The organism is Mycobacterium sp. SMC-2 (genome assembly GCF_025263485.1).
GTDB lineage: Bacteria > Actinomycetota > Actinomycetes > Mycobacteriales > Mycobacteriaceae > Mycobacterium.
This window is the reverse complement of sequence record NZ_CP079863.1, coordinates 5091021-5147309: the sequence shown is the minus strand read 5'-3', so window position 1 is coordinate 5147309 and position 56289 is coordinate 5091021. Positions and strand designations below refer to the sequence as shown.

The 56289-nt window shown below is 66.4% G+C and carries 57 protein-coding genes and 2 pseudogenes (2 of these 59 running past the window's edge); 42 read left to right on the top strand and 17 right to left on the bottom strand.

The window, feature by feature from the left end; all coding sequences use genetic code 11:
* Window positions 1–532, bottom strand: partial view of a PDR/VanB family oxidoreductase gene (locus tag KXD96_RS24120; protein WP_260740767.1) — the 5' portion only. The gene continues 443 nt to the left of window position 1, outside the view; only the first 532 of its 975 coding nucleotides appear in the window; the start codon lies at window positions 530–532; its stop codon lies beyond the left edge, outside the window.
* Between the two features lie 409 nt (window positions 533–941).
* Between KXD96_RS24120 and KXD96_RS24115 the strand changes: the two genes are divergently transcribed.
* The 17 genes from KXD96_RS24115 to KXD96_RS24030 all read left to right on the top strand — a co-directional run bounded on the left by KXD96_RS24115 (window position 942) and on the right by KXD96_RS24030 (window position 14452).
* Window positions 942–2195, top strand: coding sequence for a cytochrome P450 (locus KXD96_RS24115; RefSeq protein WP_260740765.1), 1254 nt, complete (start codon window positions 942–944; stop codon window positions 2193–2195).
* 13 nt (window positions 2196–2208) lie between these two features.
* Entirely contained in the window at window positions 2209–2403 is a 195-nt protein-coding gene (locus KXD96_RS24110) for a ferredoxin (RefSeq protein WP_260740763.1), read from the top strand.
* A gap of 70 nt (window positions 2404–2473) precedes the next feature.
* Window positions 2474–3406 (top strand): ABC transporter permease, encoded by a 933-nt coding sequence (locus tag KXD96_RS24100; protein WP_396877350.1) that lies wholly within the window; start codon window positions 2474–2476, stop codon window positions 3404–3406.
* A gap of 56 nt (window positions 3407–3462) precedes the next feature.
* Window positions 3463–4278, top strand: coding sequence for an MlaE family ABC transporter permease (locus KXD96_RS24095; protein ID WP_396878896.1), 816 nt, complete (start codon window positions 3463–3465; stop codon window positions 4276–4278).
* Between the two features lie 20 nt (window positions 4279–4298).
* Entirely contained in the window at window positions 4299–5375 is a 1077-nt protein-coding gene (locus tag KXD96_RS24090) for an MlaD family protein (protein ID WP_260740758.1), read from the top strand.
* Window positions 5372–6376, top strand: coding sequence for an MlaD family protein (locus tag KXD96_RS24085; protein WP_260740756.1), 1005 nt, complete (start codon window positions 5372–5374; stop codon window positions 6374–6376). The genes KXD96_RS24090 and KXD96_RS24085 overlap by 4 nt, the downstream gene beginning before the upstream one ends.
* On the top strand, window positions 6364–7335 hold the full coding sequence (locus tag KXD96_RS24080) for an MlaD family protein (RefSeq protein ID WP_396878894.1): 972 nt from the start codon (window positions 6364–6366) through the stop codon (window positions 7333–7335). The genes KXD96_RS24085 and KXD96_RS24080 overlap by 13 nt, the downstream gene beginning before the upstream one ends.
* Window positions 7335–8456 (top strand): MlaD family protein, encoded by a 1122-nt coding sequence (locus tag KXD96_RS24075; protein ID WP_260740754.1) that lies wholly within the window; start codon window positions 7335–7337, stop codon window positions 8454–8456. The genes KXD96_RS24080 and KXD96_RS24075 overlap by 1 nt, the downstream gene beginning before the upstream one ends.
* Window positions 8453–9451 (top strand): MlaD family protein, encoded by a 999-nt coding sequence (locus KXD96_RS24070; protein ID WP_260740751.1) that lies wholly within the window; start codon window positions 8453–8455, stop codon window positions 9449–9451. Before KXD96_RS24075 ends, KXD96_RS24070 begins: the two co-directional genes overlap by 4 nt.
* Window positions 9448–10404: an MlaD family protein gene (locus KXD96_RS24065; RefSeq protein ID WP_260740750.1), complete on the top strand. Its 957-nt coding sequence runs from the start codon at window positions 9448–9450 to the stop codon at window positions 10402–10404. The genes KXD96_RS24070 and KXD96_RS24065 overlap by 4 nt, the downstream gene beginning before the upstream one ends.
* Before the next feature lie 39 nt (window positions 10405–10443).
* Window positions 10444–11079, top strand: a complete 636-nt coding sequence (locus tag KXD96_RS24060) for a hypothetical protein (RefSeq protein ID WP_260740748.1) — start codon at window positions 10444–10446, stop codon at window positions 11077–11079.
* A 5-nt stretch (window positions 11080–11084) separates the two neighbouring features.
* Window positions 11085–11720: a hypothetical protein gene (locus KXD96_RS24055; protein WP_260740745.1), complete on the top strand. Its 636-nt coding sequence runs from the start codon at window positions 11085–11087 to the stop codon at window positions 11718–11720.
* Window positions 11721–11748: 28 nt separating this feature from the next.
* Window positions 11749–12213, top strand: coding sequence for a hypothetical protein (locus KXD96_RS24050; protein WP_396877346.1), 465 nt, complete (start codon window positions 11749–11751; stop codon window positions 12211–12213).
* 74 nt (window positions 12214–12287) lie between these two features.
* Window positions 12288–12626 (top strand): hypothetical protein, encoded by a 339-nt coding sequence (locus KXD96_RS24045; protein WP_260745529.1) that lies wholly within the window; start codon window positions 12288–12290, stop codon window positions 12624–12626.
* A 59-nt stretch (window positions 12627–12685) separates the two neighbouring features.
* On the top strand, window positions 12686–13246 hold the full coding sequence (locus KXD96_RS24040; RefSeq protein ID WP_260740741.1) for a hypothetical protein: 561 nt from the start codon (window positions 12686–12688) through the stop codon (window positions 13244–13246).
* Between the two features lie 52 nt (window positions 13247–13298).
* Window positions 13299–13703 carry a nuclear transport factor 2 family protein gene (locus KXD96_RS24035; protein ID WP_260740738.1) on the top strand — a complete coding sequence of 135 codons (405 nt, stop codon included), beginning with the start codon at window positions 13299–13301 and terminating at the stop codon, window positions 13701–13703.
* A gap of 38 nt (window positions 13704–13741) precedes the next feature.
* A complete protein-coding gene (locus KXD96_RS24030) occupies window positions 13742–14452 on the top strand; it encodes an SDR family NAD(P)-dependent oxidoreductase (protein WP_260740736.1) in 711 nt (236 codons plus the stop codon).
* A 17-nt stretch (window positions 14453–14469) separates the two neighbouring features.
* Here the strand turns inward: KXD96_RS24030 and KXD96_RS24025 are convergent, their stop codons facing one another.
* A complete protein-coding gene (locus KXD96_RS24025) occupies window positions 14470–16797 on the bottom strand; it encodes a transketolase-like TK C-terminal-containing protein (RefSeq protein WP_260740734.1) in 2328 nt (775 codons plus the stop codon).
* A 137-nt stretch (window positions 16798–16934) separates the two neighbouring features.
* Between KXD96_RS24025 and KXD96_RS24020 the strand changes: the two genes are divergently transcribed.
* Window positions 16935–17429: an Lrp/AsnC family transcriptional regulator gene (locus KXD96_RS24020; protein WP_260740732.1), complete on the top strand. Its 495-nt coding sequence runs from the start codon at window positions 16935–16937 to the stop codon at window positions 17427–17429.
* Between the two features lie 411 nt (window positions 17430–17840).
* Here the strand turns inward: KXD96_RS24020 and KXD96_RS24015 are convergent, their stop codons facing one another.
* On the bottom strand, window positions 17841–18629 hold the full coding sequence (locus KXD96_RS24015) for a carboxylesterase (RefSeq protein WP_260740730.1): 789 nt from the start codon (window positions 18627–18629) through the stop codon (window positions 17841–17843).
* Between the two features lie 218 nt (window positions 18630–18847).
* Between KXD96_RS24015 and istA (KXD96_RS24010) the strand changes: the two genes are divergently transcribed.
* From istA (KXD96_RS24010) to istB (KXD96_RS23990), 5 genes and pseudogenes are all read left to right on the top strand, one after another.
* Entirely contained in the window at window positions 18848–20089 is a 1242-nt protein-coding gene (gene istA, locus KXD96_RS24010; RefSeq protein ID WP_260740728.1) for an IS21 family transposase, read from the top strand.
* A pseudogene (locus KXD96_RS24005) lies at window positions 20089–20379 on the top strand (ATP-binding protein); the annotation flags it as partial. The gene istA (KXD96_RS24010) and the pseudogene KXD96_RS24005, both read left to right, overlap by 1 nt.
* 75 nt (window positions 20380–20454) lie before the next feature.
* The gene (gene istA / locus KXD96_RS24000) at window positions 20455–21672 is read left to right on the top strand and encodes an IS21 family transposase (RefSeq protein ID WP_225601309.1); all 1218 of its coding nucleotides are present in this window, start codon (window positions 20455–20457) and stop codon (window positions 21670–21672) included.
* A complete protein-coding gene (gene istB / locus KXD96_RS23995) occupies window positions 21672–22484 on the top strand; it encodes an IS21-like element ISMyma9 family helper ATPase IstB (protein ID WP_225601307.1) in 813 nt (270 codons plus the stop codon). The genes istA (KXD96_RS24000) and istB (KXD96_RS23995) overlap by 1 nt, the downstream gene beginning before the upstream one ends.
* A 57-nt stretch (window positions 22485–22541) precedes the next feature.
* A pseudogene (gene istB, locus KXD96_RS23990) lies at window positions 22542–23060 on the top strand (IS21-like element helper ATPase IstB); the annotation flags it as partial.
* A gap of 362 nt (window positions 23061–23422) precedes the next feature.
* On the opposite strand, the gene KXD96_RS23985 reads toward istB (KXD96_RS23990), so the two are convergent.
* From KXD96_RS23985 to KXD96_RS23975, 3 genes are all read right to left on the bottom strand, one after another.
* Window positions 23423–24247: a hypothetical protein gene (locus KXD96_RS23985; protein WP_260740726.1), complete on the bottom strand. Its 825-nt coding sequence runs from the start codon at window positions 24245–24247 to the stop codon at window positions 23423–23425.
* A complete protein-coding gene (locus KXD96_RS23980; RefSeq protein WP_260740724.1) occupies window positions 24244–24852 on the bottom strand; it encodes a TetR/AcrR family transcriptional regulator in 609 nt (202 codons plus the stop codon). Before KXD96_RS23980 ends, KXD96_RS23985 begins: the two co-directional genes overlap by 4 nt.
* 70 nt (window positions 24853–24922) lie before the next feature.
* Window positions 24923–25471 carry a TetR/AcrR family transcriptional regulator gene (locus tag KXD96_RS23975; RefSeq protein ID WP_260740721.1) on the bottom strand — a complete coding sequence of 183 codons (549 nt, stop codon included), beginning with the start codon at window positions 25469–25471 and terminating at the stop codon, window positions 24923–24925.
* A gap of 190 nt (window positions 25472–25661) precedes the next feature.
* On the opposite strand from KXD96_RS23975, the gene KXD96_RS23970 reads away from it, so the two are divergent.
* From KXD96_RS23970 to KXD96_RS23960, 3 genes are all read left to right on the top strand, one after another.
* Window positions 25662–26882 (top strand): cytochrome P450, encoded by a 1221-nt coding sequence (locus KXD96_RS23970; RefSeq protein ID WP_260740718.1) that lies wholly within the window; start codon window positions 25662–25664, stop codon window positions 26880–26882.
* An 80-nt stretch (window positions 26883–26962) separates the two neighbouring features.
* Window positions 26963–28102, top strand: a complete 1140-nt coding sequence (locus KXD96_RS23965) for a peptidase M42 (protein ID WP_260740714.1) — start codon at window positions 26963–26965, stop codon at window positions 28100–28102.
* 85 nt (window positions 28103–28187) lie between these two features.
* Window positions 28188–28439, top strand: a complete 252-nt coding sequence (locus KXD96_RS23960; RefSeq protein ID WP_260740711.1) for a hypothetical protein — start codon at window positions 28188–28190, stop codon at window positions 28437–28439.
* A 4-nt stretch (window positions 28440–28443) separates the two neighbouring features.
* Here the strand turns inward: KXD96_RS23960 and KXD96_RS23955 are convergent, their stop codons facing one another.
* Complete coding sequence (locus tag KXD96_RS23955) at window positions 28444–29184, bottom strand: methyltransferase domain-containing protein (protein WP_260740708.1); 741 nt, start codon at window positions 29182–29184, stop codon at window positions 28444–28446.
* Between the two features lie 365 nt (window positions 29185–29549).
* Between KXD96_RS23955 and KXD96_RS23950 the strand changes: the two genes are divergently transcribed.
* From KXD96_RS23950 to KXD96_RS23940, 3 genes are read left to right on the top strand one after another with little or no spacing between them, the layout of a single operon-like run.
* Window positions 29550–30500, top strand: coding sequence for a GNAT family N-acetyltransferase (locus KXD96_RS23950; protein WP_260745528.1), 951 nt, complete (start codon window positions 29550–29552; stop codon window positions 30498–30500).
* The gene (locus KXD96_RS23945) at window positions 30497–31189 is read left to right on the top strand and encodes a DUF5642 family protein (protein WP_260745527.1); all 693 of its coding nucleotides are present in this window, start codon (window positions 30497–30499) and stop codon (window positions 31187–31189) included. Before KXD96_RS23950 ends, KXD96_RS23945 begins: the two co-directional genes overlap by 4 nt.
* Window positions 31190–31218: 29 nt before the next feature.
* Window positions 31219–31872, top strand: coding sequence for a DUF5642 family protein (locus KXD96_RS23940; RefSeq protein WP_260740705.1), 654 nt, complete (start codon window positions 31219–31221; stop codon window positions 31870–31872).
* Here KXD96_RS23940 and KXD96_RS23935 read toward each other — a convergent pair.
* Window positions 31869–32465 (bottom strand): alpha-ketoglutarate-dependent dioxygenase AlkB, encoded by a 597-nt coding sequence (locus KXD96_RS23935; protein ID WP_260740703.1) that lies wholly within the window; start codon window positions 32463–32465, stop codon window positions 31869–31871. The genes KXD96_RS23940 and KXD96_RS23935 overlap by 4 nt on opposite strands.
* A 70-nt stretch (window positions 32466–32535) precedes the next feature.
* Here KXD96_RS23935 and arcA point away from each other — a divergent pair, with 70 nt between their 5' ends.
* The gene (gene arcA, locus KXD96_RS23930; protein ID WP_260740699.1) at window positions 32536–33747 is read left to right on the top strand and encodes an arginine deiminase; all 1212 of its coding nucleotides are present in this window, start codon (window positions 32536–32538) and stop codon (window positions 33745–33747) included.
* 108 nt (window positions 33748–33855) lie between these two features.
* Here the strand turns inward: arcA and KXD96_RS23925 are convergent, their stop codons facing one another.
* Window positions 33856–35424: a dolichyl-phosphate-mannose--protein mannosyltransferase gene (locus KXD96_RS23925; RefSeq protein WP_260740694.1), complete on the bottom strand. Its 1569-nt coding sequence runs from the start codon at window positions 35422–35424 to the stop codon at window positions 33856–33858.
* A 25-nt stretch (window positions 35425–35449) separates the two neighbouring features.
* On the opposite strand from KXD96_RS23925, the gene rsmI reads away from it, so the two are divergent.
* The gene (gene rsmI / locus KXD96_RS23920; protein ID WP_260740690.1) at window positions 35450–36286 is read left to right on the top strand and encodes a 16S rRNA (cytidine(1402)-2'-O)-methyltransferase; all 837 of its coding nucleotides are present in this window, start codon (window positions 35450–35452) and stop codon (window positions 36284–36286) included.
* A 3-nt stretch (window positions 36287–36289) separates the two neighbouring features.
* On the opposite strand, the gene KXD96_RS23915 is transcribed toward rsmI, so the two are convergent.
* Genes KXD96_RS23915 through KXD96_RS23905 form a run of 3 tightly spaced genes read right to left on the bottom strand, consistent with a single transcriptional unit; the run spans window position 36290 to window position 39661 of the window.
* Complete coding sequence (locus KXD96_RS23915; RefSeq protein WP_260740687.1) at window positions 36290–37543, bottom strand: aminodeoxychorismate synthase component I; 1254 nt, start codon at window positions 37541–37543, stop codon at window positions 36290–36292.
* A 28-nt stretch (window positions 37544–37571) separates the two neighbouring features.
* Complete coding sequence (locus KXD96_RS23910; protein WP_260740685.1) at window positions 37572–38483, bottom strand: RNA polymerase sigma-70 factor; 912 nt, start codon at window positions 38481–38483, stop codon at window positions 37572–37574.
* Window positions 38480–39661 carry an NAD(P)/FAD-dependent oxidoreductase gene (locus tag KXD96_RS23905; protein WP_260740684.1) on the bottom strand — a complete coding sequence of 394 codons (1182 nt, stop codon included), beginning with the start codon at window positions 39659–39661 and terminating at the stop codon, window positions 38480–38482. The genes KXD96_RS23910 and KXD96_RS23905 overlap by 4 nt, the downstream gene beginning before the upstream one ends.
* 287 nt (window positions 39662–39948) lie before the next feature.
* Between KXD96_RS23905 and KXD96_RS23900 the strand changes: the two genes are divergently transcribed.
* Window positions 39949–41565, top strand: a complete 1617-nt coding sequence (locus KXD96_RS23900) for a hypothetical protein (protein WP_260745526.1) — start codon at window positions 39949–39951, stop codon at window positions 41563–41565.
* A gap of 4 nt (window positions 41566–41569) precedes the next feature.
* Here the strand turns inward: KXD96_RS23900 and KXD96_RS23895 are convergent, their stop codons facing one another.
* Window positions 41570–43156 carry a sugar transferase gene (locus KXD96_RS23895; protein WP_260740682.1) on the bottom strand — a complete coding sequence of 529 codons (1587 nt, stop codon included), beginning with the start codon at window positions 43154–43156 and terminating at the stop codon, window positions 41570–41572.
* Window positions 43157–43177: 21 nt separating this feature from the next.
* Here KXD96_RS23895 and KXD96_RS23890 point away from each other — a divergent pair, with 21 nt between their 5' ends.
* Window positions 43178–43369, top strand: coding sequence for a hypothetical protein (locus KXD96_RS23890; RefSeq protein ID WP_260740680.1), 192 nt, complete (start codon window positions 43178–43180; stop codon window positions 43367–43369).
* 31 nt (window positions 43370–43400) lie between these two features.
* Here KXD96_RS23890 and KXD96_RS23885 read toward each other — a convergent pair whose 3' ends face one another.
* Window positions 43401–44594 (bottom strand): PPE family protein, encoded by a 1194-nt coding sequence (locus KXD96_RS23885; RefSeq protein WP_260740677.1) that lies wholly within the window; start codon window positions 44592–44594, stop codon window positions 43401–43403.
* Window positions 44595–45299: 705 nt separating this feature from the next.
* Here KXD96_RS23885 and KXD96_RS23880 point away from each other — a divergent pair.
* Entirely contained in the window at window positions 45300–45977 is a 678-nt protein-coding gene (locus tag KXD96_RS23880; RefSeq protein ID WP_260740676.1) for a TetR/AcrR family transcriptional regulator, read from the top strand.
* A gap of 121 nt (window positions 45978–46098) precedes the next feature.
* A complete protein-coding gene (locus KXD96_RS23875; RefSeq protein ID WP_260740672.1) occupies window positions 46099–46809 on the top strand; it encodes a TetR/AcrR family transcriptional regulator in 711 nt (236 codons plus the stop codon).
* A gap of 88 nt (window positions 46810–46897) precedes the next feature.
* On the opposite strand, the gene KXD96_RS23870 is transcribed toward KXD96_RS23875, so the two are convergent.
* The gene (locus tag KXD96_RS23870) at window positions 46898–47260 is read right to left on the bottom strand and encodes a PAS domain-containing protein (RefSeq protein ID WP_260740668.1); all 363 of its coding nucleotides are present in this window, start codon (window positions 47258–47260) and stop codon (window positions 46898–46900) included.
* Between the two features lie 155 nt (window positions 47261–47415).
* Window positions 47416–48021, bottom strand: coding sequence for a TetR/AcrR family transcriptional regulator (locus tag KXD96_RS23865; protein ID WP_260740664.1), 606 nt, complete (start codon window positions 48019–48021; stop codon window positions 47416–47418).
* Window positions 48022–48115: 94 nt separating this feature from the next.
* Here KXD96_RS23865 and KXD96_RS23860 point away from each other — a divergent pair, with 94 nt between their 5' ends.
* Complete coding sequence (locus KXD96_RS23860; protein ID WP_260740662.1) at window positions 48116–48589, top strand: DUF1772 domain-containing protein; 474 nt, start codon at window positions 48116–48118, stop codon at window positions 48587–48589.
* A gap of 21 nt (window positions 48590–48610) precedes the next feature.
* Window positions 48611–48976, top strand: coding sequence for a nitroreductase family deazaflavin-dependent oxidoreductase (locus KXD96_RS23855; RefSeq protein WP_260740660.1), 366 nt, complete (start codon window positions 48611–48613; stop codon window positions 48974–48976).
* On the opposite strand, the gene metG is transcribed toward KXD96_RS23855, so the two are convergent.
* The gene (metG, locus tag KXD96_RS23850) at window positions 48973–50514 is read right to left on the bottom strand and encodes a methionine--tRNA ligase (RefSeq protein ID WP_260740658.1); all 1542 of its coding nucleotides are present in this window, start codon (window positions 50512–50514) and stop codon (window positions 48973–48975) included. The two genes, KXD96_RS23855 and metG, sit on opposite strands and share 4 nt — an antisense overlap.
* Window positions 50515–50533: 19 nt before the next feature.
* Between metG and KXD96_RS23845 the strand changes: the two genes are divergently transcribed.
* The 5 genes from KXD96_RS23845 to KXD96_RS23825 form a co-directional block, all read left to right on the top strand.
* On the top strand, window positions 50534–51385 hold the full coding sequence (locus tag KXD96_RS23845) for a TatD family hydrolase (RefSeq protein WP_260745525.1): 852 nt from the start codon (window positions 50534–50536) through the stop codon (window positions 51383–51385).
* Window positions 51386–51546: 161 nt separating this feature from the next.
* A complete protein-coding gene (locus KXD96_RS23840) occupies window positions 51547–52674 on the top strand; it encodes a resuscitation-promoting factor (protein WP_260740657.1) in 1128 nt (375 codons plus the stop codon).
* Window positions 52638–53591, top strand: coding sequence for a 16S rRNA (adenine(1518)-N(6)/adenine(1519)-N(6))-dimethyltransferase RsmA (gene rsmA, locus KXD96_RS23835; protein WP_260740653.1), 954 nt, complete (start codon window positions 52638–52640; stop codon window positions 53589–53591). The genes KXD96_RS23840 and rsmA overlap by 37 nt, the downstream gene beginning before the upstream one ends.
* A 73-nt stretch (window positions 53592–53664) precedes the next feature.
* Complete coding sequence (locus KXD96_RS23830) at window positions 53665–54621, top strand: 4-(cytidine 5'-diphospho)-2-C-methyl-D-erythritol kinase (protein WP_260740650.1); 957 nt, start codon at window positions 53665–53667, stop codon at window positions 54619–54621.
* Window positions 54622–54920: 299 nt separating this feature from the next.
* Window positions 54921–56289 carry the 5' portion of a fatty acyl-AMP ligase gene (locus tag KXD96_RS23825; RefSeq protein WP_260740646.1) on the top strand. 266 nt of this gene lie beyond the right edge of the window, so the window shows 1369 of its 1635 coding nt (coding positions 1–1369); its start codon is at window positions 54921–54923; its stop codon lies beyond the right edge, outside the window.

Sequence of the window (56289 nt, the reverse complement as noted above, 5' to 3'; positions counted from 1 at the left end):
CGTCCTGCGGGCGGATCACGACCCGATCCCCGAACTTCTCGAGCTCGTCAACAAACGCCATGGCGGTCCGGGACCGGCCGCCGTAGAGCAATCGCCATTGCGCCCCAGCCGCTTCGGCGGCATGAACCATGGTCAAAATGGGCGTGATGCCGATGCCCCCCGCGACGAAAAGATAGTGTTCAGCCGGATCCAGGTGAAAATGATTGCGCGGCCCCGCGACCCGCAGGGTGGATCCGACGTGTACCTGGTCGTGTAGGTAACTGCTGCCGCCCCGGCTATTGGGCTCCCGCAGGATCCCCAGGCGCCACGACAATTTGTCCGACGGGTCCCCGCACAACGAGTACTGCCGGACAAGGCCGTCGCCGAGTAGCAGATCGATGTGGGCACCGGGTGCCCACACCGGAAGCTCGGTCCCATCGGACTTCTGCAACACCAGGCCGAGGCAGCCCTCCGCTATCAGCGCGGCGTCACGCACCGTCACCTCAAGCGTTTCGACGGCGGCCCCGTCCTCGCCGTGAAGGAGTTGTGGCATGTTGATCTCCGCAATATCACGGCCGTCACCGATGCGATGGATCGATCAACGGTTCGTCTATCGGCGCGATAGCCCACTGGCTACGCCGCCGCCAAGCTCAGGCTCCTATGTACCGGTTCGTTGACTTGATGTCAAGCAAAGCCTGGCGCAGTGGGTTGGCGCAAGGCGCTCAGTGGTAACCCGAGGCGGCCTCGACTTTGAGTCATTGATTCTCGGTCAATATTATGTCTAGTATGTGACCCAACGCACCGTAGGTCGGGAAGGAGCTCCGCGGTGGCCGCACCACAATTGCGCCGGACGCCCTCTCCCGCCGGTGTGGTTCGGCGTGGCAAGCGAAGCTTCCCGCGCTGCGACTGAAACCGTTCTTGATCCGACGAGCCGGTATTCCAACCAGGAAGAGAAATAACCTATGTCCGAAACGATCGACCCGGAAGTCCAGGCCGAGCTGTCGGTGTCCGAAGTGATCGACACGGATCTCCAGGCCGAATTGTCGGGCTACAGCAGCTATACCTCCACACCCGATCGGGCACTGGCATTGTTCGAACGTGCCCGGGAGGCCGGTTGCCCGGTGGCCCACAGTGACGAAATGGGCGGCTTCTACCTGGCCCTCGACTACGCCGACGTCAAGAAGTTGCACAGCGACTGGGAGACCTTCTCCTACACGCCCACGGTCGTGTTGCCGGTCGTCGACAGGCCCGGGTTCCCGCCGCTGGAATTCGATCCCCCCGAGCACACCGCGTGGCGGGAGATCATCACGCAGGCCTTCAACGCCGACACCCCGGCACTGGTCGAGGACGGTGTCCGGGAGGACATCAACCGACTCATCGACAGTTTCGCCGCCAACGGCTCGTGCGATCTGGTCAAGGACTTCTGCGAAGAGTTTCCGCTGTTCGCGCTGTGCCGTGTGATCGGATTCGATCCCGAGAAGCGAAGCACCGTTCGAGAAATGACGCTGCGGCTCGTCGCGGACTTCGAAGATCCCGAGAAGGGCCCCAAGGCCTTCATGGACTTCGCCATGTTCGGGGCCGCCGAGGTCATGGCACGCGCGGAGAACCCTCGGGATGACTTCTTGACCGAACTATCCCGAGCCCAACTGAACGGACAACCGTTGGGCCCGTTGGAGATCGGTCAGATCATGAACTCATTCCTGATCGCCGGCCACGGAACCAGCGTGGCTGCGATGGCCAGTCTGCTCTACGAGGTGTTGACCCGTCCTGAGGTGGTCGAGCGAATCAAGGCCGATCCCAACCTCATACCCGGCGCCGTTGAAGAGACCCTGCGGTTGCATACACCGTTCTTCGGCCTGTATAAGCGCGCCACCCGCGACGTCGAACTGGGCGGGGCGAACATTCCCAAAGATAGTTACATCCAGGCCTGCTGGGCGGCGGCCAACCGTGATCCCAAGGTCTACGAGCACCCCGACGAGTTCGACATAGACCGAAAGTTCGGACGCAAGAACCGGCACCTGACCTTCGGGTTCGGCGTTCACGCGTGCCCCGGCGCGCCGACCGCACGGATGGAATTGCGGATTGCCCTCGAGGAGCTCCTGCGCCGGCTGCCCGACATCACCCTCGTCGACCCCGAAGCGGTCACCTACGAGTTTCGCGGAACGGAGACCGCCGCCATCACCACCCTGCCCGCGACGTTCACGCCAAAACCGTGAAGGAGTGTCGGCGATGAGGGTGGAGGTCGACTACCGCCGCTGTGAAGGCCACGCGATCTGCGTGGGCCTGGTTCCCAAGGTATTTGAGCTCGGCGAGGACGACGAGCAGGTGCGGGTCGTCGATGACACCCCCGACGAATCTGACCAGTCCAACGTCATACTCGCGGCCAAGCGGTGTCCGACCATGGCCATCAAACTGACCGGCTAGGCCGCAAGCGAAACTTGACGAGGGATCTGGCAATGGCGCTCCATACTGCCCCGCGGGCGGGTGAACCGCGATGACGACGGTGCGGGCTCTGCGCGAGCCTGCCGGTGCGGAGACGCCACCGGATCAGCGTGGCAGCGCCACGGCCGGTCACACTGGACATGATGGTCCCACCGGCGCCTCGGCGACGGCCCGAGGACTCGTCAAGACGGTCTCGCGCCTGTTGGCCATTCCGGTCCGCAGCGCGGAGACAACCGGACGCGGTGTGATGCTCGCGGGCTCGGTCGTGCGATACGCCGTGACCGACACGCTCTCGTTGCGGCTGCCAGCCGGCGAACTCATCGTCCAGGCCTGGATATTGCTGAAGGTGACGGCGCTACCGGCGGTGCTCATGGCGATACCCTTCGGCGCGATGGTGGCCGTGCAGCTTTCCGGCCTCGTCAACGAAGTGGGCGCCAACTCGCTCGTCGGGTCGGCGACCGGCGTGGCTGTCCTTCGGCAGGGAGCACCGGTCACGGCGGGCCTGTTGATGGGCGGCGCCGCGGCCTCGGCGATCGCATCCGACTTCGGAGCCAGGGCAATTCGTGAGGAACTCGATGCCCTGCGAACATTGGGAATCGACCCGGTCCGGCGACTGGTCGTACCGCGTTTTCTGGCGCTCCTCCTCATTACCCCGATCCTGGTCGTCATCGTGATTGCGATGGGGGTTGGGGCGGCTTTCGTCATCGCGACGGTGGTCAACGGCGTCACGCCCGGAAGCTTTTGGCTGTCATTCGGATCGTTCGCGAAGATGGTCGATCTCTGGTTCACCCTCGGCAAGGGATTCGTTTTCGCCGCGATCGTCGCGGTGATTTCGTCGCAACGGGGCATGGAGGCCAAGGGCGGTCCACGTGGCGTCGCGGACGCCGTGAACGCGTCGGTGGTGCTCAACGTCATCTTCATCGTCGTCGTCAACCTTGCGATCACTCAATTGCAAACGATGTTTTTCCCCATGGCGGTGGCGTAGTGGCGGCCCCAACCCAACACTCTTCCGCTGCAACGCAATTGCTGGTCAATTTGCGCCTGGTGCCAACCAAGCACCTGCGCGAGCCGTTCCGCTCGGCCGGCCAGTGGGCGACCTTCATCGCTCAAACGGTATGGCTGCTACCGATCACCGTGCGCCGCTACCGGCGCGAAACGCTGCAAGTGATGAACAATCTGGCCTGGGGCCGGGCCTCGATAATCGTCGACGGCGGCGTTATCAGCGTGCTGGCGGTCCTGGGCGTCACGGTCGGAGCCATCGTCGCCATCGAGGCCTTCGCGACATTGAACCTCATCGGTCTCGGGGCATTGGCCGGCATCATCGGCGGGTGGGGAAATGTGCGGGAGATGGCACCGCTGGTCGCCGGGGTAGCCTTCGCCTCCCAGGCCGGCTGCCGAATGACTGCCGAAATCGGCTCCATGCGCATTGCCGACGAAATCGATGCCACGGAAGCCATGGGGCTCAGGGCGATCCCGTTCGTGGTCGGTACGCGCGTGGTCGGCGCATTGATGTGTGTCATACCCGGCTTCCTGCTGACCCTGGTGGTGAGCTTCGTGACGTCGGACATGGTGATCCGCGTCCTCTACAACCAGCCGGGCGGCACCTACAATCACTACTTCGTCGAGTTTCTCACCCCGGCCGACATTGCGGCCTCACTGCTGAAAGCGACCGTCTACTGCGCGGCGGTGACATTGATCCATTGCTACTACGGCTTTTTCGCGTCCGGAGGACCGGTCGGCGTTGGCGAGGCCTCCGGTCGGGCCATTCGTGCCAGCCTCGTCATGATCATGGTCCTGGATCTCGCCACCACCATCATGCTGTGGGGCCTTCGTCCACAGTTCGTGTTCAAGGGGTAGGGGCAGCCTTGTTATTGCGGATGTCGGCGGAAGCCGAGGCGCGACGGCTGAGCATCATCGGCCTCGCGGTCATTTCGTGTCTGGCCGTGGTGTGGTTGATCATCATCGCCGGCCCGTTCGGCGAACGCCCCGCGAATCGTATCTCCGTGGTGATGGACATGCCGTACGTCGGCCAGGGGGTGGCCGCGGGCACCCCGCTGATGATGCACGGCGTCACCATAGGGAAGGTCACGGCGGTATCGAGCCTGTCCGGCGGTGATGTGCGCCTTCACGCCGATTTGGAGTCGACCCCCACCGCGCAACTGACCGACGCGCTGGGTGTCGACTTCCGTCCGGCCAATTACTTCGGCGTGACCGGTATCAATCTGGTTCCCGGCGCCGGGGGCCAACCGCTGCGCAACGGCACGCGGATCAGCACGGTGCCGAAAGGCAATTTCACTCTGCAGGCACTGTTGTCCCGTCTGGGGGAGATCACGGGTGGCGTGGTGACGCCCCAATTGGTCGACGTCGTCAACAGGGCTACCAGGTATACCGATGGGCTGAACCCGTTGATCGAATCGATGATGACCGTGGCGAATTCGGTTGCCAAGGTCCAGACCGTGAGCACCGAGCAGCTGCTCAGGAACACGGCGGGGATCAGCGTGGCATTTCCGTCGTTCGTCGCGGCCGCAACCGCTGCCGGTTACGGCTTCAACCAGGGTTCCGGGTTCGTGACGTCCAACGTGTCCGGAAAGGACGCCCTGCCCGGACAGGACATGGTTACCGTCCCTGGCGAGCCGGTGACCGCACAGTACTGGAAACAGCGAGTCGTGGTGACGCTGGATGTGATGGCCAACTCGTTTTTTGGCGCGCTCGGAAAGCTGCTGTCATCGCATACCCGCGACCTGCTTCCCGCGGTCAACCTGGTTCAGACACTTACCGATACGGTGCCGGGCCTGATAACGCCCGCGGGTATCGCGGACACGTTAGTGCAACTGCGAACCCGTTTCGAGAAGCTCTACGGCGGATCACCCGAACAGCGCGCGCTGCAAGTACACATCGTGCTCGATCAGATTCCCGGTGTGCAGGGTCCGGTTGCCGCGATGGGGGGGCCATGATCAAACCGAGGGCCGCCCTGTGGCGATTCGTGTTGAGCAGCGTGCTTGCCGCGGTGGTGTTCATCCTGATCATGAACGTGCTGCGCCAGCCGGTCTCCGGCCAAACACGTTCGTATACCGCTGAATTCGCCGACGTATCGGGGCTGCACATCGATGCCGACGTGCGTGTAAGAGGGGTGCGGGTGGGAAAGGTCAAGGCGATGCGGCTCGAGCGCAAAGCGGGCCAGAGCATAGCCGAGGTCGACCTCAACCTCGACAGACGCTACGCGGTGGTGCCGGCGACCCGACTGGCGATCAAATACCAGGCGCTCACCGGATTGCGATACATCGACGTGGCCAACCCGTCGGAGCAGCCTTCGGCCACAACCGTGAGTGACATACCGCTGAGCATGACGCAGCCGTCGTTCGACATCACCGCCCTGTTCAACGGGCTGCAGCCGGTCCTTGCGACGCTGAGCCCCGACGACATCAACACGTTCACGGCGAACGCCGCATCCTTCCTGCAGGGCGACGGCGGTGGCCTCGGGCAGATGTTGGATGGCATCCGGAAGCTGACCGAGTTCGTGTCCGACCGGCAGCAGGTCGTTGCGACGTTGATGCGCAACCTCAGCGCGATTGCCGACACATTCGGTGGGCATTCAAAGGATTTCGTCCAGGTGCTGGACTGGCTGAACCGGCCCGTGGATGCCGCGCTTTCCGTGCTGGATGAGTTCCGCAAGTCCGAGCTGTACGGGCCGGTGTTCACCTCGGCTGCGGTGCGGCTCCTCGAAAACGCCGGCTTCAAACCGGGAGTTGCGGACATCGACGACGGGCTCGACCGCGCGATCACCGTGTTCGACGATTACACCGACGCTTTCAAGCGCGTACCGGTCATGTGGGACAACGTCGAGCCACCGGGGCAGCCGGGCACCCCGCTGCCGTGTTCAAGGGGCCGCGCGCAACTGCCGCAGACGATGGACGTGCTGCTCAACGGGCAACGGGTGATCCTGTGCAACCAGTGAAACTCCTCAGGAGCCCGAAGTTGTGGGGTGTGGGTGCGCTGGCCATCCTGACGGTCCTCGCGATCACCGCGGCCGCCGTCTATATCAGCCCCCCCGGGCAGAAAACGGTCGTCTTCTACACCGATGACGCGTCATCGGTCCGCCGGGGCGACGACGTTCGGATCGCGGGAATAACCGTCGGCAAGGTCAAGGACCTGTCGATCGAGCCGAGTCGGGTGAAGGTCCGTGCGAGCCTGGATCAGGACGCCTTCGTCGGCGACCAGTCGCAAGTTCAGGTTCGCATGCTCACAGTCGTCGGCGGCTATTACGTCAATCTGGTGTCACTCGGCGACAAACCCTTGGGGCAGAAGCCTATTCCGCTGGAACGGGTGACGATGCCGTACAACCTGATGCGCACCCTCGCCGACGCGACGAAGGTCACCGACCATGTCAACCCAAAGCCGATTCGGGAATCGCTGGACGAAATGCAGGCAGGCCTCACCGGGACGAACGTGGACGCCCTGACCGCGGTCATCAATGCCGGGAACGCGCTGACCGCCACCATAGACAAACAGCGCGGCCAGATCTCCCAGATTCTGAATCTATCGGACGAGTACATCGAATCGTTGAGTAACTATCGAGACAAGCTCAAGGAGCTTGTCTCCAAGATCTCGGTTCTGGAGCAGACACTCGTCTTGTACGGCAAGGGATTTGGCGGTGCGCTGAAGGGGATGGGTGACATCGCTGACGCATTTCTCGTCCCCTACGCCAAGTTCTGGGTGAACCATCGCGAGGAGTTCATCCAGAAGGTCCGCGAGTGGCAGGACCGCGTCAGGAGGTGGGCGGATAACAACAGCAGGATCGTGCCCCGATTGCGGCGTATCAGGGACAAGATCGAGCGTGTCCTGGACGCCCAAAACGCGCGCCCAGAGCTGCTCGCCACCGACCTGTGCATCCCGATGCCGGGAAGTCCCTGCTGATGACCGTGACCGCGAGCATGTTTCGCCGAGTGCTCCGCACCGGAGCCGCGGCCCTCATGGCCGCCGCAATCATGGGTGCGAATACCTCGTGCGGATTCGGAGACCGGCATGACGCCGCCTTCTGCGCATTGATGCCGGACACGATCGGTCTGTATGTCGGCAACCCGGTCACCCAGATGGGTTACCCCATAGGGAAAGTCACATCCATCAAGCCTGGGCCCACCCACGTTCGAGTTGACTTCACGATCACCGAGCAGCGGCCGCTTCCCGACGATGTCAAAGCGATCATCCGATCGCCGTCGATCCTGTCCGATCGTTCGCTGGAACTGGTGGGCAACTACGCGGGCGGCCCAAAGCTGGAGTCGGCGACCTGTATCTCCCCGGATCGGTCTCTTTCGCCGAAGACGCTGTCCGAAGTCATCGGATCGGCTGACAAATTTCTCAACGACATCAACTCCGACGGGTCAACGAATGTCGCCGACACCGTCCGCGGGCTGCAGCGGTTGGCGCACAACAACGGTGCGGCAGCGAACCACCTGTTGACGGTGTCGTCCGCACTGCTCGACAGCCCCGACCAAGCGATCAGCGATATCGGCTCGATCGTCCGGAACGTCGCTCAGCTCACCACGGCGCTGAACGAGATGAGGGGGCCGATGAAGGAAATCCTGCTCGATGCGCGGACCACCACCGGCGACCTCGCGACGGCGCTCGACGGGACTGCGCGACTCGCCGGCCCGGTCGGAATAGGAACCCTCGGCCCGCTGCTCGAGTCGGTGGGCGTTCTGGAAACCAGGCTGGGCGACGAGACGCAGCTGACGCTGGACACGGTGAGCCTCCTAGTCAGAAAACTGAGCCCACACGCGAACGCTCTCGCCAGTCTGTTCGACGCCGTTCCGGGGTGGATCAATACGGCGGCCAACCATTTCAATGCAAAGCAGTTCGGCACCTTCAACATCGCCTACCGGCCCCCGTTGTTCCGGGTTCGCACACACGACGGGCTGGCGCTGTGCGGCGCGATGAACGCGAAGATGCCGGGCAGTTGCGCCGACGTCAACGGTCAACCGTACGCCGTCGACGTCGCGCTGCTCCAGTATGTGCTCCAGCAAGCGAGCCACCCATGAGTCGCAGGATATGGCCCCTGGCCGTCGCCGCGGTCGCAGCCACGCTGGTCTCGTCGTGCGCCGCGATCACGGTCAATTCGCTACCGCAACCGGGCGGCAGCCACGGCGACGGCTACGACCTCGTCATAGAATTCGCGAACGTCCTGAATTTGCCCGAGCGGGCGAAAGTGGTGGAGGACGGCACCACCGTCGGTGTCGTCACGCGTGTCGAGCTGAAGAGCGACCATGTCGACGTTACGTCGCGGATCGACGCCGGGGTGAGCGTGCCGTCGAACGCCCGCGCGACGCTACAACAATCGACGGTGCTGGGCGACACGTACGTCGCGCTCGAACGCCCACGCTCGGGTGATGCTCCGGCCCCCACCATGGGCATCGCCAAGAGAATACCGTTGGCGCAAACAACATCTCCGGCCCAGCTCGAGGACACCATCGCCAATCTGGCGAACTTCGTCGGCAGCGGATCCATTCAGCGGGCCCAGAACACCATCATCGGCATCAACAACGTGACCCCGTCAAAAGCCGGAGAGTGGCACACCCTGGTGAGTCGCGTCGCAACCGACCTTTCGGACCTGTCCAACAACATCGACACCGTCGACAAGTGGCTGGACGGTGTGGCGGGGACCGCCGATGTGATGAATCGCAGCCTTCCCGTGTACCAATATTGGTTCTCGCCGGCCGGCATGCTGGGTTTCGACCGTGCGACGCAGGTCGCCGGCTATATCGGCACGGTCCTGCCCTCGATCGGCAGCATCTACAGCGGTGGCTTCTGGCTGGTGCCGCTGCTCAATTCGCTAGGCAGCGCGGTCGGTGCGATCCAGCAAAGTAAGTGGGACTTCGAAGGCGAAGCGCCCAAATGGCGCAAGCTGTTCACCGACGACTTCCTTCCCGTCGACAAGAATCCGGCGATCAACATCACCTCGATCGTCGGTCCGGACGGCCGCGAAATGATCGGAAACACCCGAGATGTGTTGCGAATACTCGGGGCAACGCCATGAGAACTGCCAAGAACATCCTGTCCTTCGCGGCGTTCGCAGTGATCATCGCGATCGCCGCCGCCTACATCGGTTCGTTCGGTCTACGGATGGGGCCGCCCGCTCACCGCATCAATCTGTCGATGGCGGTTCCGGACGTCAAAGGCCTGGTGGTCGGGTCGAGCGTGCTGCTGCGCGGTGCGGCCGTCGGCAAGGTGACCGGGGTGTCATCGTCGGTGAGCGATGCCACCATCGACTTCTATATCGATGCCGATCAACGGATTCCCATCGACAGTGACGTGCGGCTCGACAATTTGTCGGCACTCGGCGAGGCTTTCGTCGGTTTCATCCCGCGGACGGCCCACGGCCCGATGCTGAAGGACGGGCAGCGCATCGCGACTGAGTCGATAATCGTGCCTCCGTCGATCTCGCAGCTGGCCACCAGCGTGGTCCGAGTCCTCAACCAAATGGATCCCGTCCAGCTCAAGCAGATCCTCGGCGAGGCTGACGCCGCACTGCCGGATCCCGGTCACGTGCTGCCCAACCTGTCCAGGGCCAGCGAGCTCACCCGAAACATGATCGTCGGCATGCACGGGCAGGGACAGGAGGTGCTCGCGAATTTCCAGACACTGCTACGCAACGCCGGCTGGGTCGGACCCACGCTCGCGGAGTTGGGCCCGCCGGTGCGCGCTTCGGGAGACAACATAGCCCGGGTGTGGATCGGCATGATGAAAACCACTGCGTGGAACAACCCCAAAAACATGTTGTTGTTCCAAAAATTCCTCGATCGTATCCAAAACTTCTTGGACACCAGGGGCCCCGATATCAGGGTTCTGACGCAGGCCCTGCTGCCTCAATTCAAGGGAATCGGCGGCGCGCTGATGAATTTCGACACCGCCCAGATCCTTACCAACGCGTTATCGGACATACCAGAAGAGGGTGCGATCACACTCCATGTCACCATCCCCGACCACTAGACCGGGATCCGCTCCCGACAACCCGAAAGAGGAAATCCTATGTCCGCAATCGACACGACCAACCCGGTCGTAGAACCGGCGCCGCCGGCCGGTGATGACACCGAAGCCAAGGGCGCGGCCACGGCGGAGACCAAAGAGACGCCGTCGAAGAAGCCCCGGCAGATATCAATCTCCTTGCGCACGATGATCATCGCGGTGCTGGTAAGCCTGCTGGCCACCGCCACCGGGATCCTCGGGTGGCTCTACCTGGACGCCCGGGGAAAGCTCGATGCACAGGCGCGCGAGGCCGGCGATAGGGCCCGGGCCGAGGAGACGGCCACCGACTACGCGGTCAACGCCGCGGCGATGGACTACCAAGACTTCAATGGATGGAAAGTCAAGTTGGTCAAGGGCACTTCGCCCGACCTGAAGGCCAAACTGACGAAGGCCGCCGACTCGATGGAGCAGGTACTCGCCCCGCTGCAATGGAAATCGACGGCACGGCCCTTGGCCGCCAAAGTCCGCTCCAACGCCGGCGGAATCTATACGGTCGATTCGTTCGTAAGCGTCCTGACCAAGACAATGCAGGCACCCGACGGGTTGCAGTCCACCGCAACGTACAGCATCACGATCGACAGTCGAAACAACTGGCAGATCACCGATGTCGGCGGGATCGACTCCGCTCTCGGGAAGTAGTCAGCATGTTGGCCAATGACACGATCCGGCGTGGCCGCGCTCGCGCGGCCGCGGTCCTCTCGGTCGCGTTCTGCGGCGCGGTAGTCCTTAGCGGTCCCGCTGGCGCTGATCCGGCCGGCGACTATGACCCGGTTACCCACTATGACCAGCCGCGGCCGCTGCCGGTCGTGACAGCGGTTCCCAACAATTGGCAGCCGAAGTTCCCCTTCCCGTTCGACCAGACGCGGCGATACGTGACCGACGCGGACATCAACGCCGAGCGGGAAATGTGTCAGTGGTTCACCGCTCAATACGACGACTTGAAGCACCAGATCGAAGGACTCAACGACAGTCTCATCCGCAGTAACGGCCACTACGACGCCGACGGTGTGCAACAGCAAGCCGACGTTGTCACCGCCAACATCGACCAGTCGGAAGACTTCCTCGCCCCGCGGGCCCAGGCGCTGACCCAAAGCTCCGACAACGCCGGAGATGTGTATTTCCCTCTCTACCAAGGTGAGAGCTTCTACCGGCTATGGCAGCACCTGTCGAACGTCAGCGCCGGTATCAAGGGCCACCAGCCGACCTGGTTCACCGGACCGTCATACCAACGGGTGCTGCACTGGGGCAGCAAGATCAATCGGTCGCATGTATGCCGCTGAGTATCACCACCGTTTCAAGGAGGCGCCGGTGCTGACAAGGGTAAGCGGTGTGGTTGCGACGCTTTTGCCGGTCGTCGGCGTGGGCGCGTTGCTTGCTCCGCCTACCGCCGCCGATCCTGCCCCCGAGGTCGAGCAGGCAGTGGTGGCAGCGCGCGGCTCCGCGGCATGCGGGCCGTTGCGCTACAACCCGACGGCCGAACGCGCGGCGGAGATCGTCAATCGGTCGACCTACACCTACCTGAACCACACCGCGGAGAACGTCCCGGCCGACGACCCGCACCCCACGGCCATCGTGAAAGACCTTGGGATGAAAGCCAGCAAGGTTTGGTCGCTGCAGGGCGCGGCGCGCGACGAGGCCGATGCCATCAAGGCCGTGCTGCTGGAGGGCCGCACCGCGATCCCCGACTGTGCCTACACCGATTTTGGCACCAGCGTTCTGCACGAGGAACAGTCCGATTTCACCCTCGCCGTGGTCGTTCTGGTGGGGACGTGAACGTTCCCAGGAAGGCAATGGCAAGTCGTATGCGACGCGTCACCACAACGACGGCCTGCCTGGCGGCGGCCTGGATGCCCATGCTGGGCCACCCATCGGCAGCGTGGGCGGATGAGCCTGTCACATATGAAGTTGTCTCACAAGATATTCGGATCGTGAACGTCGAATATCAAGACGCTACCGGCCGAAAGTCGGCCAACGCCGTGACGCTGCCATGGCGAACTGACGCGATCGTGCATGCCGTTCGCGATGCACCGCCGGAGGGAAGCCAGGTGCGGGCGGACTGGCGTCCGAGTGCAGCTCCCGCGCGATGGGTGTCCGTTCGCATCATCTATCGGGGGAAGGTCATCTGCCAAAACACTTTGGACGTCGGTGACGCCACCTGTTACGGCATCACTCCCCGTATTACGTAGCGCTTGATGACTGAGACCGGAACGGCAGAGGATGCCGGCGTCGTGTGGAGGTGCGGACGATGAATCGTTTCTATGGCGCACTGGCAATCGTGAGCGCGATGATCCTGGCGCTGGGTAGCCCCGCATCGGCTCAGGCCGACCCGCCGCCACCGCTGACCGCTCCCGACCCATTCCCGGACATTCGGTACTACGACGAGGCGGACCCCGGCAGCTTCGCTCTTCCCGGCGGCGTGTGGTTCATAGCCCCGACAGGACAAAACTGCGGGATCTGGGGTCTGGGTAGTTTCGGCTGTGCCGGCGACATCCCGGGAGCTCCCGCGGGGACCAGCCACATCGGGTGGATCGACGGAGACCGGGCGGTCCACTACGACTGGTCGGTAGCGGTCAGATTCCCTGCCACACAAGCGCGACAGCAGCTGGCGCTGCGGAGCAAGGTCACCCACGAAGGGACAACGTGCGCGGCAACGCCGGACGGCAGAACCTACTGCGAACGTGGCCCGCTTCGTTTCGTCATCGAGCCCACCAAGACCTGGCTGTCGGCGCCCTGGATGGATCTGAGCTGGATGCAACTCGGGCCGGCCTCGTGTAGTCCCCCGGGCGGCGGCCCATGCTACCGATAGATCTTCGGTCCGCCGCAGGTAAGCAACTGAGACGAGAGAAAGGCACCACGACATGACAAACAACACCGACTCCGCACGCCGGTGGCTCGACGTGCTGGCCACCGGTGCCGTGGCCGCCTGGGACGGACTGGTGAATGCTGACTTCAGCATGCATGCGCCGCTGATGCCGGGTGAGGCCGATACGCCGACCGTTGGATTGGAGGCGAATCGTGCACGGGTGGAGGCGCTTTGGCGTGCTTGGGACACCTTCGAATTCACGGATGTCGATATCCACGCCGCCGCCGATGATCCGGATCTCGTCTTCGTGACCGCCCGCTCGCAAGCCAAGACGGTGTGGGGTGCGCCGTATCGGAACCGCTACATCATCCGGCTGCGGTTCCGCGACGGCGAACTGCTCGAGCACCTCGAGTTCATGGATCCACGGCCTGTCCTCGAAGCCTTTGAAGGCCATCTCTAGAAAGGAATTTGTCAATGACAATGAACGGAAGAGTCGCGTTGGTCACCGGCGCTGCGAGCGGGATCGGTCAGGCCACCGCCCGAGCACTCGCCACGGCCGGCGCCCACGTCTATCTCGGCGATGTGAACGAGCAGGGGGCCAAGGCCGCGGCCGCTGCGCTCGCGGGCGATGCGGAAGGCGTACGCCTAGACGTCACCGACGCCGATTCCTGGGCGGCCGCGGTGGCTCAGGTGACGTCGCAGGCCGGACCGATTTCCGTATTGGTCAACAACGCCGGTGTCTTCACACCGGGCGGCCTTGAAGCGCTCGGGCCGAAGGACTTTCAACGCACCTTCGACGTCAATTGTCTTGGCGTGTTTCTCGGAATGAAAGCGGTCGTCGAGTCGATGAAGTCCGCCGGTGGCGGTTCGATCGTCAACGTCTCGTCGTCGGCGGGCCTGGTCGGGGTGAAGGATGCTATCGCGTATTCGGCGTCGAAGTGGGCCGTTCGAGGCCTGACCCGAAGCGCGGCACTGGATCTCGCGCCGTACTGCATCCGCGTGAACTCGGTTCATCCGGGGTTGACCGAGACGCCGATCTTCACCGGGTTCCCGCGCGAAGCTCTCGACGTGATGACCGCCGCGCTCCCTCAGCCGCGGCTGGCGCGTCCCGAGGAGGTGGCCGCCGTCATCGCTTTCCTGGCTTCCGATCAGGCGAGCTTCTGCACGGGCGCGGAGTACACGGTCGACGGCGGCTATGCATGCGGGTGAAAACCGCTGCGCGGCATTTACGTAGCGATATCTAGAGCTGCTCGCACGATGCTGTCGGTATCGATGCCGTGGTAGCGATAGACGTCGTCGAGGGCCCCGGCCTGACCGAATCCGGATACTCCCAACGCGGTCAGCCGGACCTGCCGGATGTTTGTCAGGAACGCAAGGGTGTGCGGATGCCCGTCGAGAACGGTGACCATCGGTGTTGCGCGCTCGGCCGGAAAGAGTTGATCCAGGATCCAGGTGTCGGCCGACCGCCTGCCCTGACGCGCCTGCCACGCTTGAAACAACAGCCCGGGGCTGGTGATGCAGAGGACGTCGGCCGGCAAGCCGGCCTGTTCCAGCCGGTCGGCCGCGCCAAGGGCCTCGGTGATCACGGCCCCCATCGCCGCGATGGTGACCTTGGCACCGTCGCGGCGCCGTAGCGGATAGCCGCCCGCAACCACCTGTCGGCGGCGGCGCTCCCGGGCGGCAAGGTCATCCGGCACGGCGGCCAGCGCCTGGTTCACGGGCCGGGTCGACAGCCTCAGGTAAGCCGACGTTCCATCGGGCCGCCCGAGCCGGGCGATGCTGGCCAGCAGGGTCCACTCGACGTCGATCGCGAACGCGGGCTCATAGCTGATGCAGCCGGGTTGTTCGAGCCCGATCGACGGGGTCTTGATGGACTGGTGCGCACCGCCTTCGGCCGCAAGACTGACCCCTGACGGCGTGCCGATGAGGATGGACTGGCCGCCGGCGTAGATCCCGAAAGACCATGGTTCGAGCGCCCTCTCGACGAATGGGTCGTAGAGCACGCCGATAGGGAAGAGCGTTTGGCCCCAACGACTCCAGGTGGCGCCCAGCTCGCCGATCAGGCCAACGAGGTTGGTCTCGGCGATACCGAGTTCCATGTGTTGACCGCTGGGGCGTTCGTCCCAGTGCATCAGCGTCTGTGCGTCGTCGGCGAACCAGTTGCGCCGCTCGCTCGCCGACCAGACCCCGACCTTGTTCACCCATCCGGCCAGGTTGGTCGTCGAGCTGACGTCCGGGCTGACCGTGACGATGCGTTTGGCCGCGTCGGGCGCCTCACGGATCAGGTCGAGCAGGACACGACCGAGCGCGGCCTGGGTGGTTGCCGTGCCCTTGGGGGTACGACCGATGTCGGTCGGGACGGTTGGGGCCGCGGCGGCCGGGACTGAATCGCGCCGCAGCCGCTCTGCGGTCTCGGCGCAAAGTTGCCCCATCGGGCTGTCCGGAGCGAAACGTGGCCAGGGGCGATTCGGGTCCATTCCGAGTCGTGTTGCCAGAGCGGCGTATTCGTCGTGGCTGAGCAGCGCGGAATGGTTCTGCGGGTGCCCCTCCGTGGGCAGCCCGAAACCCTTGATCGTGTAGGCGATGATGACCGTGGGCCGGCTGTCGTCGATCTGTTGATACGCCTCGGTCAGAGCAGCCAAGTCGTGACCACCCAAATTGCGGATCGCCGCCGTCAGCGTCGCGTCGTCGATTCCGGCGATCAGTGCGGCGATTTCGCTGTTGTCCGGCCCGTCACCGGGAAGTCGCTGGCGGATCTGGCCGGCATCGCAGCGCAGCAGGCGCTGGTATTCCGCATTCTCCATCGCGACTATGCGTCGGCGAAGCGCTTCCCCTCCGGGACGATCGAACAGGGAACGAAGAAGTCGGCCGAAGTTGACCGTGATGACCTGCCAGCCGGCGGCGTCGAACATGGTCTCGAGTCGGTGTGCGGCGATGTTGGGCACCACCCGATCCAAGGACTGCCGGTTGAGGTCGACGATCCAGACGACTTCGCCGAGTTCGGCGATTCCGGGATCCAGTATCGCCTCCCACACCGCACCCTCGTCGAGTTCGGCGTCGCCGACCAGAGAGTACTGCCGCCCGCTGCCGCCAGTGTCCAAGTGGGCGTTGACGTATCGGCGCGCCATCGCCCCCCATATCGGAGCCGTCGCTCCGATTCCGACCGACCCGGTCGAGTAGTCCACCGGATCCGGATCCTTCGATCGGCTCGGATAGGACTGCAGGCCGCCAAACTCGCGCAGCGTGGTCATGTGCTTTTCGTCCAGCTCGCCGAGGAGGTAGTTGATGCTGTGCAACACCGGCGAGGCATGGGGCTTAACCGACACCCGGTCACCGGACTGCAGCTGCTGGAACCACAGCGAAGTCATGATCGTCACCATGGAGGCACTCGAGGCCTGATGGCCGCCGACCTTCAGCCCCGAGCTGTTGGACCGCACGCGGTTGGCGTGGTGGACCATCGACGTGGACAGCCACAGCACGCGCTCGGCAATGGCCTCGAGCGTGTCGAGACAGATGACTCCGCGATTGGTGTCGACCGGGGCGATCGCATTCATGGTGCCTACTTAGAAGTGTCGAACTGCGCAGATAGATCATTTAGTGCAGCATTGCTCCTACAATGTGGCAAGTCATGCCAGCATATGTGCGCATTGTGCACACATGCGGCGCGCTGCGGGGCACCGGAGGAGGCAATATGCGCAAGCCGAACCACCTCATCGACGACATCGACAGGCAAATACTGCAGGCCCTGACCGCGGATCCCCGCGCGACCGTGGTCGGGTTGGCACACGCGACGGGGTTGGCCCGCAACACCATCCACTCACGGCTGGCCAGGCTGGAAGCAAACGGCGTACTTCGATCGTTCGAGCGCCGCATCGACCCCGTCGCGCTTGGCTATCCGTTGACCGCCTTCATCATGGTGACGGTCACCCAACGCAAGTTGGCCAAGATCGGCACTGCCCTGGAGAGCGTTCCCGAAGTCATCGAGGTCAACGGGCTCAGCGGCGTCACTGATCTCCTGGTCCAGATCGTGGCCCGCAACGCCGAAGACCTTTACCGCATCGCCGGGCAAATCCTTGACATCGACGGCGTGGAGAAAACGACGACGGGACTGGTGATGCGGCGCCTCGTCGACTATCGACTCGGGCCACTGCTGGCATCTGCCGAGATCACGCTGCCGGGCAGATGAGGCGGCCTTGTCGCCCACCGCACGCGTGAGCGTGGGGCCTCGTTAAGGCATCGACACATCGGGGCGGATGGTAGCGGGAGGCCTAGCGAGGCTTGCCGAACTTGGCATGAACTTGGCCGCGCGCGCCGATCAGCAGCGCCTGCTCGACGGGCACGCGACCAGTCGACCGGGCGACCAAAGGTGTTAGATGATGCGAAATCCGCTCTGGCACGCGAAAGCACACGAACGCCCCGTCGAGATAGCCCCGTTCGCATCGAGTAGGTCAGGGGTTGGAATCGCCTTAGCTCCATTAAGTCGCCAATCACACTTGAGGGCCTCGCAGCAGCTTTGGATCGCGGCATTACGACAGCCCGCGTCGCGGGTCGAGACCTAGTTGAGGCGATTGATCAACCGGCACGCGCGCCACGAGCGTTATCTTGTGGTGGCGTGGAACTTGTTCTTCGTCAGCCACGCGTCGATGTGGCTCATGGTTATCGGTAGGGAAGCCCCGGAGAAGACCATGTGGTCCGACTTGGGTATGTGGATGACGTCGGCGTGCCGATACTGAGCCGCTGTCTGGCGTATTACCCCTGCGGGCACGATCAAGTCGCATTCGCCGCCTATCACCAACACGGGCGCGGTCACGGCCGCGGCATCTACGCGTGTCGCTTTGGAAAGTCTGAGTAACGCGAGGAGCATCTCGCATTGCGCTCGCCCGGATTCGCAAACCAGGCCGTCATATATCTCGCGTGCGGTGTCTTCAGTCTGGGTGTTGGCTATCCATCGTCGAAATCGCTCGAACGGTGGGGGAGGTATTGGCTTGGTCCAAGGGCGCAATCGTAAGAACCACGGAGCCGACATACGCCTGTTCGCAGGAGTTGAAGCGGCGATGCCGGCGGCGGGGGCTGGACATGCCGCCACCAACCCGACGTGGCGGGTGCGTGCGGCGACCAGTTGTGCAAGCAGGCCGCCCATCGAGTGGCCGACCAACAACGGCGGAGTTTCGAGGGAATTGACGAATGCCACCAGGTCGTCGACGTAGTCCCGCAGGCTTAGGGACGCAATCTTCATGGCGCCCTCGCGGATCGGCAACTCGTGATGGCGCAGTGTCGGAGTGTGCGCCGTGTAACCGCGCTCGTGGAATGCGGCGCGGACAGCGGCCAACTGTTCGCCGCGTGACCAGTTGCCGTGAATCAAAACAACATGCCGCGTTTCGGACATACCCAAGAGGATGGCACGGTGTGACCACCCGTTGCGGCGATTTGGTCCGGCCCCTAGAACCGAAGTCGGTGTACTCCGGAGTTCGCTGGCCCAGGCGTGGTGGCCGAGCGCTCGCTGCCTGTCCGCGGCACGTGAATTGTGACCCCGGCGCGGCAACTGAAAATTGACCCCCTGGTCCGGTGGCCTGGCTCTAGTCGAGCCAGGAGGACCAGAAGGGAATGTTGTCTGTGGAAGATTGGGCTGAGATCCGCCGCTTGCGCCGGGCCGAGGGCCTGCCGATCAAGGTGATCGCGCGGACGTTGAAGATCTCGAAGAACACCGTGAAGTCGGCGCTGGCTGATGATGAACCGCCGAAGTACGAACGGCCGCCACGCGGTTCGATCGTCGACGAAGTCGAACCACGCATCCGTGAACTGCTTCAGGTCTATCCGACGATGCCGGCCACGGTGATCGCCGAGCGGATCGGCTGGCAGCGTTCCATCCGGGTGCTCTCGTCGCGGGTGGCCGAGCTGCGGCCGGTCTATCTGCCGCCGGACCCGGCCTCACGCACGGCCTACGTGGCCGGGGAGATCGCCCAGTGTGATCTGTGGTTTCCCGACGTCGAGATTCCGGTCGGGTTCGGTCAAACCCGCACCGCGACCCGGCTGCCGGTGTTGACCATGATCAGCGCCTACTCCCGCTGGCTGCTGGCCATGCTGCTCCCGTCGCGGCGGGCCGAGGATCTGTTCGCCGGCTGGTGGGAACTGATCAGCCGGCTCGGCGCGGTGCCGCGAGCACTGGTTTGGGACGGTGAAGGCGCGATCGGACGCTGGCGGGGTGGGCGGGTCGAACTGACCAAGGAATGCCAGGCATTCCGCGGGGTGCTGGCCACCAAGGTCATCGTCTGCCGGCCCGCCGACCCGGAAGCCAAAGGGCTTATCGAACGCTCCCATGACTATCTGGAGCGCTCCTTTCTGCCGGGCCGGGCGTTCGCCTCACCGGCGGATTTCAACACCCAGATGACTGACTGGCTGACCGTGGCCAACACCCGCACCCGGCGCGCCCTGGGCTGCGCCCCGACGGATCGGATTACCGCGGATCGGGCCGCGATGCTCGCGCTGCCGCCTGTGGCGCCGACGGTCGGCTGGTGCTCGTCGCTGCGGCTGCCCCGGGATCACTACATCCGTCTGGACAGCAACGACTACTCGGTGCACCCGAGCGCGGTCGGTCGCCGGGTCCTGGTCCGGGCGGACTTGGATCGGGTGCAAGCGTTCTGCGACGGGCAGACCGTCGCCGAGCACGACCGGATCTGGGCCACCCATCAGACGATCTCCGATCCGGTGCACGTGGAGGTGGGGAAGGTGTTGCGGCGCAGACGCATCCAGATCCCACCACCCCCGCTCGCCTCTGAGGTGCCGGTGCGAGACCTGTCGTCCTACGACACCGCGTTCGGGGTGGATCTTGACGGCGGGGCCGCCTGATGGCCACCACCAAAACCACCACTGCCGGGCGGGACGTGACCACCGAGTTGGCGTATCTGACCCGTGCACTCAAGGCACCCACCCTGCGGGACTCGATTGCCCGGTTGGCCGAACGGGCCCGGGCCCAGAACTGGACCCACGAGGAATATTTGGCGGCGTGCCTGCAACGTGAAGTCTCTGCTCGCGAATCCCACGGCGGCGAGGGACGTATCCGAGCGGCACGCTTCCCGGCACGAAAGTCTCTGGAGGAGTTCGACTTCGACCATGCTCGCGGACTCAAACGCGACACCTGTCGGTTCCGGTCGAAAAGTGAGCAGGTGATTCCGGTCGAAAAGTGAGCACCCTTCGATTGGAGAGTGATCACTGTGGAGGATTGGGCTGAGATCCGCCGGCTGTATCGGTCGGAGAAGTTGTCGCAGGCTGCGATCGCCCGACGGCTGGGTCTGTCACGCAACACTGTGGCCAAGGCGCTGGGTTCGGATAGTCCGCCGCGCTATGAGCGGGCGCCGGTGACGACCTCGGCGTGGGCGCAGTTCGAGCCAGCCGTGCGAGCGGTGCTCAGCGCGTATCCGAGGATGCCGGCGACGGTGATCGCCGAGCGAGTGGGTTGGACGGGTGGGCACTCGTGGTTTGGGGAAAACGTTGCCCGGATTCGCCCGGAGTACGCCCCGGCTGATCCGTGCGACCGGCTGGTGCATCTGCCCGGTGAGCAGGTGCAGTGCGATCTGTGGCTGCCCGGCCGGGTGGTGCCCGACCATGCCGGAGTGCTGCGATCGTTTCCCGTATTGGTGATGGTGGCCGCCTACTCGCGGTTTATCGCCGCGATGATGATCCCGTCGCGGGTCACCGGGGATCTGCTGGGCGGCATGTGGCAGCTGCTCTCGGGGTGCATCGGCGCGGTGCCGCGAACATTGTTGTGGGACAACGAGGCCGGGATTGGTCAACGCGGTCGGCTTGCCGACGGGGTGGCCGGGTTCTGCGGAGTCTTGGGCACCCGGCTCATCCAGGCCCGCCCCTATGATCCGGAGACCAAGGGGCTCGTCGAGCGGGTCAACGGCTATTTGAGGTCGTCGTTTCTGCCGGGTCGGCGGTTTTGCTCGCCTGCGGACTTCAACACCCAGCTCGCGCAGTGGCTGGCGCAGGTGGCCAACCCACGCCGGCACGCTACGACCACGATGATCCCCGCCCAGGCGCTGGGCACCGATCTGCAGGCGATGGCCGCGCTGCCGCCGGTGGCCCCGGCCACCGGCACCATGATCACCACGCGGCTGGGTCGCGACTACTACGTCAGCATCGGCGGCAACGCCTATTCGGTGCATCCCGAGGCGATCGGTCGGATGATCACCGTGTCCGTATCGCTGGATCGGGTGATGGCCCGCTGTGGTGAGCGGGTGGTCGCTGACCACCAACGGCTCTGGGGCACCGCGGGATTGGTTGGTGATCCTGAGCATCTGGCCGCGGCGGCGATCATGCGGGAGAACTTCCGGGACCGCCCGACGGCGGGTGCTCACATGGACGTGGAGGTCCAAGTCGCCGATCTAGGGGCCTATGACGCGCTGTTTGGGACCGGGGAGGTCGCCTGATGGCCACCAAACGCGCTCCCGTTCCCGGGGAGGCGGACAAGCTGATCGCCCACCAATCCCGGCTGCTCAAAGCCCCGCGGATCGCCGCCCACTACGGGCGGCTGGCCGAACAAGGCCGCGCTGCGGGCTGGTCACTCGAGGACTACCTGGCTGCCGTGCTAGCCGTGGAATCCAATGCCCGGGCCGAATCTGGTGCCCGGCAACGCATCCGCTATGCGGGGTTCCCGGCGATCAAAACGATCAACGACTTCGACTTCACCGCCCAACCCCACGTCGACCGCGCACAGATCGCCCGCCTAGAAGCCGGCGGCTGGCTGGCCGAAGCCCGCAACATCGTGCTGCTAGGACCACCGGGCACCGGCAAAACACACTTGGCGACCGCGTTAACGATCGCAGCCGCCCAGGCCGGGCACCGGGTCGCCTTCGCGGCGGCCACCGGCTGGGTCACCCGGCTGGCCGAAGCCCACCGCATCGGGCGCCTCGATTCCGAGCTGCGCAAAATCTCGCGCATCGGGCTGATCGTCATCGATGAAGTCGGCTACATACCCTTCGACACCGAAGCGGCCAACCTGTTCTTCCAACTGGTGTCCACCCGATACGAGAAATCCTCGATCATCTTGACCTCTAACCTGCCGTTTTCCCGGTGGGGCCAGGTCTTCGGCGAGGCCACCATCGCCTCAGCGATGATCGACCGCATCGTGCACCACGCCGACGTCATCGCCCTCAAAGGGGCCAGCTACCGCATCAAACACACCGCAATCGAGTCCCTGCCCTCCGTCGAAGCCGACCGTCAGGCAGACTCAACCCCGTAAACAAACCTGCTCAGTTTTCGACCGGAAGAAACTGCTCAAAATTCGACCGGGGCCGACAACACCATCGCGCATCTGGGCACGCTGGACTTCGTCACCGCCCGCGACAACGTCGTGTTCCTCGGCCCACCGGGCACCGGCAAGACCCACCTGGCCATTGGGCTGGCGATACGGGCCTGTCAGGCCGGCCACCGCGTCCTGTTCGCCACCGCCGCCGAATGGGTCGCCCGACTCGCCGAAGCGCATCACGCCGGACGCATCCACGCCGAACTGACCCGCCTCGGGCGCTACCCGCTCATCGTGATCGATGAAGTCGGCTACATCCCGTTTGAACCCGAGGCGGCCAACCTGTTCTTCCAACTGGTCTCGGCCCGCTACGAGCGCGCCAGCCTGATCGTCACCTCCAACAAAGCCTTCGGCCGCTGGGGCGAGGTGTTCGGCGACGACGTCGTGGCCGCCGCCATGATCGACCGCCTCGTCCACCACGCCGAAGTCATCACCCTCAAAGGAGACAGCTACCGACTCAAAGACCGCGACCTCGGCCGCACACCTACCGCAGCGGCCACCACTGAGGAATAATCACCAACCACCCCGGCAGGGGGTCAATTTTCACCTGCCGCCAGGGGGTCAATTTTCAGCCGCCGCCGACACTGCCGCCTTGACGTCGGCTCCGGCCGGGCCTTTCGGCCGATGGACCCGCCTTACGCAGGCCACCAAGCGAAAAATCCCGCCAGAAAGCGATTAGCGTCTACAGTTACGAGCCACCAGATGGCAGGGTCATCACCTGGAAGGGACTGAACGGAGTCCCAACGGAACAAGCTGAGGCCAGACCGTTACGGCTCAAGAAGAGGGCCGTAACTCGAGGTTTCCCACCTCAGTCCCTCCCACCAACCAGCCGGCGGGGTCTCCGCCGGGCACACGAGGTCGTCGTCAACCTTCCGTCACGGGTGCGTGACGAGGTACGTTTCGTTGCCCAGGCCGGCAGTGAGCTCGTCGACGTCGAAGGGTCGGTCGAGCCGGGCGCGCAACGCCTTCGGGTCGATCAAAAGGCTGATCTCGGCCGTCTGGCGGGCGAACAGTCGTCCGACGAGCGGATAGATGCGGCGCATGATCGCCCGCTCTGCAGCGGTGCAGCGCGATGCGCAGTAGCCGACGTGGCCGATCTCGTCGGTCAGGATCTCGCTGTACAGCAGTTCGATTCGCTCGGCGACTTCCGGCTCGTCGCTGAACAGTTCTATGCCGACGCGGCGCAGTTCGTCGAACATGATGCAGCCCGCCATCTCGCCGGCTCCGACGAATGAGAAGCTCGGCCGCTCCGGGAGGAAGACACTGGTCTTGACGAACTGTCGCATCACGAACGGTGGCGGGGCGACTTGGAAAGTCAGCCCGAAGATGTCGAGTGCGTACGCGAGTAGCCGGGTGTGGTAGTGCTCTTCCAGCTCCACGTAGACGTTCTCGGGCGGCACATCCCCACCGCTGTTGCGTCCGTAGGTTTCGCCGAGTCCCACGCCGAACCGTTCAGCCTGATTCAACTTGGCCGTCGCCAACAGGAAAAGCATCTTTCTGTCCAGCCCGGGCTCCGGTCGCCGGCGGCGCAGGTTGCGAAGGAAAGTCTGTTCGTCGACCGGGTGGGCCGACCGGACCGGGTTTGCTTCAAGTTGGTGGAAGAACTGCTCGCGATTCGCCAATCGTCGGTTGAGCAGGTCGGCTTCACCGTCGCGCCTAACCAGGAAATCTCTATAGCCCTGGATGCCGGTGCTCTTCATCGTTTCTCCATTCCTTCGACAATCGTTGACACGTAACGGCTTAACACCGCAGGATCGTGGGTCCCGGTGGCCAGGAGCGCGAACAGCCCGGTGAGGAAGAACATCGCGAGTTCCGGGGCGTCCGCGTCCGACGAGACTTGCCCTGCCGATTGCGCCCGGCTGATCACACCCGCCAGAAACTCTGCGATTGGGTGTTGTGCTAGCTCTTCTTCGACGGGTCGCGATGACAAGAAATGCAGGCCTAGCATGTCGCGGAAAACGGCTGTGCCCAAACGACGTTCGGCGTCGAGCACATGGGCGACGAGGCGTGAAAGTACCGATGTCAGATCGCCCTTGGCGCCGCCGAGTTCGCTGATGATCCGCATCTCTTCGTTGCGCTCCAGCTCGGCCAGAACGTGCTCCTTCGTGGGGAAGTGGAAGTAGAACGTCCCCCGCACCACGCCCGCCGCGGCCGCGATGGCGCTCACATCGGCGGCGGCCAACCCGCGCTGCGCAATCTCGGTCAATGCGGCGTCGAACAACCGTGCCCGCGTTTCGAGCCGTCGCGCCTCCCGGACGCCCACGGCCGGCGCTTGGGCTCCGGAGGACGCGCCGAACGACGGCATGCGGGCACGGTACCCCGATTGACTGACGGCCGTCAATGACGGTCGTCAGCGAGCTGTCACGCCGACTGATTCACCTGTCGGTAAACCCGGGAGCCAGGAACCGCTGCAAGACCTTTCGTTCGGCCCGGCTGTTGGCGAGCGGCCAGTAGGCCAGGGATAACACCACCCGCACGATCCACTGTGCCGCTTCGGGGTCGTCGGTGACTCCCGTGAGTTCGGCTGCAAGATGACCAAGCACCGGCGACGAATGCAGCTCGCTCAGATCCGGGGAACTGCCCGGGCTGAGCATCAGTCGCCGTAGCGGGTCCGACCTGATCTGTTCGAGCGCGACGGTGACAGCGGTGATGACGCGCTCGGGGCCACTTAGCCCGTCCACGGCTCGCCGAACCGTTTCGATGATCCCCGCTGACAGGCGGATCAGCACCGCGTCTCGTATCTGGGCTTTGCCGCCCGCGTAGCGATAGACGGTGGCCCTCGAGCAGTGGACCCGCGCCGCCAGGGTGTCGATGTCGAAAGCGTCCAGCCCCTCGCGCACGATGAGTTCGGTCGCGGCGGCGTAGATGCGGTCAGCCGCCGCCGCCCGGCGGTCGCCACCGACGACCCAGTCGTCGCGAGCCACGGGCCTTCACCCCCTTTGAGTCGTCGAACGCATATCTTCTCAAATCTGAGACGGAATCAGCGAGGCGTTCCAGCATCGGCGCAGGTGAATTCGGCTTGCTGAGACGGTGTGGTCGCGACGCGGTTGCCCGGGATCGCAACTTCGCCGGCTTCGGTTGACGCGGCGCATCTTCGCCGCTCAGCGTTAAGGAATGACATCGAAGGATGGCGGTCTGGGCCTGGCGCTATTCGATGACGAGTTCATCCAGGACCCGCATCCGCTCTACCGGCAGATGCACCAGGCGGGCCATGTCCATCGCATCGGCGATTCCGGCTTCTACGCTGTGAGCAGTTGGGAAGCCATCAACGAAGCGGTCACCCGGTGCGCCGACTTCTCGTCGAACCTGACCGCGACGATGATGTATCAGCCCGGGGGCGCCGTCACCGCTTTCCACATCGGGGAAATCGGTGGCCCCACCCAGGCGTTGGCGACCGCCGACGAGCCGGCGCATTCCGCGCATCGGAAGGCACTGTTGCCGCAGCTGGCGGCCAAGCGTATCCGCGCCTTTCAGCCTTTTGTCGCTGACACCGCCGCCCGCATCTGGAACACCCGTGCGCGCGGCGGACGCATCGAGTGGATGAGCGCGATGGCCAACCGGCTGCCCATGATGATCGTGGGAAGGATCATCGGTGTTCCCGACGCCGACATCGACAAGCTCATCCAGTGGGGTTACTCCGCGACGCAGGTGGTCGAAGGGCTGGTCACCCAAGATCAGATGGATGCTGCCGGCATCGCGGTGATGGAACTCGGCGGCTACATCACCGAACAGTTCCAGCACGCGGCAAGCGACCCGCAAGACAACCTGCTGGGTGATCTCGCTACCGCCTGCGCCTCCGGCGATCTGGACGACTTGGCGGCGCTCACGATGATGATCACGCTGTTCAGCGCCGGCGGCGAGTCCACAGCTTCGTTGATCGGTTCTGCCGCTTGGGTTTTGGCGACGCGTCCGGATATCCAGCGGCGGGTGCGCGATCAGCCGGACCTGCTCGGGGCGTACCTGGAAGAGGTGCTGCGCTACGAACCGCCGTTCCGCGGTCATTACCGGCACGTCGTCAACGACACCGAACTGTGCGGCGTCGAATTGCCGGCGGGTGCGCGGCTACTTCTGTTGTGGGGAGCGGCCAACAGGGATCCCGCGCACTTCGACAATCCCGAAGAGTTTCGACTCGACCGGCCTTCGGGCAGGGGCCATATCAGCTTCGGCAAGGGAATCCACTTCTGCGTCGGAGCGGCGCTCGCGCGATTGGAGGCAAACATTGTGCTGGGCCAACTTCTTGAACGGACTTCGGACGTTACGGCCGCCGATGTCGGGCAGTGGCTGCCCAGTCTGCTGGTGCGGCGCCTCGAACGGCTGGAACTCGCGTATGCGTGAAAGCGCCCGGAGGCCCGCGATTGCCCGCCCCCCGAGCGGGTACTGATCCTTTCGACGAGCCACGAACCCGAAAGGACCGCATGGCGACGCGCGAGGACACCGCCACCGACGGTTTGCTGCAGGAACTTCTGTGGGCCTACGGGCCGTGCGGCCAGGAAGCCGACGTGCGCGCGGTGTGTGCGCGCGAATTGCGGCCGGTGGTCGACGACATGTGGACCGACGACGCCGGCAACCTGATCGGGTACGTCGCCGCCGACGCCCCTGCTGGCGACGCTGGCCGTGGGCACCGGGTGTCCTCGGCGGCCGAACCCGGCGTCGCGACGCGGGTCATGGCGCACATGGACGAACTGTCCATGCTGGTCAAGAGGGTGGAGTCGGACGGCACGCTGCACCTGACGCAGCTGGGCACGATGTATCCCGGCAACTTCGGGCTCGGGCCGGTCGCCGTGCTCGGCGAGCACGAGACGCTGACCGCGGTGCTCACGCTGGGCTCCGAGCACACCACGCAGGAGAGCCAGCGGATCTGGCAGACCAAGCCCGACCGGGGCGACAAGGCGCTGGACTGGGACCACGTCTACGTCTTCACCGGCCGCAGCCCCGATGAGTTGGAGGCCGCCGGGGTGCGCGCCGGCACCCGGGTGTGCGTGGACCGCAGCAAGCGGACGCTGATCGAGGTCGGCGGCTACCTGGGCTGCTACTTCCTCGACGACCGCGCCGCGGTCACCGCCCTGTTGCGCGCGGGCCGGCTGCTGCGCGAGCGCGGCCAACGCCCCGTCGACGACGCCTATCTCGTGTTCACCACCAACGAGGAGATCGGCGGGGTGGGGGGCACCTACGCCAGCGCGTCGCTGCCCGGCACGCTCACCTTGGCGCTGGAGGTCGGCCCCACCGAGCAGGAGTACGACACCAAAGTCAGCGGCGGGCCGATAGTCGGGTACAGCGACGCCTTGTGCGTCTACGACAAAGACGTCGCCGACCGGCTGATGAGCATCGCCGCCGAACTGGGCCTGTCGCCGCAGGGGGCCGTGCTTGGGGCGTTCGAGTCCGACGCGTCGCACTCCAAGGCCAACGGGCTGACGCCGCGCGCGGGTCTGCTGTGCCTGCCGACGCTGAGCACCCACGGCTACGAAGTCATGCGCCGCAGCGCGATCGACGAGATGGCGGCGACCATCGTCGAGTTCGTCATGCAGCCCGCCGCACATGCGCGTGGCGAAGACTGATGCGGTCCCAAAATTTGCCTGAACATTGCCTAAGAGCCGCGTGGCGCCGCCCGGCGCGCCGGAATGCCGGTCTTACGGTCGACGGATGAACGTTGACTACTACCTGCAAAAGGTGCCGGTTGAGTCGGTGCGGCCGGGGTTCTCACTCGCCGTCGATCAGGGCGGCGACTACCGCCTGTTCAGGGTCGAATGCACGCAGATGACACAGCGCAGCGGTCAGCCGGTGAAGTTCACGCTCACGTCCGAGCCCGTCGACGACGGCGATCCCTGGGTGCTCGAGTGCGAGGCGGGGACGCCCGTCGTGCGGGTCCTCGGCGTGTGCAAGGCGGCCTCCTAGCCCGTCAGCCGGGCTTTGCCGCGGCGATGAACTGCAGCGCCCGCTGCGTCTGTTGCTCGATGTCGACCAGCCCGGCCGCCGAGAAGAGTTCGACGAACGCGTGCCGGTCGAACATGGTAAGCCCGATGACGCGGGCGCCGGCGGTCATCGCGTGCCGGATCGCCGGCTGGTCCGGGACGTAACTGGTCAGGATCGCGATCCGGCCCCCGGGCCTGAGCACCCGCACCATTTCGCGCGCCACGCGGAACGGCTCGGGCATCAGATACAGGGCGCCGAAGCAGCAGACCGCGTCGAACGTCGCGTCGGCGAACGGCAACTTGCGGGCGTCGCCGCGCACATAACAGGTCCGCGCGGTGCTGTTGTCCAGGACGGCGCGAGTCAGCATCGGCTCTGAGATGTCGAAACCGACCGCGAGGCCGCCCTGCGGTAGCCGTTGCGCCAGTGAACCGGTGAAATTGCCTGGGCCGCAGGCAACGTCGAGCAGTCGGCCCGCGGTGGACAGCCGCAGCGCCGATGCCGCACGCCGCTGCTCGGCGCCGGTGCTGACGCCGCTGGCCGCGTAGAAGGCGGCCGGGCGCCACAGCCGCTCGTAGACCGTCGCGACCAGGGAACTGTTCATGGCGCGCTGCGCAAACGTCGCGGCCGGAGAACTCGTCGACTCGCCCAGTACGTCGAGGAAACCGTGCCGCAGCACGGCGGTCTCGGTGAGAAGACCGCGGGTCAAATCGACTGCATTGTGGCTCATTTCATCGCTTTCGTAGGGCTTGGAATCCCGATTATCTGCCGACCCGGTTGCCACGCTAGGGCTCGTCGCGAGAGGCGATGCATTGGGGGCCGCACCCAGGCAACGGACGTCCTGTTCGCGTCGCCCGGGCGTTGCACTGGGGAAGTGTCAGCAGCGCGTCCTTGCCGCGGCCGGAACCCAGCCCATAACCTGACAGCATCCCACCGCGGCCGGGGTGTCGGGCCTGGCGCGGTAGACGACGGCAACGCAGACGGGCAGGTCATGGCACAGCGGTCACCGCGAGGCGCAGACCCACGCCGCGATGGTGTGATCGGCGGGCCACCCCGGTGGCGTTGACCGGCGCGCGAGCGGACCAGTTGGCGACGATGGACGTCTTCGCGGGATGTCCCGCCTCCAATCTCGCGCCGCTGGCCGCCTCCCTGCAACCGCTGCAATCCCCGTCCGGCCAGGTGCTGATGAGGCAGGGCGAGGAGGCGGTTTCCTTTCTGCTCATCGCGTCGGGGATCGTCGAAATCACCCACGTCGGCGACGACGGTGTGGTCATCGTCGAGCACGCATTCCCGGGCATGCTCATCGGAGAGATCGCGCTGCTGCGGCACATCCCGCGGACCGCCACGGTCACCACCGCGGGACCGCTGACCGGTTGGATCGGCGACAACGACGCCTTCGTCCGCATGGTGCACATCCCCGGGGTTATGGAGCGGTTGCTGCGCACGGTGCGGCAGCGCCTCGCCGCCTTCATCACACCCATCCCGATCGAAGTCCGCGACGGGACGCACCTGATGCTGCGACCGGTGCTGCCGGGTGACAGCGAGCGAACCGTGCACGGGCACATCCAATTCTCCAGCGAGACGCTGTACCGCCGTTTCATGACCCCGCGCCTGCCCACCCCGGCGTTGATGCACTACCTCTCGGAGGTCGACTACGTCGACCACTTCGTCTGGGTGGTGATCGACGGCGGCGACCCGGTGGCCGACGCGCGTTACGTGCGCGACGAGGCCGACCACAGGGTCGCCGAGATCGCGTTCACCGTCGCCGACGCCTACCAGGGCCGGGGGATCGGCACCTTCCTGGTCAGCGCGCTGTCCATCGCCGCCCGGGTCGCCGGGGTCGAAAAGTTCTCCGCGCGAATGCTTTCCGACAACCTGCCGATGCGCACCATCATGGACCACTACGGGGCAATCTGGCAGCGCGAGGACATCGGCGTCATCACCACCGTCATCGACGTGCCCCGCCGGCGCGACCATGGGTTCCGCCGTGACGTGGCCGCCCAGATCGAGCACGTCGCCCGCCAGATGATCGAGGTCGTCGGCTGAGCCCGCTGCGGATCGGTCCGCTGGCAACTCCCGCGCTGGCGGCGCTGCTGGCCGCCTGCGCGCACGCTCCGGCGCCCGCCCCGTCGCCGGCGCCCACGAAGCCGCCTGCGCCGACGGCGGTCAACCCGGCCAACATCAAGCGGGTGGTCCGCGAGCTGCCGCCCGGCTACGAGGCGACCACGGGCATCCCTAGCGGGGCCTCCCCGCGCGTGATCTGGCGCCTTGGGCCCCAGGCGTCGGACAGCAAGTCGCGGCCGCCGCAATGCGCGCAGCTCGCCGACCCCGGGAATGGCCGTGACCAGTCGGCGCAGGGCGTGTCCGGGTCGGGCAGCGGCGGCATCGTCGACGCCGTGGTGGTGGCTCTGCCGGGGCCGGTGGACCTGCCCGACGACGTCGTCGCCGCATGCGGCCAGTGGACGATGACCGCCGGGCGCTCCACGGCAAGCGTGCGCCTCACCGACGCCCCACATATCGATGGCGCCCAAACCGTCGGGATGGTGGCCGACGTCAAGTCCTCCGTCGAGTCCGGCACCGAAATAGATTCGCGCACATACACCTTCACCGCCTACCTGGGCAACTTCTACGCGTTCACCACACTGACCACCGATCCGGGTTCGGTGGTGCCCGCGCTGACACCGCAATTCGCGGCCGACCTGCTCGTCAAAACGGTGTCCACGTTGCGCGGCTGACGCGCCCGCCTTGGGCTAGATTGGCCACGATGTTCAAGCTGGCGGTCACGGTCGCGACGGTGGGTGTGCTCGTCGGCTGCTCATCGGGGGCGGGTAACTCGGCGAAAGTCGACATCAAGAAGGTCGCCGACGTGAAGTCGAGCTTCGGACCCGAATTCAAGGTCACCGACATCGGCGAACGGGGGATCGATCCCAAGCTGCTGGGCGGCCGCAAGCTTCCCGAAGGGCTGACGTTCGACCCTGCCAACTGCGCGAAAGCGGCGACGGGGCCGGACATGCCAGCGGACCTGCAGGGCAATATGGCCGCGGTCTCCGCCGAGGGCAAGGGCAACCGGTTCGTGGTCATCGCCGTCGAGACCTCAAAAGCCTTGCCATTCAACGACCCTGGTAAGGAGTGCGCCAAGGTGGCGTTCTCCGGCCCGCAGCTGCGGGGCGGCCTGGAGGTGGTCGACGCGCCGCAGATCGATGGAACCCGCACGCTGGGGGTGCACCGCGTCCTGCAGGCGCTGGTCGCCGGTGGCCCGCGCACCGGTGAGCTCTACGACTATTCGGCCCAATTCGGTGAGTACCAGGTGATCGTCACCGCCAACCCGCTGGTGATCCCCGGTCAGCCGGTCGCGCCGGTCGACACCCAGCGCGCCCGCGACCTGCTCGTCAGCGCAGTGAAGGCGGTCCGCGGCTAGCGCACGCCCCGCGGCCGGAACTGAACGCTGATGCGCGGGCCCACCGGTGCCGACGTCTTCGGCACGGCGTGCTCCCAGGTGCGCTGGCACGATCCGCCCATGACCAGCAGATCGCCGTGCGCCTGTGGCAGCCGCAACGACGGGCCGCCGCCGCGCCGCCGCATGGCGAAGGTGCGCGTGGCGCCCAGGCTGACGATCGCCACCATGGTGTCCTGGGAGCTGCTGCGGCCGATGGTGTCGCCGTGCCAGGCGACGCTGTCGGAGCCGTCGCGGTAGCAGCACAGCCCGACGGTGGTGAACGGCTCGCCGAGTTCGCCCGCGTAGATGTCGTTGAGCCGGCGCCGCAGCCGGGCCAGCAGCGGATGCGGCGGTTCCTCGGCGGTGAGATCGTGAAAGCTCACCAACCGCGGCACGTCGACCACCCGGTCATACATGTGGCGGCGTTCCTCGCGCCACGGCACCGTCGTGAGCAGGCCGTCGAGCAGCTCGTCGGCATCGGCGAGCCAGCCGGCGCGGATTTCGATAAAGGCACCGTCACCGAGTTGCCTGCGCTCGGTGTGCTGGAACAGGGAGCCTTGTACCGCCATCTCCACGGCGCCCAGTCTATCGCACACCCGTTCGATCAAAGGGGGATTGGCCGGGCGAGCGGCTACCGTTTGCACTGTGGGTGTTGTTGAGCTGGGCACCAATTCCGAAGTGGGCACGCTGCGCGTCGTCATCCTGCACCGCCCCGGCGCCGAGTTGCGCCGGCTCAATCCGCGCAACCTCGACCAGCTGCTGTTCGACGGGCTGCCGTGGGTCGCCCGCGCGCAAGAGGAGCACGACCGGTTCGCCGAGCTACTGCGTTCGCGCGGTGTGCAGGTGCTGCTGATGTCCGACCTGCTGACCGAGGCGCTGACCCACAGCGGGGCCGCCCGGATGCAGGGCGTGGCGGCTGCGGTCGACGCGCGGCGGCTCGGAGTGCCGCTCGCACAAGAGCTTTCGGCCTACCTGCGGAGCCTGGGCCCGGGCGGCCTGGCTCAGGTGCTGATGGCGGGCATGACGTTCAACGAGTTGCCGCCGGACATCCGGACCGACGTGTCGCTGGTGCTGCGCATGCACCACGGTGGGGACTTCGCCATCGAGCCGCTGCCCAACCTGCTGTTCACCCGTGACTCGTCGATATGGATCGGCCCTAGGGTGGTGATTCCGACGCTGGCGTTGCCCGCCCGGGCGCGCGAGGCGTCGCTGACCGATCTCATCTACGCCCATCACCCGCGGTTCACGGGCGTGCGCCGCGCCTACGAGTCGCGCACCGCTCCCGTCGAGGGGGGTGACGTGCTGCTGCTCGCCCCGGGTGTGGTCGCCGTCGGGGTAGGTGAGCGCACCACCCCGGCCGGGGCGGAAGCGTTGGCCCGCAGCCTCTTTGACGATAACCTGGCGAGTAAGGTGCTCGCCGTGCCGATCGCGCAGCGGCGCGCGCAGATGCACTTGGACACCGTGTGCACGATGGTGCACACCGACACCGTGGTGATGTACGCCAACATCGTCGACACGCTCTCGGCTTTCACGATCGAGCGCACGCCCGACGGCGTGGCCATCAGCGACGAAGCGCCCTTCTTGGAGGCGGCAGCCAAGGCGATGGAGATCGACGAGTTGCGCGTCATCGACACCGGGTTGGACCCCGTCATCGCCGAACGGGAGCAGTGGGACGACGGCAACAACACGTTGGCGCTAGCGCCCGGCGTCGTCGTCGCCTATGAGCGCAACGCCCAGACCAACGCCCGCCTGCAGGAGGCGGGCATCGAGGTGCTCACCATCGCGGGGTCCGAACTGGGAACGGGCCGCGGTGGGCCCCGGTGCATGTCCTGTCCCGTGGCCCGCGATCCGGTTTAACGTCTTAACGTCGACATTGCCGCCATGGTCGTGGTTGGTGCGGGTTTCACAGCCCTCAGGGCAATCTCGGCGAGAGGCGACATGGCGCGGAGGCGGGCCGAGAGATATTCAGCGCCAGCTGGGCAGCCAGATCTCCATGTCCCAGGTCTGCTGCGAGATCGGCAGGCCGGTGAGCACCGGGAAGAGCCAGGCGAAGTTGGTCACCACCAGCGCAACGTAGAAACAGACGGCGAGCAGCCCCAGCGTGCGCCGCTCGGAGCTCAGACCGCGCGGCCGGCTCGGGGGATAGAGGATGTCCCCACAGATCAGCGCCAGCCCCATCACCAGGAACGGCGCCATCGTCGCCGCGTAGAAGAAGTACATCTGCCGGTCGATGTCGGCGAACCACGGCAGCCACCCGGCGCAATAACCGGTCAGCACAACCGCGTAACGCCAATCGCGGCGGACGAACGTCCGCCAGCAGGCGTAAACCAGGACCGGCACGGCCAGCCACCACATGGCCGGGGTGCCCACCAGCATCTCGGCCTTGACGCACGACTGCGCGCCGCACCCGGACACGTTCTGCTGATCGATGGCATACAGCACGGGCCGCAACGACATCGGCCAGCTCCACGGCTTGGACTCCCACGGGTGGTGGTTGCCGGCGGCATTCGTCAGGCTCTTATGGAAATCGAAAGCCTTTGCGGTGTAGTGCCATAGCGAGCGGATGGCGTCGGGCAGCGGGACCACCGAACGGGGGCCGATCGACTGGCCGACCTCGTGCCGATCGATCGCGGTCTCCGACGCGAACCACGGCGCGTAACTGGCCAGGTACACCGCGAACGGGATGAGCGCCAGCGCGTAGGCGGTGGGAATCAGGTCGCGCCGCAACACACCCGCCCAGGGTCGAGTGACCTGGTATTGGCGCCGCGCCGCGACGTCGAACGCCAACGACATCGCGCCGAAGAACAGCACGAAATACAACCCGGACCACTTTGTCCCGCAAGCCAATCCGAGTAGGACACCCGCCAGGAAGCGCCACCAGCGCACGCCCAGCCGCGGGCCCCACACCGTCTGGGTGGTGCGCCCCTCGAGCAGCGCGACGTGCATGCGCTGGCGCACCTGATCCCGGTCGACGATGAGCGCGCCGAACGCCGCGACCACGAAGAAGGTGAGGATGCCGTCGAGCAGGGCGGTGCGCGCGGTGACGAAGCAGACGCCGTCGCAGATCACCAGCACCCCGGCGATGGCGCCGACCAGAGTCGAGCGGCTGATCCGCCGGACGATCCGCATCACCAGCACGACCAGCACCATGCCCAGCAGGGCGCCGGTGAACCGCCAGCCGACGCCGTTGTACCCGAAGATCGCCTCGCCGATCGCGATCAGCTGCTTGCCGACCGGCGGATGCACCACCAGTCCGAAGCCGGGGTTGTCTTCCACCCCGTGGTTGTGCAGCACCTGCCAGGCCTGGGGCGCGTAATGCTTCTCGTCGAAGACGGGTGTGCCGGCATCGGTCGGCGAACCGAGGTTGAGAAATCGGGTGACCGCTGCCAGCACGGCGATCACGCCCGTCACGACCCAGCCGCGAATCTCGTCGGTGGGGCCGAAATCGGCCACCGGAACTATCGGCCCCGGGCTGACGACGGGCACGACACGCTCCTGGCCGGCGACCAAGGTTTCGCGGGACGGGGCGGACATCGGTGTCGATCGTAGGCTGTCCGTCATGACCACTGGCCGCCTGTTGCTGGGCGCGACCCCGTTGGGCCAGCCGTCGGACGCCTCGCCCCGCCTGATCGACGCCCTCGCCCGCGCCGACGTGGTGGCGGCCGAGGACACCCGCCGGGTGCGGACGCTGGCGAAGGCCCTGGGCGTCACCATCACCGGCCGGGTGGTCAGCCTGTTCGACCGGGTCGAGGCGGCCCGGGTGGACCCCCTGATCACCGCGCTGCAAGCCGGGGCGACGGTGCTGGTGGTCAGCGATGCCGGCATGCCGCTGATCAGCGACCCCGGCTTCCGGCTGGTCGCGGCGTGCGTGGACGCCGGGGTTCCGCTGACCTGTCTGCCCGGCCCGTCGGCGGTGATGACAGCGCTGGCCCTGTCCGCTCTGCCGGCGGAGAAGTTCTGCTTCGAGGGATTCGCCCCGCGCAAGAAGGCCGCGCGGCGGGCCTGGCTCGACTCGCTCGCCGACGAGCGGCGCACCTGCGTGTTCTTCGAATCGCCGCGCCGGTTGGCCGCGTGTTTGCGCGACGCCGCCGACCGACTCGGCGGTGCCCGGCGCGCGGCGATCTGCCGGGAACTGACCAAGGTGCACGAGGAGGTGGTGCGCGGGTCGCTCGACGAGCTGGCGGCTTGGGCGGAGGACGGGGTGCTCGGCGAGATCACCGTCGTGCTGGCCGGCGCCACCCCGCGCGTCGACCTGCCGTCGCTGGTCGCGCGGGTGGAGGAGCTGGTCGCCGACGGTGCGCGCGTCAAGGACGCCTGCGGTGAGGTGGCCGCCGACCATCCGGGCGTGCGCTCGCGCCAACTCTACGACGCGGTCCTGCAGTCGCGCCGCGCGTGAGGGTCAGCCGGCCGAGAACGCGGCGGCGATGCGCGGCTGCCCGACGACGGGAGACGCCTTGTGCAGGCATTCGGCCCATTCGGCGTCGGGATCGGAGTCGGCGGTGATCCCTCCCCCGACGCCGAGCACGGCGCCGCCCGCTGGGTCGAACTCGACGGTGCGAATGGCGACGTTGAGTTCGCATCCGGCCACCGGGGATGCTAAACCAATTGTTCCGCAATAGATTCCGCGACGATGCGGCTCCCACTGCGAGAGCAGTTGGCGCGCGCGGTGTTTGGGTGTCCCGGTGACCGAGGCGGGCGGAAAAGCGGCGTCCAGCAGCGCCGATGTCGGCAGTTCGACGGGAACCCGCGCCGACACGGTGGAGACCAGGTGCCACACGCCCGGGGCGCGCCGCACCACCAACAGCTCGGGGACGGTGACGGTGCCGACGATCGCCACCCGGCCGAGATCGTTGCGCACCAGGTCCACGATCATGATGTTTTCGGCCACCTCTTTGGCCGACGCCCGCAGCGCCGACGGCCAGGCGTCCAGCGGCAGGGTGCCCTTGATGGGGCTGGACGTCACGAGCGTCCCGCGCCGCCGCAGGAAGAGCTCTGGGGACAGCGACGCCACGGCTCCCCACGGCCCGGCGACATAGGCCGCCCGCGCCGGTGAGGTGCGGGCGATGCCGTCGGCGAAGAAGTCCAGCGGGGCACCACTGACCGTCCCGGTGAACTGCGTGCACACACACGCCTGGTAGACCTCGCCCGCGCGGATGGCCTCAAGGCAGTTGCGCACCCCGTCGCGGTGCGCGGCCCGGTCGGCCGGACCCCAGTCGATCCGGCAGTCGCGCGCCGGCCCCGGCGCCGTGGCCAGCGCGGCGGCCAGCCAGTCCGGCATCGGCGCGCCGGACAGGCTTTCGTACCACCAGTGCCCGTCCCGGTCGCGGCGCAGAACGCAGTCGGTCCAACCGCCCGCGGCCTCGGGGATCCGGGTGGGCCGGTCGTCGGCGCCGGGATCGGGATAGGAGAGGTAACCGATCCAGCCGCCGCCCACCGCTTCTGAGTCGACGGGTGGCGAGCCGAGCTGAACCGCGAAGGCGGCGTCGACGTCGACCGGCTGCGCCGGCACGCTCGGGGCGATCACCGCCAGCGCGCCGAACCAGTCGCCGGTCAACGCGGCGGGCGGCGGCAGGCCGAGGCGCGTCGTGGCGTCGCCGACGGCGCGCAGCACGGCGGGTGCCGCGCCGAGGTCGCCGAGCCGGTCGATACGCACCGCCCTAGCTTGACAGAAGCGCGGTCGCCTAGCCTCGGCTGACGTCACGGGCGGTGGCCAGGGCCGCCAGTTTGTCCGGGTTGCGTGTCACATAGAAGTCGGTGATCTTGTCGTCGGCGATTTCCAGCGTGATCACCCCTTCGAGGCGATCGTCGAGGTAGAGCAGCACCGCCGGGGCGCTGTTGCAGGTCACCACCTCGACGCGGAACTCCGCGAGCAGGCTCGCCTTGCGGATCAGGCCGACGATGGCGCGGGCCACCCGGTCGGCGCCCACCACGGGCCGGCGGGCGGCGGACACCTTGCCGCCGCTGTCCGCCGTCCAGGTGGCGTCGGGGGCGAGCATCGTCATCAGCGTCTCCACGTCGCCGCTGGCGGCCGTCTGAAGGAACTGGGCGGTGATCTGCGCGTTGCGTTGCGGGTCTGCCGCGTCGAACCTTTTCCGCCGCGCCCGTACGTGTTCGCGGGCCCGGTGCGCCACCTGCCGTACCGTCGCCGCCGGCCTGCCCACCGCGGCGGCGATCTCGCCGTAGTCGAACCCGAACACCTCCCGCAACAGGAACACCGCCCGCTCGTCGGGGCTCAGCGTCTCCAGCAGCACCAGCATCGCCATCGAAATGGATTCGGCCAGAACGACATCGGCGGAGGGATCCTGCTCGTCGAGCAGCAGCGGCTCGGGCAGCCACGGCCCCACGTACTCCTCGCGACGGCGCGCGTCGGCGCGCAGTGCGTTGAGCGCCTGGCGGGTCACCAGCTGGGCGAGGTAGGACTTGGTGTCGCGCACCGTCGACAGGTCGACCGCCGCCCACCGCAGATAGCTGTCCTGCAGGACGTCGTCGGCCTCGGTGGCCGAGCCCAGCATCTCGTAGGCGATGGTGAACAGCAGCGGCCGCAGCACGGTGAACCGTTCGGCGTGCTCACTGCCGGCGGGCGCGCGCGTCATCGCAGCGCGACCTCGGCCGGCGCCTGCGCGGGCCGCTTGCCGCCCTTGAGCCAGCGGTAGGAACCCGGTTTGGTGGCCTCGCGGCGGATGGCCCACAGCGTGCCCTTGCAGATGGCCTCCTTGATCGACGCGGCGGTCCGGCCGCCCATCGCCAGGTTCACCGGGGTGTCGTCGGTGCGCGCCAACTGGAAGGTGCCGTAGCTGCGGCCCAGGCTGATGCACTGGCCGACGAACGCCTGGCTGAGCGGGTCGGGGGCGCGTCCGCAGATGCGGCTGAGCACGGTGTTGGCGGCTTGGGCGCCCAGCGGCCCGGCGGCCTGGCAGCTCATCCGCAGCGGCTGTCCGGACGGCGCGGCCGCGTCCCCGGCCGCGACGACGTACGGGTTGTCGACGCTGGTGAGCGTCTCATCGGTGAGCAGCCGGCCCAGCGCGTCGGTGCTCAGCCCGCTGCGCGCGGCCAGGTCGGGCACGGCGAACCCCGCCGTCCAGATGGTCGCCGCGCTCGGCAGCACCGCGCCGTCGCTCAGCACCACCGCGTCCCAGCGCACCTCGGTCACCGTCGAGGATTCCAGCACGTTGACACCGAAGCCGCGCAGGCGCTTGGCGACGGAACGGCGGCCGCGCTTGCTCAGCGACGGTCCCAGCTCGGCGCCGCACACCAGGGTCACCTGGCGACCCCGTTCGGCCAGCTCGGAAGCCGTTTCGATGCCGGTCAGCCCGCCGCCGACGACGGTGACGGGAGCGGCCAGCGGCAGGTCGGCGAGCGCGTAGCGCAACCGCTGGGCGCTCTCCAGGTCGGCGATCGAGTGGGCGAAGTCGGCGAACCCGGGCACCGTCACCGGCGTCGCGCCGGTGCTGCCGACGGCGTAGATCAGGTAGTCGTAGCCGAGCTCGGCGCCCGAGGACAGCAGGACGCGCCGCGCCGGGGCGTCGATGCGGTCGACGGTGTCGACGACGAGCCGGATCCCGTCGCCGAGCAGCGTCGCGTAGTCGGCGGTCGCGGCGCCGGTGTCGGCGACCAACTGGTGCAAACGGATTCGCTCCACGAAGACGGGGCGGGCGTTCACCAGGGTGATGTCGATGTCCGGACGCTGCCGTAGATGGTTCGCCGCCAGGGTTCCGGCGTATCCGCCTCCGACCACGACGACATGAGTTTTCTGGGCGGCCACCTCGGTCATTTCTGTCTCCTGTTCTCACGAGCCTGTGCCCTTGAGACACCGCAGGCCCCTCGAGCGTGACAGGGCCCACCCGATTGTGACCCGTCTCACGGGGGCGGTTGGCGTACCCGGGGCGACCTGGTGCTGCGTGTTAGGCTGCGCTACGCCAATTCGTGACCTGCGCCGCGTCGATCCACGCACCAGATAACCCAGGCCTATGGGGCACACTTCAGTTGCGTCGGTGTGTGTTGGGAGAAGCAACCGTGAAGACCAGGAAGAGCGCGCTGGCCGCTGTCGTGTGCGCGGCGATGGTGCTGAGCGGATGCGGTGGCAAAAGCGATCCCGGGCCGCTGTCCGCGATGGTCAGCCCGGCTATTCCGCCCACCGCTCAGGAGATCGGGAACCCGCTGCGCGGCCAATACGAGGAAGGCTTGAATCCGCTTTTCCCGCAAGGCAATTCCGCGCAGCGCTACGCGGCCTGGCCCGCTTCGTATGACGCCAGCCTGCGGGTCTCGTGGCGGCAGCTGCAGCCCGTCGACCCGCGCACCCTGCCCCCCGACGCCCCCGACGACCGTAAGTTCGACTTCAGCGTGATCGACGACGCGCTGACGAAGCTCGGCAGCCGGAACATGCGGCTGATTCTCGGCGTGTACACCTACAAGTCTTGTTGCAACGATTCCTATCCGGACAACACCGACATCGCGATTCCGGACTGGATCCGCTCGGCGGCCACCAGCTATCCCGCGCCGCCGAGCGGTTCCGCACCGGGAGTCACGCAGGTGGTGCCGAATTGGAACGACGCCGACTACCTCAACAACTTCGGGCAGCTGCTGGCCGCGCTCGGTCGGCGCTATGACGGCGACGAGCGACTCAGCGTCTTCGAGTTCTCCGGGTACGGCGATTTCGGCAAGACCAGCCTCGCGTACTTACGTGATGCGCTGGGCGCGCCGGGGCCCACACCGGAGGACAGTACGCCGAAGTTGGGCTATTACAGCCAGTTTCGCGATCAGAGCATCACCAAAGCGTCCATCGGACAGCTGGTCGGGGCCAACGTCGGGGCGTTCCCGCACACGCAATTGGTGGTCGCCGCCGAAAATCCGGAAATCGCCCGCGAACTATTGGCCGACGACGTGACCAAAAGGCTGTCCGCGCCGGTGGGCATCCGCGCGGATTGCCTTGGCGTGCAGGCGCCCCTGCCCGAATGGGCAGAGTCCAGCGACTCCCATTACGTGCGGTTCAACGACGCGGCCGTCAACGCGATCAAGCAGCGGCTCGACTCCGCGCTGGTGATCAGCCAGTGGTGTCGGCTGCCGAAGGGGACCGACGCCCGGTCGTACTACGAGAAGGCCCTGCACGACGTCGTCAGGTATCACGTCTCGATGACGTCGAGCGCCAACTTCCCGGACCGGGATGCGATGTCGGCGATGGATCCCAAGCTGTATCTCCTCTGGTCGAAGGCGAACACCTCCGCCGGTTACCGGTATTCGGTGGAGGCCAAGCCGGGATCGCAGTCGATCCGGGGCAAGGTGGCCGCCATCTCCGTCGTCTGGACCAACTACGGCTCGGCGGCGGCCACCGAGCACTGGGCACCCGGCTACAAGCTGGTCGATTTCTCCGGAGCGGTGGTCCGCACCATCCCGGCCACGGTCAATCTCAAGACGCTGGTCCACGACGACTCTAGCGCGTCGCGCGAGGAGCCGGTCCCGGAGTCGTCGACCGAGTCGGTGCGCGTCGACGTGACGGGTCTGGCGCCCGGGCACTACACACTGCGCGCGTCGGTGGAATGGCAACAGCACAAGCCGGGCGCCTCGCACGTGGTGAACTACGCGCCGATGGCGCTGGCCCGCGACGGGCGCGACGGTTCCGGTTTGTATCCGATAGCGACCCTTGACATAGCGAGCGACGCGGCGTCGGCTCAGCCGTGAGTACCTAGTATGCGCCGTGACTGGTCAGAACGGCCTTGATCGTCTTCGCGATGATGATGAGATCACCCGACATCGACCAGTTGTCGACGTAGGAAAGGTCCAACCGGACCGACTCTTCCCACGAAAGGTCCGATCGGCCGCTCACCTGCCACAGTCCGCTGACGCCCGGCTTCACCAGCAACCGCCGCTTGACCTCACCGTCGTAGTTTTCGACTTCGCGCTGCAACGGGGGGCGTGGCCCGACCACGCTCATGTCCCCCTTGAGCACGTTGATGAATTGTGGCAGCTCGTCGATGCTGAACCTGCGCAGTATCCGCCCGACTGGCGTGACCCGCGGGTCTTGGCGCATCTTGAAAAGCACACCGCCGGCGCCTTCGTTCAGCGCCAACAGGTTTTCGACTTGGCTGTCGGCGCCGACGGTCATCGTCCGGAACTTGAGCATGGTGAAGGGCTTCCCGTCGATGCCGATCCGTTCGGACGGGTAGAACACCGGGCCCTTGCTGGTGAGCTTGATGGCGATCGCCGCCGCGATGAGTATGGGTGCCGTCCCGATGAGAGCCGCCAGCGCGAACAGGAAATCGAACACCTGTTTCTGGAAGCGTTGGGTCCCTTCGTATTGCGGCTTCTGCACCTGCAGCAGGGGCATGCCCGCGGTGGGCCGCAGGCTCAGGCGCGCTTCGGCGACGTCCATCATCCCGGGTGACACCAGGACGTCGACGTCCATCGTCTCCAATTGCCACATCAGCTCTCGGATACCGCGCATCCCAAAGTGATCGGGCTGCGTGACCGCCACGGTGTTCGCGCCGCTGCGTTGAACCGCGGCCACCACGTGCGTGACGTCACCGAGAATCGGCACGGCACGGCCGCCGAGGGTAAGGGTATTACCGCGCGGTGGCCCGTACCCCGGAATGCACGCGCCCACCACGGCGTAACCGTCCAGCGGGCTGCGGGCCAGCTCATGGGCGAGTTGGGAAACGGCCTGCCGGTCTCCGATCGCCAAGACCTTGGTCTGGCAGTGGCCGTCCGCGCGCATCCGGCGAATGCGTTTGCGCCACATGCTGCGGCTCGCCAGCAGGCCCATGGTCCCGAGGGGGAGGGCGATCGCAAGATAACCCCGGGCCAGGTCGACTTTGGCCAGCAAAGTCACCATCGCGATGATCCCGAAGGTCCAGAACGACGCGCTGCCGATCCGGCGGTACTCGTCGATTCCGGCGCCGATGACTCGCGGTGAGCGCGTCTGAAATGCCGCCAGCGACGACAGCCACAGCGTCGCGAAAAGGATTGAGAACAGCGTCATTACGACATGCGAGTAACCCGAGCTGTTGGCGATTTCGGCGAATCGGACGTACTGCGCGAGCAGTACCGACGCACACACGATCACCGTGTCGCTGATGCGCAGATGGCGCGAATACCGGTGCTGCCAGCGGCGGATGGCGTTTCCGCCGGGCGCGGGCGCCGCGGCGGCGGTAACCGACAAAGCGCTGGTTCGGTGGCGAGGCAACGACGTCTTGACGGCCGGTCTCCGCTGGGGGCGGTCCGGTTCGGCGTGCACGACATCCACCGGTTCCTGGGTCATCAGCGGGTGAGACATGGCGCTGCACTTTCGATCGGTGTGAAGCTTGGCGTTCGCGGGGGCCAACTGGCGTCCGGCTCGGAGCCGACCGTGACCGGCAGCGGCCTGACCATCCCGCGGTCCTGCCAACGCAATTCCTGCTCGTCGGACGGCGCGGGGATGACCGTCGCGCCCGCGACCGCGGTGGGCATGTGCTTCACTGACCGCTCCTTCCAGGACGAGACGCCGTGAAATGTTCGCTGGGGTCGTTTCATGTGAAGGCCTAGGCGTATCCGGCAGCCGGTGGACGTGTCATCACCGTGGGGATAGTCCCGTATCGGGGTCCGACGGATCGGCCGGAACGGCCCAAACCGCTTGGCGCCCCTCCCAATACGCTGGGCGGCACGTTCGTCACGTTTGCGCCGTCGAGACCGCCATTCGCCAATGCGGCCGCGGTGCTGATCTTGGCCTCCGGGATCACGCTGGTCCAGCTGGCTGGCACGGACAACGGGCCCAACGAGTTTGCTTTGCCCACGGTGCTCTTCACGCTCGACGTGAGCGACGGGGCGGCGCCCCCCGAGGCGGCCGGATTCGCCGCTTCGGCGGCCGCCGCTGCCCGGGCCTCCGCATTCGCGGTAGCCTGCATCCCCTGCCCGGTCTGGGCAATGGCAAAGCTGGAGGACAGCACATAGAGCGGCGTGGCTGCCGCCATGAAATAGCTGGGAATTGCGTACACCGGGGTGGTCGCGAGGCTGATCAGCGCCGGCGACAGCGTCGAAAGGTCAGTGGCCGCCACGGTTGCCCCGGAGGCGGCTGCAAGGCTCGCAGTGGGTGCGGCGAGCTGCGTCAGCGTTGTCGGAACCGAGGAAACGATGTCGGCCAGTGACTCCGATCCCGCACCAGCGGCGGCCCTGCCCACTGCGGTGGCCTGCTCGGCCAACCCCGCCGGGTTGGTGACCTGCGGCGGCGGCGCGAAGGGTGTCACTTCGCAGGCGGCAGCCGAACCCGCGGCGTACTGATACATCGCCGCGGCGTCCTGCGCCCACATTTCGCCGTACTCGGCCTCGGTGGCCGCGATCGCCGCCGAATTCTGGCCGAAGAAATTGGTGGCGATCAGCGTCGCGAGCTGGACCCGGTTGGCCTCGACGGCCGGCGGGGGAACGGTCATCGCAAACGCGGCTTCGTAGATTTCGACGGCGAGCCTGGCCTGACCGGCCGCCTCGGCGGCCCGCGCGGCCGCGCCGGCGGTCCACGCCATATAGGGAGCGAAGGCCGACGCCATGGTCAACGACGAGGGGCCCAACCAGCGGCCGGTCGTCAGCCCCGCGATCACCGAGCGGTAACAACTTGCAGCGGAAGACAATTCGGCGGCAAGGCTGTCCCAGGCCACCGCGGCGGCCACTAGCGAGACCGGACCCGGGCCGGCATACATCCGCGCGGAGTTGAACTCCGGGGGCAAGGCGCCGAAATCGATCACTTCAGACTCCGGCCTCATGGGCGACGCGGGTCGCCGGACGCGGACGCGCACCGGCTCCGGAGCCACCCCTCGCGGCTCCGGAGCCGGTCACGTACTTCAGTGCCTGTAACCTTCGTGAGAACATACTAAAAGTATTAACTAGGACAAATAACTGGACAAAGAGTATTTCGACCGCCGACTGGAGGGGATTTAGTCCCTTGCCGGGCGTTCTACCTGCTGACGCTGCTAGCGCGCATGGCCTCGTGGTCACGACGGGCATGTCCTTCTCCTCACACCCAGCAGGTGCCCCGGGGCCGGACGTATTTGGCTGCTCAAGCGCCCCGGCGTTCGGGTTTGGCCAGGTCCGACCTACAAACTAACAATCTGATAATAGACTATAAACCATACTAAAAGTTTGTAAATAGGGTGTGACCATCACTACAGGTATTTACCGGAGGGTCAAGGCGGCCGGCTGCGGCTGCTAATCTCGGACATGGCCCACGTACTGCCCGGGGGTGGCCGGTCGGTGTCGTTTCCGACCGCCTAAGAACCGAGGTGTGCCATGCTCATCAACCTGACGGCGATCCAGCACGTCCGGGTCGCAACCCCCGACGAGCTCGCTCGCTACCCACGCCGATGGCGGAGGACGCGGCATCCCTGCCGGGTTCGCCCTTCCCCGCGAGGGGCATGCGTTCCGGGCCGAGGAGAGCTGAGCCGGCAATTCCGATGACGACCCACTCGACCGATGGACGCGCCGACGCAACGCGGCGACAGATTCTGCGGGCCGCCTCGCATCAGTTCGCGCGCCGGCCATACCACGACGTCGGTCTCGACGACATTCTCGCCGAGGCTCAGCTGACCAAGGGCGCGATGTATTTCCACTTCAAGTCCAAACACGCCCTGGCGATGGAGCTCATCGACAAACAGACCGCCGCGTCTTCCGTCGCGGTGGGCGACCTGCTGACTAAGGGGCTCTCGGGCCTGGAAACCCTCATCGACTTCTCGTACCTGATCGCCGTTCAGGACATCAAAACGGATCAGGTCAGGGCCAGCCTCAATCTGATCGAGTCGGTCGCGCAATCCGAAGGCCTGCGGGACACGTTGCTGAGCGGCTGGGTGGAAGCGGTGTCGGGGGTTGTTCAGCAGGCCATTGCCGAGGGTGATATCGACGAGCGCTGCGAGCCCGACGACGTGGGACGGCTGATGGTGTCCCTGCATATGGGGCTGCGCAAAACCAGCAATTTGGACGAGCCGGAACGATTCCTGGTCGACCTGGAGAAATGCTGGATACTCATCCTCGGCGGGATCCTGCAACCGGACCGAACCGAGTACTTTCGCCAATTCCTCAGGCGCCGTGCGGCGCTCGCCGTCAATGCCAGCTCGACTGAGGCACATTCGCCGTAACACGAGGAAGCCGACGAGGCGGCACGCCCGCCGCGGTCGCGGCTGCTATCTTGGACGTCTTGACGGTCGATGTCAGACCAAATCAACGACTCCGCGCACCCGACGCGACTCCGGAGGGACGATGCCGCGCCAGGTCCGATCCGAAGCCACTCGGCGCAAGATCCTCGATGCGGCCACCGAGGTGTTCGGCGAAGTCGGGTATGCCGCCGCCGGGTGGGGGGCGATCATCGAGCGGACGGGGATGACCAAGGGCGCCCTCTATCACCACTTCGATTCGAAGGAATCGTTGGCGTCCGACATCCTCAAGGAAGGCTCCGATACGCTTCTCACCGCCTTTCGAAACGTATGTGGGCCGTCATCGCCGGGGCTGGAGAACCTGCTGCACGGCGCCTTCACCATTGTCGTAGTGCTGAATTCGGACAAGATGGTTCGCACGGCCGAGCAATTGGCTTCTGCCTTAAGCGGATTGAATGAGGCCGCCGCGAGCTTCTACGCGGACCTGGCGGCCAAGATCGCCGACGAGGCCAGGCGGGCGATCAGTGAGGGAGACCTCCGCGAGGAGGTCGACCCCGAGGTGCTCTCCGAGTTCCTCGTCGGTGCCATGTTCGGAACGCGGTTGGTGTTCAATGCGATAGCCCGGCGCGACCCGAACAGGGGAGTCGCCAACGATATCGCCGGGCGCCTGCGTCAGATCTTGGAACTGTTGCTGCCCGGCACCGTCACGGAAGCCTCGCTCCCTTATTTCCGGCAATTCCTCGATCGCGAAGTAATGCGCCATGCCCCGGCGATTGCCACCCGTCCCGACGCCCCCGTGGAACCCCTGAACGGTTGATGCCCGCGGGCCTCGAACGCAAAAGCGGATGCGCCAACAGGGTTTTCGCTCACCCGCTGATGAGCTCCGGCGGTCTGCCGCGCCGCGGTTAGCGGTCGTCCATCCACAACTGCTCGGTCAGATCCTGGAACGTCGCGAGAACGAACTGGTCGTCGGCTCGCATCGCCGCCGATTTGCTCATCAGGGCCCGAACCACCGAACCGTCTTTGTGCGCCAGCTCGACGACCATGTTCGCCAGGGACTGAACGACCGATAACAACGAATCCGAGGCCGGCACCTGATGGAAGATCTGATCGAACCGCAGCGACAAGACCTCTTCCGGCTCGTAACCCATCATCTCGGCGAACGCGGCATTGGAAAACAGGATGCGGCCGTCATTTCCGATGGCCAGCACGGGGATCGGGATCCGCTCGAGCACAACCAATGCGGGCAGCTGCTTCAGGGCCGTCATCGGCGAGTCCCCGTCTTGCCCAGTACGTCGTCGGTCCACCGGCCGATTATGCCGCATAACATAGGCTATACACGAGATCTTTTCGCGGATGCGGCCGCCGGAACGGGCGGCTCGTTGCCGTTCCTTCGCTCGACGTTCGTGGCTCGGCAGGCCGCCTACTTGCCTTCGGGAAGCGCCGTCGGTGTAGCGGCTCCGCAGAATCCGCTGACGAGGATGTCGACGCGGGCGGCGTGATGGTCCGGGCGTAACCGCGCGCCGCGCTCCAGGGTGACCAGCCCGTGCAGGGCCGCCCAAACCACCTCGGTCAGCGTGTCGGGGTCCCGCGGGCCCGCGACCAACTCGACCGCCGCGCGCAGTTCGGCGAAGGCCGCCGTCAGCTCGGCCGGGGTGTCCGCCGCGGCGAACGGCAGCGTTGTTGCGCGGGTGAACATCGCGTCGAACAGTGCGGGATTGTCTCGGGCGAACCCGATGAACGCCTGGGCAACTCGCGTTAGGGCGTCCCGGCCGTCGGTGGCGCCCCCTCGCGCGGCGCCGAGCGCGTCCGCGAGTTCGGCGAATCCCTCGACGGCGACCGAAGCGGCGATGTCCTCCATGCCCGAGAAGTGCTTGTAGAGCACCGGTTGGCTGTACTCGATCTCGGCGGACAGCCGACGGGTGGTGACGGCGTCCCAACCCTCTTCCTCGGCCAGCTTGCGCGCCGTAGCGGTGATCAGCCGACGACGGGCGGCTCGCTCGCGCGCCCGGCGATCTTCGATGGCCATCCCGCTATGTTAGCGCCGATATTAAAACTAGCGCCGCTATTGACACGCGCGCCCGCGGGGGTTAGCGTCGCTAACGTCTACCGGAGACGAGGGGGTGCGCATCATGATCGCCACGTTGTTCGCGGCCATCGCGGTGCTGGGTACCGCGGTGGTCTACGGCACCGACGTGTTCTGCGCGGCGGTGCAGCGGCCCGCGCTGGCCCGCGTCGACGGCCGGTCCCTGCTCGCGGTGATGGGCAACATCCACCGCTACGGAGACCGCCGCATGCCGGTGCCCGGGGTGCTCGGCCTGGCCGCCGCGGCGGTCAGCGCGGCATTTGCCGCCCTGGCCGGCCGCTGGGGGCAAGCCGGCGCGGCCGCCGCCGCCGTCGCCCTGCTGCTGGTGTGGCTGCTGGTCTATCTGCGGGTGAGCGCGCCGATCAACCGCCAACTCACTGCCGGAGTGGACCAACCCGGGCTGCCGATCGATGCCCAAGCGCTGCAACGTAACTGGGACAAGGTGATCGCAATCAGGGCGAGCCTGCAGGGCCTGGCCGTCGCGGCGTTGTGCCTGGCGCTGGTGATCTGACGTGGAAGGGGAATCGGGACCATGACCATAGGCAAGAACGTCGGGCGCCTGGTGATGCGCGCGGCGCCGCTCTTCAACGCGCCGGTCGCCGCGATAGCGGCCTCGCCGCGCTTCGGCTCCGCAATCAGGCGCAGCATCACGCTCGTGACCTACACGGGCCGACGTACGGGACGGACGTTTTCGATTCCGGTGGCCTACCGCCGCCGCGGCGACGATATCGAGATCGCGGCCAACATGCCTGACGCCAAGACGTGGTGGCGCAACTTTGTCGGCGATGGCGCTCCGGTGTCGCTGACCCTCGATGGCGCCGAACGGACCGGGCATGCCGTCGCGCACCGGGACGCCAACGGGCGCGTCACCGTGCGGGTGCGCCTGGACGGCAGCTAGTCGGCTTGGTAGCGCGGGAAGACGCCGGCCGGCGCCGGCAGCGCCGTGCCGGGCGCCAGCCGGTTGCCGATCGCGTCGAAGCTGCGCTGTTCGGGCGTTTGGCCGAGCAGATCCAGTAGCTTGCCCGCCGAATCGGGCATGACCGGCTGAATCAACAGCGCCGCGATGCGAACAGCTTCACACGTCGTGTAAAGCACTGTCGCGAAGCGCTTTTGGTCCGCCTCCGAGTCGCTCTTGCGCAACACCCATGGCTGCTGCGCCGAGAAATATCGGTTGGCCGCGCCAAGCATCAGCCAGATCGCTTCCAGCCCCAGGTGCATGGCCTGCCCGTCGAAGCTGGCGCGCACCCGTTCCAGCAGGCCGTCGGCCGTCGCCAGCAGGTCGGCGTCGTCGGCGGTGAATTCGCCGGGGGTCGGTACGACGCCGTCCAGGTTCTTGGCCACCATGGACAGCGACCGCTGGGCCAGGTTGCCCAGCTCGTTGGCGAGGTCGGTGTTGATGCGCGTGATGATGGCTTCTTCGCTGTAGCTGCCGTCCTGGCCGAACGGGACCTCGCGCAACAGGAAATAGCGCAGCTGATCCACGCCGAACGTATCGGTCAGGGCGACCGGGTCGACGATGTTGCCCAGAGACTTGCTCATCTTCTCGCCCCGGTTGAGCAGGAACCCGTGCGCAAAGACTCTGCGCGGCAGCTCGATCCCGGCAGACATCAGAAACGCCGGCCAGTAGACCGTGTGGAACCGGATGATGTCTTTCCCGATCATGTGCAGATCGGGGGGCCAGTAGCGGCGGAACAGCTCCGAGTCGGTGTCGGGGTAGCCCACCCCGGTCAGGTAGTTGGTCAGCGCGTCGACCCAGACGTACATGACGTGATCGGGATGGTCGGGCACTTTCACGCCCCAGTCGAAAGAGGTGCGCGAGATCGACAGGTCGCGCAGGCCGCCGGAGACGAAGCTGACCACTTCGTTGCGTCGCGCTTCGGGGGCGATGAAGTCGGGGTTGGCCTCGTAGTGGGCCAGCAGCCTGTCGGCATACGCCGACAGCCGGAAGAAATACGTCTGCTCTTCGGTCCAGGTCACGGGGGTGCCGGTCTCGACGGCGACCCGGGTGCCATCGACCACAGCGGTCTCCGATTCGACGAAGAACCGCTCGTCGCGCACCGAATACCAGCCGGAATAGCTGTCCAAGTAGATGTCTCCGGCGGCATCCATCCGCCGCCAGATCTCCCTGGATGCCTCGTGGTGGTCGGGGTCCGTGGTTCGGATGAACCGGTCGAAGGAGATGTTCAGCCTCTCCTGCAGCCGTTGGAACACATCGGAATTGCGCCGCGCCAGCTCGGCGGTCGGGAGGCCTTCCGCCGCCGCCGTCTCGAGCATCTTGAGGCCGTGCTCGTCGGTGCCGGTCAGGAAACGCACGTCGAAGCCGTCGAGCCGCTTGAACCGGGCGATGGCGTCGGTGGCGATGTACTCATAGGCGTGCCCGACGTGCGGTTTGCCATTTGGGTACGTGATCGCGGTGGTGACGTAGAAGGGCCTCATCGTGAGTCCACCTTATTGTGTGCGCGTGAGCTCCAGCCGACGACAACGAGAAGCGCCGCCCGCCCCCGAACCGCTGGCGCCCCTGGTCGACGCCCACACCCACCTCGACGCCTGCGGTGCGCGGGACGCCGGGGACGTGCGCGCGATCGTGGACCGCGCCGCGGCGGTCGGGGTGGGGGCGGTGGTCACCGTCGCCGACGACCTGGACTCGGCGCGCTGGGTGACACAAGCCGCCGGCTGGGATCCGCGGGTGTATGCCGCGGTGGGGCTGCACCCGACCCGCGCCGACGCGTTGGACGACGACGCCCGCGGCGAAATCGAGCGGCTGGTGGCGCATCCCAGGGCGGTGGCCGTCGGAGAGACCGGGCTGGACCTGTATTGGCCGGGGCGCCTCGACGGATGCGCACAGTCCGACACCCAGCGGGAAGCCTTCGCATGGCACATCGACCTGGCCAAACGGTGTGGAAAACCGCTGGTGATCCACAACCGCGAGGCCGACGCGGAAGTGCTCGACGTGCTGGCGGGCGAGGGGGCTCCCGACATCGTGATCTTCCATTGCTTCTCGTCGGATGCCGCGATGGCCCGCCGCTGCGTGGACGCCGGATGGCTGCTCAGCCTGTCGGGAACGGCGAGCTTCCGCAACGCCCGCGACTTGCGGGAAGCCATCCCGTTGATACCGCTGGAGCAGCTTCTCGTGGAAACCGATGCGCCCTTCTTGACGCCGCACCCCTTCCGCGGGTCGCCGAACGAGCCGTACTGCCTTCCTTATACTGTGCGGGCGGTCGCCGAACTGATGGGTCGTCCCGCCGAAGAGCTGGCTCAGGCCACCACGAGCAACGCTCGGCGGGTCTACGGGCTGGCTCCCGGCTAATCGGGCAAAAGGGACGATTCCGCTAACAAAAACTCGCGCCGGAGTTGCTCAACATTGGCCGGTTCGTTACCGTCTTGTGATCGAAAGGCCTTCGGGCCCTTATTTGTCGCTTGGTGCTAATAGGTCGTTGGAGTGCATGCTGTGGTCGGGATAGACGCGCGTTGACTGTATTAACAAAACTTCATCAGACACCGTCTCCGATGTTGCGGCTCGTGGTCGGAGGGCTGCTGGTAGTCCTGGCATTCGCCGGTGGATTCGCAGTCTCCGCGTGCAAGACGGTGACGCTGACCGTCGACGGAATCGCCATGCGGGTGACGACCATGAAATCGCGAGTGATCGACATCGTGCAGGAGAACGGCTTCGCCGTCGACGAGCGTGACGACCTGTACCCCGCCGGAGACGTCAAGGTGCACGACGCCGCCAACATCGTCTTGCGCCGCAGCCGGCCGCTGCAGATCTCGCTGGACGGCCACGACACCAAGCAGGTGTGGACGACGGCATCCACCGTCGACGAGGCGCTGGCCCAGCTCGCCATGACCGACACCGCCCCGGCCGCGGCCTCCCGCGGCAGCCGGGTCCCGCTGGCCGGGATGGCGCTGCCCGTCGTCAGCGCGAAGACGGTCCGCATCACCGACGGCGGCGCGACACGCACGGTGCACCTGCCGGCACCGAACGTCGCGGGCCTGCTGAGCGCCGCCGGCGCCCCGCTCCTCGAAGGCGACCAGGCGGTGCCGAGCGCGTCGTCGCCCATCGTCGACGGCATGGAGATCCAGGTGACCCGCAACCGCATACAGCGGGTCACCGAGCGGATGCCGTTGCAGCCCAACGCCCGTCGGGTCGAGGACCCGAACATGAACATGAGCCGCCAGGTGGTCGAAGACCCGGGCAGCCCGGGCACCCAGGACGTCACGTTCGCGGTGGCCACCGTCAACGGCGTCGAGACCGGCCGGTTGCCGATCGCCAACACGGTGATCACCCCGGCCCGTGAGGCCGTCGTGCGGGTCGGAACCAAGCCCGGCACGGATGTGCCACCGGTCACCAACGGGAACATCTGGGACGCGATCGCGGGCTGCGAGGCCGGCGGGAACTGGGCGATCAACACCGGCAACGGCTACTACGGCGGTGTGCAGTTCGACCAGGGCACCTGGGAGCGTAACGGCGGGCTGCGGTTCGCCGCGCGCGCCGACCTGGCGACTCGGGAGGAGCAGATCGCCGTCGCAGAGGTGACGCGGGAGCGCCAGGGCTGGGGCGCGTGGCCGGTGTGCAGCGGAAGAGCTGGTGCGAACTGACAATCCGGCTGCTCGGTCGCACCGAGATCAGGCGGCTTGCCAGAGACCTTGACTTTCGGCCACGGAAATCCCTCGGTCAAAACTTCGTCCACGACGCCAACACGGTCCGTCGGATCGTCTCGATTGCCGGCGTCGGCCGTTCCGACCACGTCCTCGAGGTCGGTCCCGGCCTGGGCTCGCTGACGCTGGCATTGCTGGACCGCGGTGCCACTGTCACCGCCGTCGAAATCGACCCCGTGCTGGCCGATCGGTTGCCGCAAACCGTCGCCGAACACTCGCACCGCGAGATCCACCGGCTCACCGTGCTCAATCGCGACGTCTTGACGCTGCGCCGCGACGAGCTCGCCGCGCAGCCCAACGCGGTCGTCGCCAACCTGCCCTACAACGTCGCGGTGCCGGCGCTGCTGCATCTGCTCGCCGAGTTCCCGTCCATCCAGACCGTGACCGTCATGGTGCAGGCGGAGGTGGCCGAACGTCTGGCCGCCGAGCCCGGCGGCAAGGAGTACGGCGTGCCCAGCGTCAAGGTCCGCTACTTCGGCGCGGTTCGGCGGTGTGGCATGGTGTCGCCGACCGTCTTCTGGCCCATTCCCCGCGTCTATTCCGGGCTCGTGCGCATCGACCGCTACGCCACCCCGCCGTGGCCCACCGACGAAGCCTTCCGCCGTCAAGTGTTCGAGCTGGTCGACATCGCGTTCGCGCAGCGGCGCAAGACGGCTCGCAACGCGTTCGTGCAGTGGGCCGGCTCGGGCAACGAGTCGGCGAACCGGCTGTTGGCCGCCAGCATCGACCCGGCCCGTCGCGGTGAGACGCTGTCCATCGAGGACTTCGTGCGGCTGTTGCTGCGATCGAGCGAACCGGCCGACACCGCCGCCGCGGACGGCCCGCCCCCGGCCCAACAGCAGCCTTCCCCGAGCTGACGGCGGCGGCCGCGGCGTCTCCGGGCGCCGCTGCGTGTAGTTGGCCGGTTGCAGCGATAGTCTGCTGCGGTGGTTGACAATGTCTGACGGCAACACCGCCGCCCAGTGGGTGCCCACCGGGTCGGTCACCGTTCGAGTTCCCGGGAAGGTCAACCTGTATCTGGCGGTCGGTGATCGCCGCGAGGACGGCTATCACGAGCTGACGACCGTTTTTCAGGCCGTTTCCCTGCTCGACGAGGTGACGGTCCGCAACGCCGACGTGCTGTCGCTCGAGCTCGTCGGCGAGGGTGCCGACAAACTGCCCACCGACGAACGCAACCTCGCCTGGCAGGCCGCCGAGCTGATGGCCGAACATGTCGGCCGGGCGCCCGACGTCTCGATCATGATCGACAAATCCATCCCGGTGGCCGGCGGGATGGCCGGTGGCAGCGCCGATGCGGCGGCCGTGCTGGTCGCCATGAACTCGCTGTGGGAATTGAACGTGCCCCGCCGCGATCTGCGCATGCTCGCCGCGCGGTTGGGCAGCGACGTCCCCTTCGCGCTGCACGGCGGGACCGCGCTGGGCACCGGCCGCGGCGAGGAGCTGGCCACCGTCCTGTCCCGCAACACCTTTCACTGGGTGCTGGCGTTCGCCGACGGGGAGCTGCTCACCCCGGCGGTGTTCCGAGAGCTGGACCGGCTCCGGGAAGCGGGGGACCCGCCCCGGCTCGCCGGGCCCGGCCCCGTGTTGGCGGCCTTGGCGGCGGGCGACCCCGAACAGCTGGCTTCGCTGCTGGGCAACGAGATGCAGGCCGCCGCGGTCAGCCTGAACCCGAGGCTGCGTCGCACCCTGCGGGCCGGGGTGCAGGCCGGCGCCCTGGCGGGCATCGTGTCCGGCTCGGGCCCGACGTGCGCCTTCCTGTGCGCCTCGGCGGCCTCGGCGGTCGACGTCGGCACCGAGATATCCGGCGCGGGCGTCTGCCGCACGGTGCGGGTCGCCAGCGGGCCGGTGGCCGGTGCGCGCGTGGTTCCGGCCCCGACCGAAGTGTGAAAATCGCCCCAAAACGCGCATTCGTTTGGGCAGTTCCCTAAGAGGAGTTTAAGATAATGCGCGGTGACGGGTAGCGCTGAGCAAGACCATTCATTTCAGTCGTCCGCCGGGGTCCCCGGCGGACGACTGATACTTCGGGTCCACCGGCGAGTGCCGGGCCCGATTCGCGCCGACTCATCGCCGATTCGAGACCTAACCGCAGCCCGACTGTGTTTGCGTGCCTGCTCCCAAGTGTTACCCAGTGGGCGGAATATGAGATCCCGGGCGTTGGGGCGAGAGCCTGGACCGAGGAGGTTTGTGTGAGCAGGTTTACCGAGAAGATGTACCGCAATGCCCGCGCCGCGACGACGGGCATGGTCACCGGTGAACCACACGAACCGGTCCGGCACACCTGGGGCGAGGTGCACGAGCGCGCTCGTCGCATCGCGGGCGGGCTGGCCGCCGCCGGCATCGGCCTCGGCGACGCCGTCGGTGTCCTGGCCGGCTTCCCGGTGGAGATCGCCCCGACGGCGCAGGGCCTCTGGATGCGTGGCGCCAGCCTGACGATGCTGCACCAGCCCACCCCGCGCACCGACCTGGCCGTGTGGGCCGAAGACACCATGAACGTCATCGGCATGATCGAGGCCAAGGCCATCGTCGTCTCCGAGCCCTTCCTGGTGGCCATCCCCGTGCTCGAGGAGAAGGGCATCAAGGTCCTCACCGTCGCCGACCTGCTGGCGTCGGATCCGATCGAGCCCATCGAGGTCGGCGAGGATGACCTGGCGCTGATGCAATTGACCAGCGGCTCGACTGGATCCCCCAAGGCGGTCCAGATCACCCACCGCAACATCTACTCCAACGCCGAGGCGATGTTCATCGGCGCCAAGTACGACGTCGACAAGGACGTCATGGTCAGCTGGCTGCCCTGCTTCCACGACATGGGCATGGTCGGCTTCCTGACCATTCCCATGTATTTTGGCGCGGAGCTGGTCAAGGTCACCCCGATGGACTTCCTGCGCGACACGCTGCTGTGGGCCAAGCTCATCGACAAGTACCAGGGCACCATGACCGCGGCGCCCAACTTCGCCTACGCGCTGCTCGCCAAGCGGCTGCGCCGCAACGCCAAGCCCGGCGACTTCGACCTGTCCACCCTGCGCTTTGCGCTCTCCGGTGCCGAGCCCGTCGAACCGGCCGACGTGGAGGACCTGCTGGACGCGGGCAAGCCGTTCGGCCTGAATCCGTCGGCGATCCTGCCGGCTTACGGGATGGCCGAGACCACGCTGGCCGTGTCGTTCTCGGAGTGCAACGCCGGTCTGGTCGTCGACGAGGTCGACGCCGACCTGCTCGCCGCCCTGCGCCGCGCCGTGCCCGCCACCAAGGGCAACACGCGGCGGCTGGCCACGCTCGGCCCGCTGCTGCAGGACCTCGAGGCACGCATCATCGACGAGAACGGCGAGGTGATGCCCCCTCGCGGTGTCGGTGTCATCGAGCTGCGCGGCGAGTCGCTGACGCCCGGCTACCTGACCATGGGCGGCTTCATCTCGGCGCAGGACGAGAACGGTTGGTATGACACCGGCGACCTCGGTTACATGACCGAGGAGGGCCACGTCGTGGTGTGCGGCCGCGTCAAGGATGTCATCATCATGGCCGGCCGCAACATCTATCCCACCGACATCGAGCGGGCCGCCT

Bases quoted from the DNA above. Each gene is read 5' to 3' on its own strand.
- KXD96_RS24100 (WP_396877350.1), top strand. From the start codon at position 2,474: ATGACGACGGTGCGGGCTCTGCGCGAGCCTGCCGGTGCGGAGACGCCA.
- KXD96_RS24085 (WP_260740756.1), top strand. From the start codon at position 5,372: ATGATCAAACCGAGGGCCGCCCTGTGGCGATTCGTGTTGAGCAGCGTG.
- KXD96_RS24040 (WP_260740741.1), top strand. From the start codon at position 12,686: ATGAATCGTTTCTATGGCGCACTGGCAATCGTGAGCGCGATGATCCTG.
- KXD96_RS24035 (WP_260740738.1), top strand. From the start codon at position 13,299: ATGACAAACAACACCGACTCCGCACGCCGGTGGCTCGACGTGCTGGCC.
- KXD96_RS24020 (WP_260740732.1), top strand. From the start codon at position 16,935: ATGCGCAAGCCGAACCACCTCATCGACGACATCGACAGGCAAATACTG.
- KXD96_RS24045 (WP_260745529.1), top strand. From the start codon at position 12,288: ATGCCCATGCTGGGCCACCCATCGGCAGCGTGGGCGGATGAGCCTGTC.
- KXD96_RS24110 (WP_260740763.1), top strand. From the start codon at position 2,209: ATGAGGGTGGAGGTCGACTACCGCCGCTGTGAAGGCCACGCGATCTGC.
- KXD96_RS23865 (WP_260740664.1), bottom strand. From the start codon at position 48,021: ATGGCCATCGAAGATCGCCGGGCGCGCGAGCGAGCCGCCCGTCGTCGG.
- KXD96_RS23925 (WP_260740694.1), bottom strand. From the start codon at position 35,424: ATGTCCGCCCCGTCCCGCGAAACCTTGGTCGCCGGCCAGGAGCGTGTC.
- KXD96_RS23985 (WP_260740726.1), bottom strand. From the start codon at position 24,247: ATGAAGAGCACCGGCATCCAGGGCTATAGAGATTTCCTGGTTAGGCGC.
- KXD96_RS24055 (WP_260740745.1), top strand. From the start codon at position 11,085: ATGTTGGCCAATGACACGATCCGGCGTGGCCGCGCTCGCGCGGCCGCG.
- KXD96_RS23960 (WP_260740711.1), top strand. From the start codon at position 28,188: ATGAACGTTGACTACTACCTGCAAAAGGTGCCGGTTGAGTCGGTGCGG.
- KXD96_RS23970 (WP_260740718.1), top strand. From the start codon at position 25,662: ATGACATCGAAGGATGGCGGTCTGGGCCTGGCGCTATTCGATGACGAG.
- KXD96_RS23875 (WP_260740672.1), top strand. From the start codon at position 46,099: ATGCCGCGCCAGGTCCGATCCGAAGCCACTCGGCGCAAGATCCTCGAT.
- KXD96_RS23940 (WP_260740705.1), top strand. From the start codon at position 31,219: ATGTTCAAGCTGGCGGTCACGGTCGCGACGGTGGGTGTGCTCGTCGGC.
- KXD96_RS24075 (WP_260740754.1), top strand. From the start codon at position 7,335: ATGACCGTGACCGCGAGCATGTTTCGCCGAGTGCTCCGCACCGGAGCC.
- KXD96_RS23950 (WP_260745528.1), top strand. From the start codon at position 29,550: ATGGACGTCTTCGCGGGATGTCCCGCCTCCAATCTCGCGCCGCTGGCC.
- KXD96_RS23880 (WP_260740676.1), top strand. From the start codon at position 45,300: ATGACGACCCACTCGACCGATGGACGCGCCGACGCAACGCGGCGACAG.
- KXD96_RS23905 (WP_260740684.1), bottom strand. From the start codon at position 39,661: ATGACCGAGGTGGCCGCCCAGAAAACTCATGTCGTCGTGGTCGGAGGC.
- rsmI (WP_260740690.1), top strand. From the start codon at position 35,450: ATGACCACTGGCCGCCTGTTGCTGGGCGCGACCCCGTTGGGCCAGCCG.
- KXD96_RS23895 (WP_260740682.1), bottom strand. From the start codon at position 43,156: ATGTCTCACCCGCTGATGACCCAGGAACCGGTGGATGTCGTGCACGCC.
- KXD96_RS23855 (WP_260740660.1), top strand. From the start codon at position 48,611: ATGACCATAGGCAAGAACGTCGGGCGCCTGGTGATGCGCGCGGCGCCG.
- KXD96_RS24025 (WP_260740734.1), bottom strand. From the start codon at position 16,797: ATGAATGCGATCGCCCCGGTCGACACCAATCGCGGAGTCATCTGTCTC.
- KXD96_RS24060 (WP_260740748.1), top strand. From the start codon at position 10,444: ATGTCCGCAATCGACACGACCAACCCGGTCGTAGAACCGGCGCCGCCG.
- KXD96_RS24070 (WP_260740751.1), top strand. From the start codon at position 8,453: ATGAGTCGCAGGATATGGCCCCTGGCCGTCGCCGCGGTCGCAGCCACG.
- KXD96_RS23910 (WP_260740685.1), bottom strand. From the start codon at position 38,483: ATGACGCGCGCGCCCGCCGGCAGTGAGCACGCCGAACGGTTCACCGTG.
- KXD96_RS23980 (WP_260740724.1), bottom strand. From the start codon at position 24,852: ATGCCGTCGTTCGGCGCGTCCTCCGGAGCCCAAGCGCCGGCCGTGGGC.
- istA (WP_260740728.1), top strand. From the start codon at position 18,848: ATGTTGTCTGTGGAAGATTGGGCTGAGATCCGCCGCTTGCGCCGGGCC.
- KXD96_RS23955 (WP_260740708.1), bottom strand. From the start codon at position 29,184: ATGAGCCACAATGCAGTCGATTTGACCCGCGGTCTTCTCACCGAGACC.
- metG (WP_260740658.1), bottom strand. From the start codon at position 50,514: ATGAGGCCCTTCTACGTCACCACCGCGATCACGTACCCAAATGGCAAA.
- KXD96_RS24090 (WP_260740758.1), top strand. From the start codon at position 4,299: ATGTCGGCGGAAGCCGAGGCGCGACGGCTGAGCATCATCGGCCTCGCG.
- istB (WP_225601307.1), top strand. From the start codon at position 21,672: ATGGCCACCAAACGCGCTCCCGTTCCCGGGGAGGCGGACAAGCTGATC.
- KXD96_RS24115 (WP_260740765.1), top strand. From the start codon at position 942: ATGTCCGAAACGATCGACCCGGAAGTCCAGGCCGAGCTGTCGGTGTCC.
- KXD96_RS23900 (WP_260745526.1), top strand. From the start codon at position 39,949: ATGGTGCTGAGCGGATGCGGTGGCAAAAGCGATCCCGGGCCGCTGTCC.
- KXD96_RS24065 (WP_260740750.1), top strand. From the start codon at position 9,448: ATGAGAACTGCCAAGAACATCCTGTCCTTCGCGGCGTTCGCAGTGATC.
- KXD96_RS23870 (WP_260740668.1), bottom strand. From the start codon at position 47,260: ATGACGGCCCTGAAGCAGCTGCCCGCATTGGTTGTGCTCGAGCGGATC.
- KXD96_RS23965 (WP_260740714.1), top strand. From the start codon at position 26,963: ATGGCGACGCGCGAGGACACCGCCACCGACGGTTTGCTGCAGGAACTT.
- KXD96_RS24015 (WP_260740730.1), bottom strand. From the start codon at position 18,629: ATGTCCGAAACGCGGCATGTTGTTTTGATTCACGGCAACTGGTCACGC.